This is a genomic window from Brevundimonas aurifodinae, from assembly GCF_040195595.1.
Classification (GTDB): Bacteria; Pseudomonadota; Alphaproteobacteria; order Caulobacterales; family Caulobacteraceae; genus Brevundimonas; species Brevundimonas aurifodinae.
Genome location: NZ_JBEGDD010000004.1, coordinates 1 through 53,810 on the forward strand (window position 1 = coordinate 1; position 53,810 = coordinate 53,810).

59 protein-coding genes, 2 tRNA genes and 2 riboswitches (1 of these 63 running past the window's edge) are annotated in these 53,810 nt (G+C 69.0%); of the genes, 26 read left to right on the top strand and 35 right to left on the bottom strand.

The annotated features are described in order from the left end of the window. The first annotated feature begins 135 nt into the window (after positions 1-135). From ABN401_RS05635 to ABN401_RS05660, 6 genes are all read left to right on the top strand, one after another. Positions 136-360 carry a hypothetical protein gene (locus tag ABN401_RS05635; RefSeq protein WP_349683853.1) on the top strand — a complete coding sequence of 75 codons (225 nt, stop codon included), beginning with the start codon at positions 136-138 and terminating at the stop codon, positions 358-360. Between the two features lie 125 nt (positions 361-485). Continuing rightward, complete coding sequence (locus ABN401_RS05640; protein WP_349683854.1) at positions 486-851, top strand: AtpZ/AtpI family protein; 366 nt, start codon at positions 486-488, stop codon at positions 849-851. Between the two features lie 3 nt (positions 852-854). Next, entirely contained in the window at positions 855-1,649 is a 795-nt protein-coding gene (locus ABN401_RS05645) for a F0F1 ATP synthase subunit A (protein WP_349683855.1), read from the top strand. A 58-nt stretch (positions 1,650-1,707) separates the two neighbouring features. Continuing rightward, a complete protein-coding gene (locus ABN401_RS05650; protein WP_077356178.1) occupies positions 1,708-1,932 on the top strand; it encodes a F0F1 ATP synthase subunit C in 225 nt (74 codons plus the stop codon). A gap of 79 nt (positions 1,933-2,011) precedes the next feature. After that, a complete protein-coding gene (locus ABN401_RS05655; RefSeq protein ID WP_349683856.1) occupies positions 2,012-2,563 on the top strand; it encodes a F0F1 ATP synthase subunit B family protein in 552 nt (183 codons plus the stop codon). Then, on the top strand, positions 2,563-3,078 hold the full coding sequence (locus tag ABN401_RS05660; protein ID WP_349683857.1) for a F0F1 ATP synthase subunit B: 516 nt from the start codon (positions 2,563-2,565) through the stop codon (positions 3,076-3,078). Before ABN401_RS05655 ends, ABN401_RS05660 begins: the two co-directional genes overlap by 1 nt. Before the next feature lie 41 nt (positions 3,079-3,119). Here ABN401_RS05660 and ABN401_RS05665 read toward each other — a convergent pair whose 3' ends face one another. After that, a complete protein-coding gene (locus ABN401_RS05665; protein WP_349683858.1) occupies positions 3,120-3,590 on the bottom strand; it encodes a DUF6789 family protein in 471 nt (156 codons plus the stop codon). A 106-nt stretch (positions 3,591-3,696) separates the two neighbouring features. Next, the gene (locus tag ABN401_RS05670; protein WP_349683859.1) at positions 3,697-4,629 is read right to left on the bottom strand and encodes an SDR family oxidoreductase; all 933 of its coding nucleotides are present in this window, start codon (positions 4,627-4,629) and stop codon (positions 3,697-3,699) included. A gap of 70 nt (positions 4,630-4,699) precedes the next feature. On the opposite strand from ABN401_RS05670, the gene ABN401_RS05675 reads away from it, so the two are divergent. Next, positions 4,700-5,305, top strand: coding sequence for a TetR/AcrR family transcriptional regulator (locus ABN401_RS05675; protein WP_432763525.1), 606 nt, complete (start codon positions 4,700-4,702; stop codon positions 5,303-5,305). Here the strand turns inward: ABN401_RS05675 and hepT are convergent. The 10 genes from hepT to ABN401_RS05725 all read right to left on the bottom strand — a co-directional run bounded on the left by hepT (position 5,295) and on the right by ABN401_RS05725 (position 15,547). Continuing rightward, positions 5,295-5,699: a type VII toxin-antitoxin system HepT family RNase toxin gene (gene hepT, locus ABN401_RS05680; protein ID WP_349683861.1), complete on the bottom strand. Its 405-nt coding sequence runs from the start codon at positions 5,697-5,699 to the stop codon at positions 5,295-5,297. The genes ABN401_RS05675 and hepT overlap by 11 nt on opposite strands. Then, entirely contained in the window at positions 5,696-6,091 is a 396-nt protein-coding gene (mntA, locus tag ABN401_RS05685) for a type VII toxin-antitoxin system MntA family adenylyltransferase antitoxin (protein ID WP_349683862.1), read from the bottom strand. The genes hepT and mntA overlap by 4 nt, the downstream gene beginning before the upstream one ends. A gap of 41 nt (positions 6,092-6,132) precedes the next feature. Continuing rightward, on the bottom strand, positions 6,133-7,719 hold the full coding sequence (gene gcvPB, locus ABN401_RS05690; RefSeq protein ID WP_349683863.1) for an aminomethyl-transferring glycine dehydrogenase subunit GcvPB: 1,587 nt from the start codon (positions 7,717-7,719) through the stop codon (positions 6,133-6,135). Positions 7,720-7,849: 130 nt separating this feature from the next. Continuing rightward, on the bottom strand, positions 7,850-9,196 hold the full coding sequence (gene gcvPA / locus ABN401_RS05695) for an aminomethyl-transferring glycine dehydrogenase subunit GcvPA (RefSeq protein WP_349683864.1): 1,347 nt from the start codon (positions 9,194-9,196) through the stop codon (positions 7,850-7,852). 122 nt (positions 9,197-9,318) lie between these two features. After that, on the bottom strand, positions 9,319-9,684 hold the full coding sequence (gene gcvH, locus ABN401_RS05700; RefSeq protein WP_349683865.1) for a glycine cleavage system protein GcvH: 366 nt from the start codon (positions 9,682-9,684) through the stop codon (positions 9,319-9,321). A gap of 128 nt (positions 9,685-9,812) precedes the next feature. After that, positions 9,813-10,925, bottom strand: coding sequence for a glycine cleavage system aminomethyltransferase GcvT (gene gcvT / locus ABN401_RS05705; protein ID WP_349683866.1), 1,113 nt, complete (start codon positions 10,923-10,925; stop codon positions 9,813-9,815). A 59-nt stretch (positions 10,926-10,984) separates the two neighbouring features. Further along, a riboswitch (glycine riboswitch) is annotated at positions 10,985-11,081 on the bottom strand. Between the two features lie 4 nt (positions 11,082-11,085). Continuing rightward, a riboswitch (glycine riboswitch) is annotated at positions 11,086-11,181 on the bottom strand. Between the two features lie 48 nt (positions 11,182-11,229). Then, positions 11,230-12,237, bottom strand: a complete 1,008-nt coding sequence (locus ABN401_RS05710) for an adenosine deaminase (RefSeq protein ID WP_349683867.1) — start codon at positions 12,235-12,237, stop codon at positions 11,230-11,232. Positions 12,238-12,258: 21 nt separating this feature from the next. Beyond that, positions 12,259-13,026: a PIN domain-containing protein gene (locus ABN401_RS05715; RefSeq protein ID WP_349683868.1), complete on the bottom strand. Its 768-nt coding sequence runs from the start codon at positions 13,024-13,026 to the stop codon at positions 12,259-12,261. 83 nt (positions 13,027-13,109) lie between these two features. Next, complete coding sequence (argS, locus tag ABN401_RS05720; protein WP_349683869.1) at positions 13,110-14,885, bottom strand: arginine--tRNA ligase; 1,776 nt, start codon at positions 14,883-14,885, stop codon at positions 13,110-13,112. Further along, a complete protein-coding gene (locus ABN401_RS05725) occupies positions 14,882-15,547 on the bottom strand; it encodes a Tat pathway signal sequence domain protein (protein ID WP_349683870.1) in 666 nt (221 codons plus the stop codon). Before ABN401_RS05725 ends, argS begins: the two co-directional genes overlap by 4 nt. 136 nt (positions 15,548-15,683) lie before the next feature. On the opposite strand from ABN401_RS05725, the gene ispH reads away from it, so the two are divergent. Then, complete coding sequence (gene ispH / locus ABN401_RS05730) at positions 15,684-16,667, top strand: 4-hydroxy-3-methylbut-2-enyl diphosphate reductase (protein WP_349683871.1); 984 nt, start codon at positions 15,684-15,686, stop codon at positions 16,665-16,667. A 30-nt stretch (positions 16,668-16,697) separates the two neighbouring features. Here ispH and ABN401_RS05735 read toward each other — a convergent pair whose 3' ends face one another. The 6 genes from ABN401_RS05735 to ABN401_RS05760 all read right to left on the bottom strand — a co-directional run bounded on the left by ABN401_RS05735 (position 16,698) and on the right by ABN401_RS05760 (position 21,757). Next, positions 16,698-16,970 (bottom strand): hypothetical protein, encoded by a 273-nt coding sequence (locus tag ABN401_RS05735; RefSeq protein ID WP_349683872.1) that lies wholly within the window; start codon positions 16,968-16,970, stop codon positions 16,698-16,700. A gap of 55 nt (positions 16,971-17,025) precedes the next feature. Then, positions 17,026-17,679, bottom strand: a complete 654-nt coding sequence (gene scpB, locus ABN401_RS05740) for an SMC-Scp complex subunit ScpB (RefSeq protein WP_349683873.1) — start codon at positions 17,677-17,679, stop codon at positions 17,026-17,028. 148 nt (positions 17,680-17,827) lie between these two features. Beyond that, positions 17,828-18,661, bottom strand: a complete 834-nt coding sequence (locus ABN401_RS05745; protein WP_349683874.1) for a segregation and condensation protein A — start codon at positions 18,659-18,661, stop codon at positions 17,828-17,830. 3 nt (positions 18,662-18,664) lie between these two features. After that, a complete protein-coding gene (gene nagZ, locus ABN401_RS05750) occupies positions 18,665-19,747 on the bottom strand; it encodes a beta-N-acetylhexosaminidase (RefSeq protein WP_349683875.1) in 1,083 nt (360 codons plus the stop codon). A 4-nt stretch (positions 19,748-19,751) separates the two neighbouring features. Continuing rightward, positions 19,752-20,498 (bottom strand): SPOR domain-containing protein, encoded by a 747-nt coding sequence (locus ABN401_RS05755; RefSeq protein ID WP_349683876.1) that lies wholly within the window; start codon positions 20,496-20,498, stop codon positions 19,752-19,754. 77 nt (positions 20,499-20,575) lie between these two features. Beyond that, positions 20,576-21,757, bottom strand: coding sequence for a deoxyguanosinetriphosphate triphosphohydrolase (locus tag ABN401_RS05760; RefSeq protein ID WP_349683877.1), 1,182 nt, complete (start codon positions 21,755-21,757; stop codon positions 20,576-20,578). 60 nt (positions 21,758-21,817) lie between these two features. Between ABN401_RS05760 and ABN401_RS05765 the strand changes: the two genes are divergently transcribed. Further along, on the top strand, positions 21,818-22,195 hold the full coding sequence (locus ABN401_RS05765) for a HesB/IscA family protein (RefSeq protein ID WP_349683878.1): 378 nt from the start codon (positions 21,818-21,820) through the stop codon (positions 22,193-22,195). Here ABN401_RS05765 and ABN401_RS05770 read toward each other — a convergent pair. Both ABN401_RS05770 and ABN401_RS05775 read right to left on the bottom strand, forming a co-directional pair. Beyond that, positions 22,192-23,526, bottom strand: coding sequence for a dihydroorotase (locus ABN401_RS05770; RefSeq protein WP_349683879.1), 1,335 nt, complete (start codon positions 23,524-23,526; stop codon positions 22,192-22,194). The two genes, ABN401_RS05765 and ABN401_RS05770, sit on opposite strands and share 4 nt — an antisense overlap. A 100-nt stretch (positions 23,527-23,626) precedes the next feature. Then, positions 23,627-24,601 (bottom strand): glycosyltransferase family 9 protein, encoded by a 975-nt coding sequence (locus ABN401_RS05775; protein WP_349683880.1) that lies wholly within the window; start codon positions 24,599-24,601, stop codon positions 23,627-23,629. 93 nt (positions 24,602-24,694) lie between these two features. Between ABN401_RS05775 and ygfZ the strand changes: the two genes are divergently transcribed. The 5 genes from ygfZ (at position 24,695) to rnhB (ending at position 28,847) form a co-directional block, all read left to right on the top strand. After that, complete coding sequence (gene ygfZ, locus ABN401_RS05780) at positions 24,695-25,507, top strand: CAF17-like 4Fe-4S cluster assembly/insertion protein YgfZ (RefSeq protein WP_349683881.1); 813 nt, start codon at positions 24,695-24,697, stop codon at positions 25,505-25,507. 101 nt (positions 25,508-25,608) lie between these two features. Continuing rightward, positions 25,609-26,613 carry a ferritin-like domain-containing protein gene (locus tag ABN401_RS05785; protein WP_349683882.1) on the top strand — a complete coding sequence of 335 codons (1,005 nt, stop codon included), beginning with the start codon at positions 25,609-25,611 and terminating at the stop codon, positions 26,611-26,613. Positions 26,614-26,771: 158 nt separating this feature from the next. Beyond that, positions 26,772-27,596, top strand: coding sequence for an outer membrane protein (locus ABN401_RS05790; protein ID WP_349683883.1), 825 nt, complete (start codon positions 26,772-26,774; stop codon positions 27,594-27,596). 46 nt (positions 27,597-27,642) lie between these two features. Next, a complete protein-coding gene (locus ABN401_RS05795; protein WP_349683884.1) occupies positions 27,643-28,224 on the top strand; it encodes a DNA-3-methyladenine glycosylase I in 582 nt (193 codons plus the stop codon). Beyond that, on the top strand, positions 28,221-28,847 hold the full coding sequence (gene rnhB / locus ABN401_RS05800; protein WP_349683885.1) for a ribonuclease HII: 627 nt from the start codon (positions 28,221-28,223) through the stop codon (positions 28,845-28,847). The genes ABN401_RS05795 and rnhB overlap by 4 nt, the downstream gene beginning before the upstream one ends. Here rnhB and ABN401_RS05805 read toward each other — a convergent pair. From ABN401_RS05805 to pyk, 3 genes are read right to left on the bottom strand one after another with little or no spacing between them, the layout of a single operon-like run. Beyond that, positions 28,841-29,158, bottom strand: coding sequence for a hypothetical protein (locus ABN401_RS05805; protein ID WP_349683886.1), 318 nt, complete (start codon positions 29,156-29,158; stop codon positions 28,841-28,843). The two genes, rnhB and ABN401_RS05805, sit on opposite strands and share 7 nt — an antisense overlap. A 41-nt stretch (positions 29,159-29,199) precedes the next feature. Next, a complete protein-coding gene (locus ABN401_RS05810) occupies positions 29,200-30,234 on the bottom strand; it encodes a DNA adenine methylase (protein ID WP_349683887.1) in 1,035 nt (344 codons plus the stop codon). Between the two features lie 43 nt (positions 30,235-30,277). After that, complete coding sequence (gene pyk / locus ABN401_RS05815) at positions 30,278-31,717, bottom strand: pyruvate kinase (RefSeq protein WP_349683888.1); 1,440 nt, start codon at positions 31,715-31,717, stop codon at positions 30,278-30,280. Between the two features lie 357 nt (positions 31,718-32,074). On the opposite strand from pyk, the gene ABN401_RS05820 reads away from it, so the two are divergent. Next, positions 32,075-33,832: a DUF885 domain-containing protein gene (locus ABN401_RS05820; RefSeq protein ID WP_349683889.1), complete on the top strand. Its 1,758-nt coding sequence runs from the start codon at positions 32,075-32,077 to the stop codon at positions 33,830-33,832. A 20-nt stretch (positions 33,833-33,852) separates the two neighbouring features. On the opposite strand, the gene ABN401_RS05825 is transcribed toward ABN401_RS05820, so the two are convergent. The 8 genes from ABN401_RS05825 to ABN401_RS05860 form a co-directional block, all read right to left on the bottom strand. Further along, positions 33,853-33,937: transfer RNA gene (locus ABN401_RS05825), tRNA-Leu, on the bottom strand. 34 nt (positions 33,938-33,971) lie between these two features. Continuing rightward, on the bottom strand, positions 33,972-34,154 hold the full coding sequence (locus ABN401_RS05830; protein WP_349683890.1) for a hypothetical protein: 183 nt from the start codon (positions 34,152-34,154) through the stop codon (positions 33,972-33,974). Between the two features lie 47 nt (positions 34,155-34,201). Beyond that, positions 34,202-35,626, bottom strand: a complete 1,425-nt coding sequence (locus ABN401_RS05835) for a M20/M25/M40 family metallo-hydrolase (RefSeq protein WP_349683891.1) — start codon at positions 35,624-35,626, stop codon at positions 34,202-34,204. Between the two features lie 74 nt (positions 35,627-35,700). Then, on the bottom strand, positions 35,701-35,964 hold the full coding sequence (locus tag ABN401_RS05840; RefSeq protein WP_349683892.1) for a DUF3297 family protein: 264 nt from the start codon (positions 35,962-35,964) through the stop codon (positions 35,701-35,703). 67 nt (positions 35,965-36,031) lie between these two features. Then, positions 36,032-36,991, bottom strand: coding sequence for a MotE family protein (locus ABN401_RS05845; RefSeq protein WP_349683893.1), 960 nt, complete (start codon positions 36,989-36,991; stop codon positions 36,032-36,034). A gap of 20 nt (positions 36,992-37,011) precedes the next feature. Next, a complete protein-coding gene (locus ABN401_RS05850; RefSeq protein ID WP_349683894.1) occupies positions 37,012-37,680 on the bottom strand; it encodes a DUF6468 domain-containing protein in 669 nt (222 codons plus the stop codon). A 1-nt stretch (position 37,681) separates the two neighbouring features. After that, positions 37,682-38,749, bottom strand: a complete 1,068-nt coding sequence (fliM, locus tag ABN401_RS05855) for a flagellar motor switch protein FliM (protein ID WP_349683895.1) — start codon at positions 38,747-38,749, stop codon at positions 37,682-37,684. Positions 38,750-38,752: 3 nt separating this feature from the next. After that, positions 38,753-39,415, bottom strand: coding sequence for a flagellar basal body-associated FliL family protein (locus ABN401_RS05860; RefSeq protein ID WP_349683896.1), 663 nt, complete (start codon positions 39,413-39,415; stop codon positions 38,753-38,755). A 183-nt stretch (positions 39,416-39,598) separates the two neighbouring features. Here ABN401_RS05860 and flgF point away from each other — a divergent pair, with 183 nt between their 5' ends. The 7 genes from flgF (at position 39,599) to ABN401_RS05895 (ending at position 44,282) form a co-directional block, all read left to right on the top strand. Beyond that, on the top strand, positions 39,599-40,336 hold the full coding sequence (gene flgF, locus ABN401_RS05865; RefSeq protein ID WP_349683897.1) for a flagellar basal-body rod protein FlgF: 738 nt from the start codon (positions 39,599-39,601) through the stop codon (positions 40,334-40,336). Positions 40,337-40,348: 12 nt separating this feature from the next. Further along, positions 40,349-41,137, top strand: a complete 789-nt coding sequence (gene flgG, locus ABN401_RS05870; RefSeq protein WP_349683898.1) for a flagellar basal-body rod protein FlgG — start codon at positions 40,349-40,351, stop codon at positions 41,135-41,137. A gap of 3 nt (positions 41,138-41,140) precedes the next feature. After that, positions 41,141-41,920: a flagellar basal body P-ring formation chaperone FlgA gene (gene flgA / locus ABN401_RS05875; protein WP_349683899.1), complete on the top strand. Its 780-nt coding sequence runs from the start codon at positions 41,141-41,143 to the stop codon at positions 41,918-41,920. Positions 41,921-41,932: 12 nt separating this feature from the next. Further along, on the top strand, positions 41,933-42,664 hold the full coding sequence (flgH, locus tag ABN401_RS05880; RefSeq protein WP_349683900.1) for a flagellar basal body L-ring protein FlgH: 732 nt from the start codon (positions 41,933-41,935) through the stop codon (positions 42,662-42,664). Between the two features lie 169 nt (positions 42,665-42,833). Continuing rightward, positions 42,834-43,331: a hypothetical protein gene (locus tag ABN401_RS05885; RefSeq protein WP_349683901.1), complete on the top strand. Its 498-nt coding sequence runs from the start codon at positions 42,834-42,836 to the stop codon at positions 43,329-43,331. A gap of 25 nt (positions 43,332-43,356) precedes the next feature. Then, positions 43,357-43,770 carry a hypothetical protein gene (locus tag ABN401_RS05890; RefSeq protein ID WP_349683902.1) on the top strand — a complete coding sequence of 138 codons (414 nt, stop codon included), beginning with the start codon at positions 43,357-43,359 and terminating at the stop codon, positions 43,768-43,770. Positions 43,771-43,787: 17 nt separating this feature from the next. After that, entirely contained in the window at positions 43,788-44,282 is a 495-nt protein-coding gene (locus ABN401_RS05895; RefSeq protein ID WP_349683903.1) for a hypothetical protein, read from the top strand. Here the strand turns inward: ABN401_RS05895 and ABN401_RS05900 are convergent. Together ABN401_RS05900 and msrA are read right to left on the bottom strand one after the other, a co-directional pair. Next, a complete protein-coding gene (locus ABN401_RS05900; RefSeq protein WP_349683904.1) occupies positions 44,279-44,653 on the bottom strand; it encodes an MmcQ/YjbR family DNA-binding protein in 375 nt (124 codons plus the stop codon). The genes ABN401_RS05895 and ABN401_RS05900 overlap by 4 nt on opposite strands. After that, positions 44,637-45,317: a peptide-methionine (S)-S-oxide reductase MsrA gene (gene msrA / locus ABN401_RS05905; protein WP_349683905.1), complete on the bottom strand. Its 681-nt coding sequence runs from the start codon at positions 45,315-45,317 to the stop codon at positions 44,637-44,639. The genes ABN401_RS05900 and msrA overlap by 17 nt, the downstream gene beginning before the upstream one ends. A 151-nt stretch (positions 45,318-45,468) precedes the next feature. Between msrA and ABN401_RS05910 the strand changes: the two genes are divergently transcribed. After that, positions 45,469-45,558, top strand: a tRNA-Ser gene (locus ABN401_RS05910). A 12-nt stretch (positions 45,559-45,570) separates the two neighbouring features. Here ABN401_RS05910 and ABN401_RS05915 read toward each other — a convergent pair. Together ABN401_RS05915 and ABN401_RS05920 are read right to left on the bottom strand one after the other, a co-directional pair. Continuing rightward, positions 45,571-46,932, bottom strand: a complete 1,362-nt coding sequence (locus ABN401_RS05915; protein ID WP_349683906.1) for a sigma-54-dependent transcriptional regulator — start codon at positions 46,930-46,932, stop codon at positions 45,571-45,573. Continuing rightward, entirely contained in the window at positions 46,929-48,746 is a 1,818-nt protein-coding gene (locus tag ABN401_RS05920) for a sensor histidine kinase (protein WP_349683907.1), read from the bottom strand. Before ABN401_RS05920 ends, ABN401_RS05915 begins: the two co-directional genes overlap by 4 nt. Before the next feature lie 230 nt (positions 48,747-48,976). Between ABN401_RS05920 and ABN401_RS05925 the strand changes: the two genes are divergently transcribed. The 3 genes in view from ABN401_RS05925 to ABN401_RS05935 are tightly spaced (at most 47 nt apart) and all read left to right on the top strand, a layout consistent with a single transcriptional unit that may run on beyond the window. After that, positions 48,977-50,335: a dicarboxylate/amino acid:cation symporter gene (locus ABN401_RS05925; protein ID WP_349683908.1), complete on the top strand. Its 1,359-nt coding sequence runs from the start codon at positions 48,977-48,979 to the stop codon at positions 50,333-50,335. Positions 50,336-50,382: 47 nt separating this feature from the next. Then, entirely contained in the window at positions 50,383-53,490 is a 3,108-nt protein-coding gene (locus ABN401_RS05930) for a TonB-dependent receptor domain-containing protein (protein WP_349683909.1), read from the top strand. Positions 53,491-53,494: 4 nt separating this feature from the next. Then, on the top strand, positions 53,495-53,810 hold the beginning of the coding sequence (locus tag ABN401_RS05935; RefSeq protein ID WP_349683910.1) for an alpha/beta hydrolase family protein. 1,007 nt of this gene lie beyond the right edge of the window; only the first 316 of its 1,323 coding nucleotides appear in the window; its start codon is at positions 53,495-53,497; its stop codon lies off the right edge, out of view.

Below are 53,810 nucleotides of genomic sequence, written 5' to 3' on the forward strand. Positions count from 1 at the left end.
CGGCCCCGCGCGGCAACAGTGATGCCGGCGTCTGCATCACCAGCCGTCCCCACCCGGTCTCCGCTCCGCGTCGACCACCCTCCCCCGAGGGGGAGGGAGAGGCCCTTGCCCCCCACCAACTCCCGAAAGGCACCCATGTCCCGCATCCGCTCCACCCGCCCCCGCCCCCCGCGCCCCCAACGCCCGCCTTCGGCGCGCCAGACCGCCGAGATCGAGGCCCTGCGCGCCGAGTTGCGCGAACGCTACGACCACTTCGAGGCGCGAAGGGCCCGGGCCGCCGCGCGTCGGGCGGCTCAGGCGCAGGGCATCGCGGCGGGCGACATCGTCGCAGGCTGGACAGAAACCTCGCCCGATCAATAACTTGAGCCATGATCACGGCTCCTTGACCTTCCGACCCCCTCCCTATAGGTTCCGCGCCGAATTCAGACCCCTGTCGGGGCCCGCAAAACCTTGCGTGGCCGGGCGGGGCTTGAGCGCAAGAACCCATGTCCCTGCCCCCGGAATCGCGCGAAGAGGCGATCGCTCGCCTCACTCGCTCCGCATCCGACTTGGAGGCGCGGACAACCTCGGAAGCCCAATCCGATGCGGCCGGTCGCGCCGTCGCGGGCCAGGCGTACAAGGTCGTCGCCCAGTTGCTGGGCGGCGTCTTTCTGGGGATCGCGGTGGGGTTCGGCATCGACCACTACGCCGGAACGGCGCCGTGGGGGGTGATCGGCGGGGTCCTTGTGGGCTTTGCCGTGTCTTTGTGGATGGCGTGGCAGACGGCCCAGCGGCTGATGGCACAGGCGGCGGCGAGCGGCGTGGAACCTCGGTCCATTCCCTTCGACGACGTGGATGATGAGGAGCGATAGGCCTTGGCCGATCCGATCGAACAGTTCGAAGTGCACCCGATTCCGGGTCTGGAGTTCGGCGAGGTGGCGGTGCCCTTCCTCGGCGTCCAGCAGATCGCCGTGACCAACTCCCACGTCGCCATGACCATCGCCTTCGCCCTGGTCGTGCTGTTCCTGACCGCCGTCACCTCGGGCGCCAAGGTCGTCCCCGGCCGCCTTCAGTCTGCGGGCGAGACCCTGTTCTCCATGATCGATGGCGTCACCGATTCGATCATCGGCCACGAGGGTCGCAAGTATTTCCCCTTCGTCTTCACCCTGTTCACCCTGATCCTGGGCATGAACATCCTGGGCATGTTCCTGACTTTCACCGCCACCTCGCAGCTGGCGGTCACGATCACCTTCGCCGTCCTGACGATCCTGCTGGTCATCGGCATCGGCATCCTGAAGCACGGCCTGGGCTTCTTCCTGCTGTTCTGGCCGTCGAGCGCGCCCCTGGTGCTGCGCCCGGTCGTCGGCGCGATCGAGTTCCTGTCCTTCCTGTTGCGACCGGTCACCCTGGCGCTTCGTCTGTTCGGCAACATGCTGGGCGGCCACGTCGCGCTGAAGATCTTCGCCGGCTTCGTCGTCAGCCTGGGGGCCATGGCCTTCGCGGGCGAGGGCCTGGGCCTCTGGGCCCTGCCGATCGCGGCCCTGTCGATGACCATGGTCGTCGCCCTGACCGCGCTGGAGTTCCTCGTGGCCTTCCTCCAGGCCTTCGTCTTCGCCGTTCTGGCCACCATCTATCTCAACGATGTGGTCAACCTGGGCCATGGCCACTAAGGCCACGCCCCGTCCCTTCGCCCCAACCCATCAAACCCAAAACTAGGATTAGACTCTCATGGAAGCTGAAGCCGCAAAATACATCGGCGCTGGCCTGGCCACCCTCGGCATGATCGGCTCCGCCATCGGCGTGGGCAACATCTTCGCCAACTTCCTGAACGGGGCGCTGCGCAACCCGTCGGCCGCCGGCAGCCAGGTCGGCAACCTGTTCGTGGGCGCCGCCCTGGCCGAAGCCCTGGGCATCCTGGCCTTCGTGCTGGGCATCCTGATCCTCAACGCCTGATTTCGACGGCGTTTCCAGTGGCGGTGTTCCCCTGAGCGGGGACACCGCCTCTTTGCTTATCTCGACGCAGACGGACACCATGGCCGCCCCTGAAAAATCAGACGCAACCGGCGGAACCTACGCCACGACGACCGAAGCCGAATCCGGCGGCCTGCCCCAGTTCGACACCTCGGTCTGGGCCGGTCAGATCGTCTATCTGCTGTTCCTGTTCTTCGTCCTCTATCTGCTGATCGCCAAGGTCTTCGCCCCGCGTCTGCGCCGGGTGATGGACGAGCGCGCCACCACCATTTCCACCGCCGTCGCCACCGCCAGATCGGTCCAGGCCGAGGCCGCCACCCAGGCCGCCGCCGCCAAGGCCGAGGTCGAACAGGCCCGCGCCGACAGCCGCCGCATGGCCGCCGAGGCCAAGGCCCGCGTCGCCGCCGAGGCCGAGGCCCGTCGTCAGGCCGAAGAGGCCGAGGTCAACGCCCGCATCGAGGCCGCCGAGGCCCAGATCGCCGTGACCCGCGACGCCGCCATGACAAACGTCTCCACCATCGCCGCCGACACGGCCCAGGCCATCGTCCAGCGCCTGACCGGCAAGCCCGCGACCGCCGCCGAGGCCGCCGCCGCTGTGAAGGGAGCCGTCTGATGCCCCATGTCTTCGAAGCCTATTTCTGGAACGTCTCCAACCCTGAGCTCTGGGTCGGCATCGGCCTGGTGCTGTTCTTCGCCATCCTGATCGCCGCCGGCGTGCCCAGGCTGGTCGCGGGCCAACTCGACGCCAAGGCGAACAAGATCCAGGCCGAACTGGACGAGGCCGCCCGCCTGCGCGCCGAGGCCGAGGCCCTGCTGGCCCAGATCCGCGCCGAGAAGGCCGAGGCCGACGCCCAGGCCAAGGCGATGCTCGCCGCCGCTGAGGCCGACGCCCGCCTCATGGAAGCCGACGCCAAGGTCCGCCTGGAAGAAGCCCTGACCCGTCGTCAGGCCATGGCCGAGCGCCGCATCGCCTCGGCCGAAGCCCAGGCCACAGCCGAGGTGAAGGCCGCCGCCGCCGACGTCGCCGCCCGCGCGGCTGAGACGATCCTGGCCGCCCGCATCGCCGGGGCCAAGTCGGACCCTCTGCTCGACGACGCCATCGCCCAGATCGGAACGCGCCTGAACTAGCGGCGCGCCCCTCGTCATCCCGGACTTGATCCGGGACGGGATCAGTGGGCCGCGGCCGCTCCGCTCATGTCATGAGCGCGCTTGTCGCGGTTCACCAGCCGGGCATAGACATTGCCCATGACGATGCCGAAGACGACGTGCGTCACCAGCATCCAGGCGACCACGGCGAAGCCGCCGCCGGCGTTGAACATCCGGGGATCGCCGAACAGCAGCACCCCGACCATCAGAACCGCCCACGCCGCCACGGCGAAGGCGATGCCCTTGGTCTCGGGCGTGTCGGTCGGCAGTTTCGGACAGACGACGCCGAACAACGCGCCCAGCAGCAGCGTGCCCGCCAGGAAGTGAGCCACCCAGCCGACGGCCAGATTGCCTTCCATCCCGATCAGGGTCGCGACCACCGATGGAAACGGCTGCACCCAGGGTCCGGCGAACACATTGACGGCTTCGAGGATCGATACGGCGACGGTGGCGGCGAAGCCTGCGACCATGCCCTTCTGTACGCGTGACATCATAACGACAGCGCCTCCCAACGCTCTTTTCGTTCCGATAACGCGCCATGCAGGATACGCCTGTCTCGCCCGGGACAAAGCGGCAGCATTTCACATCTCCGTGCTTCGCCTATGCGAAGCGCACGCCCAGTTCCGCCTCGGTCATGTCGAACAGCCGCGCCGCGTCCGCCTCGACCAGGGCATGCGGCTCGGCCTTCGCGGGTCCCGGCGGCCCCTTCATCTCCCTGGCCTTCTGCGGCCCGACGAAGGCACCGGGCCCCACGCCGGGGTCGGTGGCGGCCATCAAGATCGGCAGGGCGCCGTCGGCCGCCGAATGGCTGAACAGGGGCTCGATGAAAGGCCGGTAGACCAGCTGCATCATCGCCCGGCTGACCGGCCGACGCCCCAGAGGCCCCGACCCGATCAGCCCGGTCCGCGCATAGCCCGGATGCGCCACCACGCTGGTCAGCCCCCATCCGCCCGCCCGGCTCCGCCGATCCAGCTCCAGCCCGAACATCAGCATGGCCAGCTTCGTCTGCCCATAGACAGGCCATGGCTTGTAGCCCTGCCGATGGTTCAGGTCCTCGAATCGCAACCGTCCCTGCCGGTGCATGATGCTGGACAGTTGCACCACCCTCGCCCGCCCGGCCTTCAGCAAGGGCATCAGTCGCGCCGTCAGGGCGAAATGGCCCAGATAGTTGGTCGCCCATTGCAGTTCGTATCCGTCTTCCGTCTCCTCGCGCCGGTCCGTCGCCATGATCCCCGCGTTGTTCACCAGGATGTGGATCGGCAGCCGCTCCGCCAGGATGCGATCCGCGAAAGCGGTCACCGACGCCAGTTTCGACAGGTCCAGCGCCTCGACCCTCAGCCGCGCCTTGGGCACCTGCCCCCTGATGCGCTTCGCCGCCGCCTGGCCACGGTTGACATCGCGCACGGCCAGGACCACCTCGGCTCCCTTGCGGGCCAGCTCCAGCGCGGTCTCATAGCCGGTGCCGCTGTTGGCGCCGGTCACGATGGCCAGACGGCCCGTCTGGTCGGGAATGTCGCGGGTGGTCCAGGTCATGGGAGTGGTCCTCTAGGTGTCCAGGCCGAAGCCGAAACGGTCGCTAGACATATCTGCACCGCGTGCAAATATGCAAGAGGTGCAAACCGCGACCGAACAGCCCGGCCTGCGCGAAAGGAAACGCGCCGACACCCACGCCCGTATCCATCAGGCGGCGCTGGCCCTGTTCGCACGCCAGGGCTTCGAGGCCACGACTCTGGACGACATCGCCATCGCCGCCGGCGTCTCGCGCCGCAGCCTGTTCCACTATTTCGGCTCCAAGGAGGACATCGTTCTCTCGACCAAGGCGGGCCTCGGTGAACTGATCGAGGCGGCCGTCGCCCGCCGCCCGGCCGACGAGCCGCTGCTGGCCATGGCCGAGCACGCCCTGACCGACATGGCCGGCGACTTCCAGGGCCCCGAGGCCCGGGCGCTCGCCCGCCTCATCCACGACACCCCGGCGCTCAAGGCCGGCGACCACGCCAAATACGAGATGCTGGAGCATCGCCTCGCCGCCGCCCTCGCTGCGCAGAAGCGTCTGCCGCCCGACGACCTTCAGGCCCGCGTGGTCGCCACCACGGCGATCGGCGTCCTGCGCATGGCCACCGAGACCTGGCTCGCCTCCGACGACGACGCCGGTCCCGAGGTCCACGGCAAGGCGGCCTTCATGGCGTTGCGGGCGGCGGCTAAAGCCTGATCGCGAGGGCTGCGAAGGCCGCCAGGTCGTCCAGGCCTTCGCGGATCACGGTCTGGACGAGATCAAGGTCAAGGTCGGCATAGCGATGCACGGCGACGTTTCTGAAGCCCACCATCTTCATCATGGCTGCGCTGAGCGGCGCATCGATTAGGCCGGCCCCCGCGAGGAGATCGAAGGCCTCACGGCTGTTCGACGGCGCGCCCAGGCCTTTCAGCCGGACGATCCGGAACGCCATATCGATGGTCGCTTCACAGGCGCGTTGAATGTTCAGAATCGCGGCGTCCTGTCTCGTGAAGTCAGAGGCGAAATTGATGCTGCCGGCCAGTTCTTCCCGAGCGCGGACGATGCAGCGTTCGACAATCTGCGCCTTCGACACCAGGATGTCGTCGCTCACGCGAGAACCCGCCCGCGCGTCATGATATCCGCCTCGATGCCCCTGCGTCGCTCCTTGAGGTCCTCATAGTCCCGCATGAGGCGGATCTCGGCCAGATCGGCCACCAGGGCGTTCGGCGTCGCGATCCGCCGCCCCTCAAGCAACACCTCCCGCCCCAGGATCGGCGAGGCGGTCGCGAGATCGACCAGATCAACGTCGATCCTGAGGGCGTCCTCCACAGCGAGCTTGGCTTCGTAGCGCACCTTCGAGGGCAAGACTCCATCGACGACGATGGCCAGATCCAGATCGCTGTCGGCGCGCATGTCTCCACGCGCGGCGCTGCCGAAGACATAGACGGCCGCCAGCCCGTGGATCAGGCGCTCCAGAATGGGGATGGCGGCGTCGGGCGACATGACCTCAATCTAGTCCCGCCGGGCCGCTTCGCCAAACCCGCCTACTCCGCCGCCATGTTGTGCCCTTCCGGGGCCGTCCAGCGCAGCTTGGGCGAGCGGGCGGCGCGGGTCTCGTCCAGACGGCGCAGAGGGGCGTGGAAGGGGGCCCCCTTGAACCGCTCGACCTCGCCGGCCTTGGCCGCGCCCGCCAGCAGGCGCAGGGCGTTGATGAACCGGTCCAGCTCGGCCTTGGACTCTGTCTCGGTCGGCTCGATCAGCATGGCCCCGTGGACGACCAGGGGGAAATACATGGTCATGGGGTGGAAGCCCTCGTCGATCATCGCCTTGGCGAAGTCGAGCGTGGTGATCTCCGTGCCCTTCAGCCACTCGTCGTCGAACAGGGCCTCGTGCATGCAGGGGCCGTCGGGGAAGGCGGCGCTCATCACGTCCGACAGGCGGGCCTTGATGTAGTTGGCGTTCAGCACCGCGTCCTCGGCGACCTGTCGCAGGCCGTCCGAGCCGTGGCTCATCATGTAGCTGAGGGCGCGCACGAACATGCCCATCTGGCCGTTGAAGGCGCACATGCGGCCGAAGGCCTGAACAGCCTCGTCCTCGGCCCGCTCGACCAGCTTGAAGCCGTCGCCGTCATTGACGACCCAGGGCGCCGGCGCGAACGGAGCCAGCGCCTCGGACAGCACCACCGGCCCCGCCCCCGGCCCGCCGCCGCCGTGCGGCGTCGAGAAGGTCTTGTGCAGATTGATGTGCATCGCATCGACACCCAGGTCGCCCGGCCGCACCCGCCCGACGATGGCGTTGAAGTTGGCGCCGTCGCAGTAGAAATAGGCCCCGGCCTCGTGCGTCAGCCGCGCGATCTCGATGATGTCGCGCTCGAACAGGCCGCAGGTGTTGGGGTTGGTCACCATGATGGCGGCCACGTCATCGCCCAGCTTGGACGCCAGATCGGCCACATCGACGCGGCCGTCATCGGTCTGGGCGACTTCCACGACGGTGTAGCCGACGAACGCGGCCGTCGCTGGGTTCGTGCCGTGGGCCGAGGTCGGCACCAGCACCTTTCGGCGCTTCTCGTGCTCGCCCGACGCCTCGTGCGCGGCGCGGATGGCCATCAGCCCGCACAGCTCGCCATGCGCCCCCGCCTTGGGCGACATGGCCACCGCCGGCATGCCGGTCAGGGTCTTCAGCCAGTGCGCCAGGGTGTCCATCAGCTCCAGCGCGCCCTGCACGGTCGAGACCGGCTGCAGCGGGTGGATGTCGGAGAAGCCCGGCAGGCGCGCCATCTTCTCGTTCAGCCGCGGATTGTGCTTCATCGTGCACGAGCCGAGCGGATACAGCGCCAGGTCGATGGCGTGGTTCTTCTGGCTCAGCCGCACATAGTGGCGCATGGCCTCGGGTTCGCTCAGCCCTGGCAGGCCGATCGGATCGCGCCGCACCAGGTCGCCCAGATCGCCGCCGTCCGACGTCGGCTCGGCCAGGTCGACGCCGGTCTTCAACCAGCCGTCGCCCTCGAAGATCAGGGGCTCGTCCTGCAAGAGGCCGCGCCCGCCGGTCAGGGTCGGGTGCTTGTAGTCATGGTCCGGCGCGGACGGAGCCGGAGCGGTCGGACGGCCGACGGTGTTCATGGTGCTGGTCATCGTTACTCTCCCGTCGTCATCCTCGGGCTTGACCCGAGGATCGGATGCACCGCGTGCTCGATGGCTGAAATCGAGTGGGTTGATCGTCTGATCCTCGGATCAAGTCCGAGGATGACGGAGTTGAAGTGCGTCATCCCGCCAACACCTTCCCCAGCGCTTTCGCCAGGATCTGGATATCGGCGTCCAGCGTCGTCTCGGTGGCGGCGACCAGCAGGACGTCGTCCATGCCGGCCCCGGGGTTCAGGCGGCTGAACGGCACGCCGGCCAGCACGCGGTGCTCGGCCAGACGCTCCACCACCTCTGCGGCGGGACGCGGCAGGCGCACGGCGAACTCGTTGAAGAAGCGCGGCGTCAGCACCTCGACGCCCGCAATGGCCGCCAGCGCATCGCGCGTCGCCAGCGCCTTCTCGTGGTTCAGCAGGGCGAGCTTGCGCAACCCCGTCTCGCCCAGCAGGCTCATGTGGATCGAAAACGCCAGGCAGCACAGCCCCGAGTTGGTGCAGATGTTCGAGGTCGCCTTGTCGCGGCGAATGTGCTGTTCGCGCGTCGACAGCGTCAGGACGAAGCCGCGCTCCCCGTCCGCATCCACCGTCTCGCCGCACAGACGGCCCGGCATCTGGCGGATCAGCGACTGCCGGCAGGCGAACAGGCCGACGTAGGGTCCGCCATAGTTCAGCGCGTTGCCGATCGACTGGCCCTCGGCCGCGACGATGTCGGCACCCATTTCGCCCGGCGATTTCAACAGGCCCATCGACACGGCCTCGGTGACCACGACGATCAGCAGGGCCCCCGCCGCCTTCGCCGCCTCGGCGATCTTCGTCACGTCGGTGGCGGTGCCGAAGACGTTGGGCGTCTGCACGACCACGCAGGCGGTGTCCGGCCCGATCCGGCCAATGACGTCGGCCTCGGCGTCGATGGCGGTGGGCAGGACCTCGGTCTCGACGCCGACGGCGTGGACCACCGTCTCGGTCGCCGCGACATAGTGGGGATGCACCCCGCCCGAGATCACGGCCTTGTTCCGGCGTGTGACCCGCGTGGCCATCAGCACGCCCTCGGCCATGGCGGTCGAGCCGTCGTAGAGCGAGGCGTTGGCCACCTCCATCCCGGTCAGGTTCGCGACCTGGGTCTGGAACTCATAGAGGTACTGCAGCGTCCCTTGCGCGATCTCGGGCTGATAGGGGGTGTAGCTGGTCAGGAACTCCGACCGCTGGATGATGTGATCCACCGTCGCCGGCACATGGTGGCGATAGGCCCCGGCACCGCAGAAGAAGGGCGCGTCCCCCGCCGCGGTGTTCTTGCCCGCCAGCGCCTTCAGCGCCCGCTCGACCTCCAGCTCGCCCATGACGCGGGGCAGATCGACGAAGCCGTCGCGCCGCGCAGGGGCGGGCACGTCGACGAACAGGTCGTCGATGGTCTTGGCACCGATCGCCGCCAGCATGGCGGAGCGGTCATCGGAGGTCAGGGGCAGGTAGCGCATCGTCTTCTCGCTCCGTCATCCTCGGACTTGATCCGAGGATCGGATGTTGTGCGGCCCGTGCGTTGGATCGTTCGCGCGAGCGGTTGACCGTCCGGCCCTCGGGTCAAGCCCGAGGGTGACGGTTAGAGCGTCGTCAGGAACTGGTCGTACGCCGCCCGGTCCATCAGGCCGTCCAGCTGCGAAGCGTCGGACACCTTGATCCTGGCGAACCAGCCCTCGCCTTCGGGGTCGGCGTTGACGGTCTCGGGGGCGCTGGCCAGGGCGGCGTTGCCCTCGATCACCTCGCCAGAGACGGGGGCGTAGACGTCCGACGCCGCCTTCACGCTCTCGACCACGGCGAAGCCGTCCTTCTGGGACACGGCGCGGCCGGCTTCCGGCGTCTCGACGAACACGACATCACCAAGCTGGTCGGCGGCGTGCTTGGTGATGCCGACCGTGGCGACGTCGCCGTCCAGCCGGACCCATTCGTGATCCTTGGTGAAATGCATCTCTGTCTCTCCTCCTCCGTCATCCTCGGACTTGATCCGAGGATCGGGTGTTGTGGGGGCTGTGCGTCAGAACCGTCGCACGAGCGGTTGATCGTCCGGCCCTCGGATCAAGTCCGAGGGCGACGGCTTTACTTGGGTTTGCGGTGATAGCGTTGGGCGACGAAGGGCATGGCGACGACCTCGGCGGCCGCAGGCTTGCCCCGCACGATGACCTGGAGCGCGGTGCCCAGCGCCGCGTGCGACGGCGGGACATAGCCCATGGCGATGTTCTTTCCGAGGCTGGGCGACGGCCCGCCCGAGGTGACGCGACCGATCACGGCGCCGTCCGCGTCGGCGATCTCGGCGCCTTCGCGGGCCGGGGCACCCTCCTTGACGTGCAGGCCGACCCGGACGCGAGCCGGCCCTTCGGCGAGATCCTTCAGCACCCGCTCGGCGCCGTCGAAGTTCGCCGCCTCCTTCCGCGATTTCGACAGGGCGAAAGTCAGGGCCCCCTCGACCGGCGAGGTCGTCGGATCGATATCATGGCCATGCAGCGGCAGGCCGGCCTCGAGCCGCAGGGAATCCCGCGCGCCCAGGCCGATCGGCTTCACCCGCGCGTCCTGCAGGATCGTGTTCCAGACCCGCTCGGCGTCCCCGGCCGGGACCGAGATCTCATAACCGTCCTCGCCGGTGTAGCCCGAACGGGAGACGTAACAGTCGACCCCGAACAGCATCAGCCGGGCGCAGTCCATGAAGCCGAACTCGGCCAGCACCGGCTCGTGGGCGACCATGACCTCTGCGGCTTCCGGTCCCTGAACGGCGATCAGGGCGCGGTCGTCGAGCACGCTCAGTGTCGCATCGCCCGACAGGTTGGCGCGCCAGAAGGCGAAATCCTCGTCCTTGTTGCCGGCGTTGACGACGACGAACAGGCCGTCGTGATCCGGCTTGCCCGCCATCAGGTCGTCGATGATCCCGCCCTGCTCGTTCAGCAGCAGCGAGTATTTCTGCTTGCCGGCCTTCAGCGCCTGATAGTCGCCGGGGACGAAGCGTTCGAACTGGGCGACGGCGTCTCTGCCTGTGATCTTGCACTGGCCCATGTGCGACACGTCGAACAGACCGGCGTGCTCGCGCGTCCAGCGGTGCTCGGCCAGCACGCCCTCATACTGGACCGGCATGTCGTATCCGGAGAAGCCGACCATGCGCGCGCCCAGCGCCCGGTGCGCGGCGTTCAGCGGCGTGGTCTTCAGGGTGCCGTCGGTCATGCGGTCAGACTTTCGTAGGTCGCGTCACGCGGCAGAAAGCTCCGCCGTCCTCGCGCCCCCGCTGTCTGGGAAACCTGAGAGATTCCGCCGGGTCAGACCCGGCTTGCTCCGTCGGCGCACCCTGATGCCAAAAGATTGGCGGGTGACTTTCCAGCGTCCGTACGTCCTCGCGGTCCTTTTGCCTGAGCGTTTCCGGGGCGGTTGCGCCTTCGGCTCCGGCCCGAAGCGATGGGCCGATCTCTCCCGCGAGAGCGAGATCACCAAGGCCCCGACTCCGCTTGGAAGTCAAGCGTGGCGGGTCGTCCTATGCGGCGTAGGCGTCGACCTCGGCGATCCGCGCTGCCTTGTCGACCTCGCTCAGGAACGAGCCCTCGAAGCTGTTGCGGGCGATCTGGACCACCTGCTCGCGGGTCAGCCCTACCGCCTTCGCCAGCTGGCGATAGTTCTCGTTCACATAGCCGCCGAAATAGGCCGGATCGTCGGAGTTCAGCGTCACATGGAACCCGCGCCTCAGCATTTCGGGGACCGGGTGATCCCTCAGGTCCTTGACGACGCACAGCTTGAGGTTCGACAGCGGACACACCGTCAGCGTCATCTGCTCGGCCGCGAGGCGGGCGATCAGGCTCTCGTCCTCCATCGAGCGGTTGCCGTGATCCATGCGGTCGATGCGCAGCAGGTCCAGCGCCTCGTGCACATAGGCGGGCGGTCCCTCTTCGCCCGCATGGGCGCAGAGTTTCAGACCCACCTCCCGCGCCGCGGCGAAGACCCGGACGAACTTCGACGGCGGATGCCCCACCTCCGACGAATCCAGCCCGACCCCGATGAAGTGATGCAGATAGGGCTTGGCCCTCTCCAGCGTGGCGAAGGCCTCGTCTTCCGAAAGATGCCGAAGGAAGCTGAGGATCAGGCCCGAGGTCACGCCCAGTTCCGCCTTCGCCCGGTCCATCCCGGCGATCAGCCCCTCGACCACCACGCCGAACGGGACGCCGCGATCGGTATGGGTCTGGGGATCGAAGAAAATTTCGGCGTGCCGAACGTTGTCGGCCGCCGCCCGCTGGAAATAGGCGAAAGCCAGGTCCTCGAAATCCTGACGCGTCAACAGGACGTTCGCCCCCGCGTAGTAGATGTCGAGGAAGTCCTGCAGGTTGGAAAAGTCATAGGCCGCCCGCACCGCCTCGACGCTGTCGAACGGGATCGAAACGCCGTTCCTCTGCGCGAGGGCGAACATCAGTTCGGGCTCCAGCGAGCCCTCGATGTGCAGATGCAGCTCGGCCTTGGGCAGGCCGTCGATGAAGGCGTCGAGGTCGGTCATGGGCGGGCTCCGTGCGCGGCCCTAGTTCGACACCACCAGCCGCAGATGTCCACGTTTGATCTCTGGCGTCGGCGTCTCCGGCCCCGGCGGGGGCGGTGCCTCGCCTCGACCGGTCCAGCTGGCTGGCCGCTCGACGAAGCCGGACCGCGTCAGGATACGTTCTGGCAGGCCGCAGCGTTCCAGCATGCCGATCTCGACCTCTGTCCGGACATGGGCCCATTCCAGCAGCTGGCGGTTGTGGCCCCGCGCCGGCGGGGCGACGCTGACGACGCGGATGTGGGGATAGGCCTCGTGCAGAAAGCGGGTCGTGGCCGCGTGGTCGCCGTCCGTCGTCAGGATATAGGCGACGTCGCAGCGGCCGGCGGCGGCGTCGGCGGCGACCGCCAGCGCCAGGTTCACGTCGCTCTGCTTTTCGGTCGCGTCCATCCACTGATTACCACAGGCGTGGCAGTGATCAGCGTGGACGACGAAATGGCCCAGCAGGCAGCGCACATCGCGGGCCCTCAGCGCCTCTTCATAGGCCAGCAGCGCCTCCATCCGATCCCGCCTCTGGGGCCGGTGCGCCGCCACCCAGGTCACGCCCGCCAGCCTTTCATCTGGCGGCAGCAGCGCCCGTCCCAGGGCGCTCAGATCCAGCCACAGCAGCTCGCGACGGTTCAGCTCGAGGATGGCGTGATGCAGGTTGAACCCGTCGACATAGAGCCGGGCGCGCTTTCGGAAGATCGGCAGACGATAGCCTTCGCGGCGCACGGCCGGCGTCTGGCCTCCCCTGTTCCCCGACCGCGCCATGTCCGGCCTCGTCCTGTCCCCAACGGCACAGTTAATCAGGCGATCGATGACGAGTCCGTGGCGCCGTTGCTACAGGCCGGGCGCTACATCCGTTCGGGTGCGTCGATTCCCAAGAGGCGCAGCGCCGTCTCCAGTTGATCCAGCGCCGCCTTCGACAGGGCCAGCCGCGATCCGACCGTCGCAGGCTCACCGGCGGCCAGCACAGGGCAGGCCGCGTAGAATTTCGAGAAGCTCTGGGCCAGGCGATAGGCGTGCTCGGCGACGGCATGCGGCGCGCGGCGGTCATAGGCGTCCGACACCGCCGCGTCGAAGGCGTCGAGCGTCAGGGCCAGCTCGCGTTCGGCGGGTTCCGCGATGACGATGGGGCCCGGCAGGACGCCTTGCGCCTCGGCCTTCCGAAGCAGCGATTTGATGCGGACCGCCTGGTATAGCAGATAGGGGCCGGTCTTGCCCTCAAAGCTCATGAACCGGTCCAGATCGAAGACGTAGCTGGTCGTCCGGTTGTTCGACAAGTCGGCGAACTTCAGCGCCGCGACGGCCACCTTGGCGGCGATGTCCTCGAACTCGACCGCGGGCAGATCGGTGCCCAGCTCGGCCTCGCGCAGCCGCTCGCGGGCCTTGTCGCGGGCCTGGGTGATCAGGTCGTGCAGTTTCAACACCCCGCCTGCGCGGGTCTTGAAGGGCTTGCCGTCGGCACCGTTCATCGTGCCGTTGGCGGCGTGTTCCAGCTGGCCGGGCCTGGCGTAGCCGCACTTGTAGGCGGCCCGGAACACCTGTTCGAAATGGTCGGCCTGACGCGCGTCGACGCAGTAAAGGACCAGCTCGAAATCCTGCTCGCGGCGGCGTTGAAGGATCGTGGCCAGGTCGGTCGTGCCGTACATGGCCGAGCCTTCGGACGAGACCAGCAGCAGGGGCGGCAGCTCGCGCTTGTCGCCCTCCTCGACGACCCGGATGATCCAGGCGCCCTGGTCGAACTCGGCCAGGCCCTTCGACTTGATCTCCTCGACCATGGCCGGGATCAGGGGGTCGGCGTCGCTTTCGCCGTTCCAAAGATCGAAGGTGACGCCGAGAGCCGCGAACTCGCGTTCCAGCGCCGTGCGGCTGACCGCCACGAAATGCCGCCACAGGGCGCGGTAGCCGGGGCGGCCGGCCTGAAGCTCCGCCGTCGCCTTGCGGGCGCGGTCGCGGAAGGCGGTGTCTTCCTTGGCCTTGGCCGCCGCCTGCGGATACAGCCGCTCAAGGTCCTCCAGCGTCACCGGGCTCTCATGCGGGAACGGCCCGTCGCCCTCGGCCAGGAAGGCGTTGGCTCCCGGATGCTGGTCGGCCTCGTCGCCGACCGCGACGATCAGCAGGCCCATCTGGAAACCCCAGTCACCGAAATGGGCGTCGCCCCAGACCGTGTCACCCCGGAACCGGAACAGCCGCTTCAGGCTCTCGCCGATGATCGACGAGCGCAGATGGCCGACATGCATCGGCTTGGCCACGTTCGGCCCGGCGAAGTCGATGATGACCCGGCGAGGCTCCGCGACCGGAGAGGCCCCCGCCATCGCGGCGTCATCGGCCACGACCTGGGCGCGGTTCGCCAGGGTGGCTTCGGCGACCTTCAGATTGACGAAGCCCGGTCCGGCGATTTCCACGGCGGACAATCGGGGATCGCCGTCCAGCCGCGCCGCGACGCGGGTCGCCAGCTCGCGCGGATTGAGCTTCAGCGCCTTGGCGGCGGCCAGGGCTCCGTTGGACTGGAAGTCGGCCAGGTCCGGCCGGTCCGACACGGTGACGCGCGCCAGCCCTGCGTCCACGCCTTCGGCGGCGAAGGCGGCCGCGACCGCTTCGCCCAGTTCCGTTCTGAGGTCGGTCATTCGGCGGGGGGCGTCGCCGCCGACGCCGTGCCGGCGTTGATGCGGAACCGGCTGCCCGACCGGTTGAAGTCGGCCATCTCGGGCGTCACGTCGAAGCCGATCAGAACCTCGAAATTGCCGCCGCTGGTTTCGGCGGTCGCACGGGGAATGACCACCGTCTGGCCCTGTTCAACCGAAGCCGTGCGCTGGCCGTCGAAATCGACGGGCAAGTCGAAGTATTCCTTGGCCAGCACCGCCTCGTTCCTCTCGGTCACGGCGATCCAGTAGCGATAGGTGCGGCGATCATCACCCGCCTGGGGCCCCCGGCCGAGGTTGAAAAGGATGTTGGCCTGAACCGTGATCGGCTCATCGGACTGATAGGCGCAGCCCGCCGTTACACCCTCGATCTCTCCGGTGTAGCCGACGGCCGAGGCCGCGGTCCGCCCCTCTTCCAGTTCCACATAGCGGGCGGCGTCGTAGAGGATCTTCACGAACGGACACGGTCCCGCGTTCGGCACGGCGCGCAGGCGGCCCAGACGCGGTGCGCGCTGCTGCTCCTCAGCCTGATCGCGCGCCTCGCGCTCGCGCTGACGCTGGGCCGGGCCGGAGCTCTGCTGAGCCGAGGCCACCGTGGCCGAGGCGAGGACCGCAAAAGCGGCGAGGGCGGCGGTCGCAAGGCGCATTCGAGATATCCGGAAATCAGGCGCTGACGGAACGCGGTCAGGCTTCTCGCCTGATAGCGGCTAAAGCGAGGCGTCGCAAACGTCGCGACGCCGCCCGGCGGTGGCGGTGTGGCCTCGAAGCGACTAGGTTGAGGACATGGACGCTACCACCCTGTCTCCGGCTTCGACGACCGCCCCGACCTTGCGCCCCCTCACGGTACGGATGGCCACGCCGCGCGGCTTCTGCGCCGGCGTGGACCGGGCCATCCAGATCGTCGAGCGGGCCATCGAGAAGTTCGGCGCGCCGGTCTATGTCCGCCACGAGATCGTCCACAACAAGCATGTCGTCGACCGGCTCAAGGGGCTGGGCGCGGTTTTCGTCAAGGAGCTTGACCAGTGCCCGGACGACCGGCCGGTCGTGTTTTCGGCCCACGGCGTGCCCAAGTCGGTTCCGGCGACCGCGCGCTCACGCGAGCTGCTGTTCCTGGACGCCACCTGCCCCCTGGTCTCCAAGGTCCACGTCGAGGCCGAGCGCCACCATGCCAACGGCAAGCACATCATCCTGATCGGCCATGCCGGCCACCCCGAGGTCGTCGGCACCCTGGGCCAGTTGCCCGAGGGCGCGATCAGCCTGGTCGAGACCGTCGAGGACGCGGAGGCGTTTCAGCGTCCCGGGGGTCAGAGGCTGGCCTATGCCACCCAGACGACCCTGTCCCTGGACGACACGGCCGAGATCGTGGCCGCGCTGAAACGGCGGTTCCCGGAACTGCCCGACCCGCACAAGGAAGACATCTGCTACGCCACGACCAACCGTCAGGAGGCCGTCAAGCGGCTGGCCGACGGATCGGACCTGGTGCTGGTGGTCGGGTCGAAGAACTCGTCCAACTCGGTGCGGCTGGTCGAGGTGGCGCTGAAGGCGGGTGCGCGCGACGCCCGCCTGCTGGACGACGCGTCACAGTTGGACTGGGGCTGGCTGGATGGCGTGTCGACCGTCGGGGTCACGGCCGGCGCATCGGCCCCAGAACCGCTGGTTCAGGGGGTCGTCGATGCGCTGAGATCGCGCTTCGACGTCACCCTGGCCGACGATCCGGGCGAGCCCGAGACGGTGACCTTCAAACTGCCCAGAGCGCTGACGGCCTGAGCGCCGACGGCCTGAGTCGTCAGCCGGGCGTCAGCTCTTCGGAGCGGGCTCTTCGCCACCCGACAGGGCCGCGGCTTCTGCCGGCGAAGCGGGCGCGGCGACGTCCTCGGCCGAGGCGTCGTCCATCGACTCCGGCGCGGGCGTGACGCCGCCGTCGGTGGGCAGCTCGATCGGTCCCCCAACGGCCGGCGCCGTGGTCGACGAGACCTCCCCCTCGGCGGGCGCGGTAGCCGGTTCCTCGGCGGCGGGGGTGCAGGCGGCCAGCGCCAAGGCGGCGGCTCCGGCGGCGATCAGCATACGCATAGGGACTTCTCCTCGGACGATGTTCGGCGAGGAAACGGTCAAGCTGCGGATTGGTTCAGTCGCCGACGAAGTCCTGGGCGAACTCGGGGGCGTCCCCGTCCTCGATCGGGTCCTCGTCGTCGGCGCCGGCGCGGGACGGGTCCGGAACTTCGAAGCCGGTGGGCAGCGACAGGTCCAGCAATCCCGCCGCCTTCATCTCGGCCGCGCCCGGCAGATCGTACAGACTGGCCAGGCCGAAATGCTCCAGGAACCGGTCGGCGGTGGCATAGGTCACGGGCCGACCCGGCGTCCGCCTGCGTCCCCTCAGACGCACGAAGCCCATCTCGAGAAGCAGGTCCAGCGTCCCCTTGGAGATGGACACGCCCCGCACGCTCTCGATCTCGGCGCGAGTGACCGGCTGGTGATAGGCGATGATGGCCAGGGTCTCGAGCGCGGCCTTTGACAGACGGCGCGGCTCCTCGCGTTCCTCCGTCATCATGAAGGACAGGTCCGGAGCGGTACGAAAACGCCAGCGCTCGGCCACGCATTCCAGCTCCACGCCCCGCCCCTCGTAACGGACGCGAAGCGAGGCGATGGCCCGGCCGACATCGGCTCCTTCGGGCAGGCGGCGCGCGATGTCGGCGGCCGACAGGGGCCCGGCGGCAGCGAACAGCAGAGCCTCGACCCGGCGTTCGATCTCTGCCTCGTCGGGGGCGAACTGGATGCTCACAGATCACCGCTCATCCCCGCGAAAGCGGGGACCCGGTCCTTAAGTGAGGCAAGATATCTGGGATCGACGATGAGACTTCGGTCAAGAACGATCATCGCCCAAAGCACTGGGTCCCCGCTTTCGCGGGGATGAGCGGGAAAAGGAGAAGTCACGGCGTCAGCTCCAGCGGCTGACCCAGCCCAGGGCCTTGGCCGCGCCGCTTGAGCCACAGTTCTTCGAAGGCCCACTCCTGGCGCACGTCCATGGCCCCCTCCTTAACCAGCTCCAGACTGGCCGACAGGGTGGAGGCGGTGAAACTGGCCTGGCTGGGCCCCGGCCCTTCGTCACGGACCGGCGCGACCCGCTCCAGCGGCGTCCAGTCGGCGAGGCGGGGCAGGATGTCGCGCAGCCAGTCGCGCGCCTCCTCGAGGGCGAAGGCTTCCACCCGCTGGGTCGGATTGTAGTGCCGCGCCTGATCCTTGCGGCGCTGGCCGACATAGGCGGCCATCAGCTCATACAGGCTGGCGTCGATCCGGTCCGATGGCACGATCACCGTCGCCTCCGGGTCGCCTCGTGTGAACACGTCGCGCTTCAGCTGGGGTCGGGCCATCAGGGCGTCGGACGCCTTTCGCATCGCCTCCAGCTTTTGCAGCCGGAACGCCAGGGCCGCCGCCATCTCCTCGGCGGGCGGTTCGTCGCCCTTGCCCTTCTCGGTGCGGGGCAGCAGCAGGCGCGACTTCAGATAGGCCAGCCAGGACGCCATCACGAGGTAGTCGGCCGCCAGCGAGAAATTCCGGCGCCGCGCCTCATGAACGAAGGCCAGATACTGTTCCGCCAACCGGGTGATCGACAGTTTCAGCAGATCGACCTTCTGGGTTCGGGCCAAGGCCAGAAGGACGTGCAGGGGGCCTTCGTAGCCATCCAGATCGACGACAAAGGCATCGCGCGCATCCACCTCCTCGACGGCGGTGAAGTCCAGGTTGGGCTGAAAGGCCTCGGTCATGGCCTAGTTCGGCCTTTCGCGCGTCGCGCGACGTGAGGCTGGGGCCTGGGCCTCGCCGACGTCCGGCCCCTGAGCCGCCGTCAGTCGGCCGACCAGCATGGCGTGGAAGCGGTCGCGGGCCTCGACCGTGTCCAGAGGTTCGGGCGTGTGGACGATCCGGGCCAGGGCCGCCGCCGCGCGCCGGGCCGCCCCGCCCTTCAGCTTGCCGACGCCCCCCGCGACCTGCTCCATCTCGGCCATGTCGCCGGTCCAGTGGATGACGAGATCGCACCCGGCCTTGAGCGATGTCTCCGCCCGCTCGGTCAAGCTGCCGCTGAGGGCGTTCATGCACAGGTCGTCGGACAGCAGCAGGCCGCCGAAACCCAGCCGCTCGCGGATCAGCTTGATCGCCTTCTTCGACTGGGTGGCGGGACGCTTCTTGTCGATGGCGGGAAAGACGATGTGGGCCGTCATCCCGATGGGCATGTCCGACAGGGCCTTGAACGGCGCGAAGTCCCAGGCGTCCAGATGATCCAGATCGGCGTGGACGGTCGGCAGTTCCTTGTGGCTGTCTGCGAAGGCGCGGCCGTGGCCCGGCATGTGCTTGATGACAGGCAGCACCCCTCCGGCCATCAGCCCTTCGGCCATGGCTCGGCCCAACTGGGCGACCTGGGCCGGATCCTGGGCGAAGGCGCGGTCGCCGATGATGTCGTGGGCCCCCGGCGTCGGCACGTCCAGAACCGGGGCGCAGTCGACGTTGATGCCTACGGCCCTCAGATCATGGGCCATCAGCCGCCCACCCAGCCAGGCCAGGGCGCGGGCGGTGAACGGATCGTTGGCGGCTTTCAGATAGGCCTCGCCCGGCGGGTATTTCTGCCAATGCGGCGGACCCAGCCGCTGGACCCGGCCGCCCTCCTGATCGACCAGGACAGGGCAGTCCCAGCCGACGCTGGCGCGCAGCGCGTCGGTCAGGCGCAGGACCTGTTCCGGGCTCTCGACGTTGCGCCGAAACAGGATGAAGCCCCAAGGCTGGACCTCGGCGAAGAACGCGCGCTCGGCCTCGGTCAGAACCGTGCCGGAACAGCCGTAAATGGCCGCGCTGGACAATCGCCTATCGCACCAGACAGTCGCCGCCGCCCGCCTGGATGGCGGCGCAGAAGGCACGGGCGTCATCCGCCGACAGACCGGTGAAGGTGGTCCGGTACACCGTCGAGCCGTTCGAGGCCGTCACCTCCTGCACCCGCTTGGTCGCGTTCCTGGCGAAGCTGGGGAAGCGGGCGGCGACGGCGGCGTATTCGCGGTCCGCCACGGCGGTCGAGGAGTAGGCTCCGATCTGGACGGCGGCGTTGCCACCCGCGCCGGTCGCGACGGGCGCTTGAGGCGCTGCAGGCTCAGGCGCGGGTCGCTCGGGCGCGCTCGGCGGGGTCCTGACCAAGGGAACTGGCGTGGACTGGGCCGGGGCTGGCCGAGGCAGCGGCGTCTCCGGCGGCGGCGCGAATTCGGGCGTGGTCGGGGTCTCGGAGGTCTCGTCGTAAAGGCCGACCCCGGCCTCGGGATCGACGGGCTGGGCCTCGAGGGGAGCCTCGACCTTCATCTGGGCGACGGGCGTGCCGACAGCCGGGGGGGCATCCGTCGAGGAACGCAACCCGGATCGATAGAACAGCACCACCGCGATGATCAGAACGAGCAGCACCCCGGCGCTGACCAGCAGGGTCACGGGGGGTGCCTTCGACGGCGGGGCCCGGCGCGCGTCGAAGCCACCCCGGTTGAACGGCAGGTCGTCGTCCGTCGGCGGCGTGTAGGCGCCCCGGTCCCTCTGCCCATGATCTCTGGGCCGATTGTCGTCGTCGTAGGACATGATTGCGCCTCGCTTGGGGGCCGGCGCGAATCGACGCTCCGACCCCGCAGTCTAACCCCTCAGCCCCGATCGAAGAATCACAGATCGAGGGCGAGGTCGAGGGTGAACAGCTTTCTGTGCTCCTCGATGGCGAAGCGATCCGTCATCCCGGCGATGTAGTCGCAGACAGCGCGGGCCCGGCGATGCGGATCGTCCGACGCCGCCCGCGCGCCCCATTCGGTCGGCATGACCTCGGGCTCGGCCATGAACAGATGGAACATCTCGGCCAGGATGCGCCGCGCCTGGCTGCGGGTGCGATTGACCCGGTAGTGCCGATACATCCGCTCGTACAGAAACCGGCGCAGCTGGCCCAGATCCGCCAGCATCCCGTCCGAGAACTGCACCAGGGTTCGCCGTGCGGCCCGGACATCCTCGCGGGTGCCGATGCCGTCCTCGGCCAGCCGACGCTCGGTCTCGGCCAGGACGTCGTCGATCATGACGCCGATCATGCGCCGCACGGCCTCCAGACGTAGCATGCGCTCGGACAGGTCGGGCCAGTCGGCCCGCGTCGCGTGCAGCACCGGCCCGATCAGGGGCACGTCGGCGAGGTCGGCGAGGGTGAACAGGCCCGCCTGCACCCCGTCGTCCACATCGTGGTTGTTGTAGGCGATGTCGTCGGCGATCGCGGCGGCCTGGGCCTCCAGCGAGGCGAAGCTGTCCAGCCGCAGGTCCCAGCCCGGCGCGAAGTCGGCGATGGCCTTCCAGGCCGGCTCGTCCAGCTTGTGGGTCACCGGGCCGTTGTGCTTGACCACGCCCTCCAGCGTCTCCCAGCTCAGGTTCAGCCCGTCGAAGACCGGATACCGGGTCTCCAGCTTGGTCACGACGCGGAAGGTCTGGACGTTGTGGTCGAACCCGCCCCAGGGCTGCATCTGGGCCTGGAGTTCGTCCTCGCCCGCATGGCCGAACGGCGGATGGCCCAGGTCATGGGCCAGGGCGACCGTCTCGGCCAGGTCCTGGTCCAGCCGCAGGGCGTGGGCCAGGGACCGGGCGATCTGGCTGACCTCCAGGCTGTGCGTCAGGCGGGTGCGATAGTGATCGCCCTCGTGCGCCACGAAGACCTGGGTCTTCTCCTTCAGACGGCGAAAGGCCGTGCAGTGGATGATCCGGTCGCGATCGCGGGCGAAGGCGTTTCGGGTCCGGCTGGGGGCCTCCGGGACCAGACGGCCGCGCGAGGCTTCGGCGGTCTCGGCATAGGGCGCGCGGGCAGGAAGCTGGCTCAAGGGCGGATTCCGGAAGGCCGGGCTTTGCGAACCGGGCGGGGCGGCCTCATATAGACAGTCATGACCGCCGTCCAAACCGCCCCGCTGGAGTTGAAGATCGCCACACGATCGCCCGAAGGCATCGTGCTCGCCGACAGCGCCGCGCGTCGTCTGGCGAAGCTCGGCGAGATCGAGGGGCATCCCGTGATGCTGCGCGTCGCCGTCGAGGGCGGCGGCTGCTCGGGCTTCCAGTACCAGCTCGACCTCGTGAACACCACCGAGCCGGACGACCTGCGGGTCGAGGCCGGGGGACAGACCGCCCTGGTCGATCCCGTGTCCGTGCCCTTTCTGAAGGGATCCGAGATCGCCTTCGTCGACGAACTGGCCGGTGCCCAGTTCGTGATCCGCAACCCGAACGCGGCCACCAGCTGCGGCTGCGGCGTCAGCTTCTCCATCTAGACAGACAGCGTCTCCTGGAAGCGCACGGGGCGGCCGTGGGCTGTGCCGATGAGATCGCCGTCCTGCATCACGATCCGGCCGCGCACGATGGTCGCCATGGGCCAGCCGGTGGCCTCGAACCCGTCGAAGGGGGTCCAGCCGCAGCGGCTGGCCATGTCCTCGTGGCGGATCACGCGGCGGGCCTTGAGGTCCACCAGGGTCAGGTCGGCGTCGTAGCCCTCGGCGAGACGGCCCTTGTTGGCGGTCTGGAAGACGCGCTGGGCCCCGGCCGAGGTCAGGTCGATGAACCGTTCCAGCGTCATCCGGCCCTGCGCCACATGGGTCAGCATCACCGGGACCAGGGTCTGGACGCCGGGCATGCCGGACGGCGAGGCGGGATAGGGCTTGGCCTTTTCCTCTTTCGTGTGAGGCGCATGGTCGGAGCCGAGCACATCGACCACGCCCTGATCGATGCCGCGCCAGAGGCCGGCGATATGATGGGCGTTGCGGATCGGAGGGTTCATCTGGGCATTGCCCTTCAGCCGGGCATAGGCCTCGTCGCCGTCGATCGTCAGGTGCTGGGGCGTGACCTCGACCGTGGCGACGTCCTTGTGATGGGCCAGAAATTCGATCTCCTCGGCGGTGGAGACGTGCAGCACATGGATGCGCTTGCCCGTCTCCTTCGCCAGGCGCACCAGCCGGCGGGTGCTCATGATGGCGCTTTCGGCGTCGCGGACCTCGGGATGGCTGGTCCAGTCGCCGGGGCGGGCGAGCGGGCGACGCTCGGCGAGGCGGTATTCGTCCTCGGAATGAAAGGTGGCACGGCGGGCGACCGCGTTCAGCACCTTTCGGACGCCGTCGTCGTCGGCGATCAGAAGATCGCCCGTCGAGGCCCCCATGAAGACCTTGATCCCGCAGCAGCCGGGCAGACGTTCCAGTTCGCCCAGGTGATCGGCATTGGCGTGGGTGCCGCCGACGTAGAAGGCGTGGTCGGTCCACATCCGGTCGCGGGCTCGGGCCAGCTTGTCGGCCAGGGTGTCGGGATCGGTCGTGTTGGGCTCGGTGTTCGGCATTTCGAACACGGCGACGACGCCGCCCAACGCCGCCGCGCGACTGCCCGTCTCCAGATCTTCCTTCCACTCCAGCCCCGGCTCGCGGAAATGGACCTGGGTGTCGATGACGCCGGGCAGGACCGTCAGGCCCGTCGCGTTCAGCACCTGGCCGGCCGAGGCCTGGGACAGGTCGCCGATCCGGGCGATGCGGCCGTCGACGACGCCGACGTCGGCCATCCCGCGCCCGGCGTGGTTGGCCACCTCTCCGCCACGGACGATCAGGTCATAGGTCTGGGTCACGAGGCGGCTCTTCCCTTGGCGAAAACAGAGTCTGAAACGTCTGAAACGTGCGAATCCGGCCGTCCGGCGCTCGGTTTCAGGCAGCCATTATAAGGGGGTTTCAAGCGGCGCCGGATTGAGCGGCGCGATTTTTTTCGAGCAGCGCCCGCGCGGCCTTGAGAACCCGCTCGGCGGGCAGGCCCATCATGTGCTGGATGGCCTGGTTGAGGTGCGGATCCACGGCCCGAAACTCGTCGTATAAGCGTTCGCCGCGAATGGAGACGCCGCCCCAAGGGCCGACGCGGCTGTCGTCCGAAGGACCATAGACGCCGATGGTCGGGACGCCCGCCGCGACGGCCAGCTGGGTCCAGATCGAGTCCGCGCCGATGTAGAGGGCCGCGTGCGACAGGGCCGCCGCCGTCTGAAGCCGGGTGAGCCGGCCCTGAAGTTCGATCACTCGGGCGCGCGGTACCGCCAGTCGAATGGTGTGAGCCAGGTCTCGGTCCGCCTCCTCGCCTACGATCATCAGACGACCCCCGGCCAGGGGCCCGTCGTCCGCCAGTAGGGGCGCGGCGATCTTGGAGTAGCGTTCGGCCGGCCAGCGCTTGCCGATCCAGTCGGCGCCCGGCCCGACCGCCAGGATGGGAGCCGGATCGTCGCCGACGAGGGCCTGGGCGGCGGCGCGCGTCTCGTCGCCGAGGAACAGCCGGGGCGCAGGCACGTCGTCCAGGTGCAGGGCATAGGCGGCGTCCTCGACCGCGTGCATGCCGGGGCGCGGCGGTCCCTTCACGGCCCGCTTCTGACGGCGCAGCCGCTCGGAGAACCGCGTGCCGCGCTGATCGACCACCAGGCCCCAGCGTGTCTGGCGCACCTGGTTCCACAGGGCGATCCATTCGAAGCGGCCGTTGCCGTCCATCACGATCAGCCGGTCCAGGCGCGGCGTATCGGCGAACAGGGGCGCCGAGGCGGCCGATCCCACCACCGTGAACGCGGCCTGGGGCAGGCTGTCGACCAGACAGGCCAGGGCCCCGGAAGACAGCACCGCCGCCTCGGCGTCGGCCTCGGCGATGTAGAGGATGGGGAAGCTGGAGCTCATGCCGACACCGTATACGGATTCTTTCGCGGCGACCGTGGGGCGAACCGGGCGTTCCGCCTCCCGCTTCGGTGCCGAAGCCCCTATCTTGACCCCATGACCGATCGCATCGCCCGCCTCGACAGCCGCGCCCTGATCCGGGTCGCCGGGCCGGACGCGCAGCCCTTCTTGCACAATCTGCTGACCCAGGACATCGAGACGCTGGTTCCCGGCGAGGTGCGGTTCGCGGGCCTGCTGTCGCCACCGGGACGGCTGCTGTTCGATCTGTTCGTCTGGGGCGCGGACGACGGCGTCGTGCTGGACGTCGCGGCGGACCGGCGAGAGGCCCTGATGGCGCGCCTGTCGATGTACCGACTGAGGGCGCAGGTCGAGATCGGCGCCGACGAGCGGCCCGTGTGCGTCAGCTGGCCGGGCACGGCGGAAGGCTTCGTCACGGACCCCCGCCTGCCGGAGCTGGGCGGGCGGGCGCTGGGCCAGCGAACCGCAACCGCCGAAGAGGACGGCTGGGACGCGCACAGGCTGGATGTCGGCGTACCCGACCCGACCCGCGACGGCGGTCATGACGCCCATTTTCCGATCGAGGCGAACTTCGACCTCCTGAACGGCATCGATTTCAGGAAGGGTTGTTTCGTCGGTCAGGAGACGACCAGCCGCATGAAGCGGCGCGGCGAGATCAAGAAACGGATGCTGCCGCTGACCTTCGATGGACCGCCACCCGCGCCGGGAACGGAGGTTCTGAACGGCGAGCTTCGCGCCGGCGAGGTTTTGACCGGGCGTGAGGGCGGCGCGATCGCCCTGATGCGTCTGGACCGGCTGGACGGGACGCTGACGGTCGAGGGACGAGCGGCGGCGGCGCGGCGACCGCACTGGATGTCCAAGACCTCTCCAGAGGAAATCAGCCAAGGCTGAACTGTGAAGATTAGGCGTTTTGAACGGCCAAGCTGAAACCGCCACGGATGTGGCGAGTATCTGTTCGCGGAAGGGCAGTGTCGCCCCACAGAGGTTTCCGCATGTCCAAGACCGATCTCATCCTCGAAACTCTCGAGAAGCGGGCTTCCCGCCTGAACGACCGGCGCAAGTTCTTCAAGACCGCCGGCGGTTTCGCCGTCGGCGCGACCGCGGGGGCCGTGCTGGGCGCCTGCTCAAGCTCGTCGGACACGGCGGTGGCCCAGGCCCCGCCCAGCAATCCGCCGTCCAACAGCCCGAACCTGGACGTCGAGATCCTGAACTTCGCGCTGCAGCTGGAATATCTGGAGGCCCAGTTCTATTCCTTCGCGGCGTTCGGCACCGGCCTGCCGCAAAGCTCGCTCGGTGGCACGGGTACCCAAGGCGGGGTGATCGGGGGCCGGCAGGTCAATTTCACCGATCCGCTGGTCCGCCGCTACGCCAACGAGATCGCGGCCGACGAAGTCGCCCACGTCAACTTCCTGCGCTCGGCGTTGGGCAGTTCGGCCGTGGCCCAGCCGGCGATCGACGTCGGCGGGACCGATCCGAACGGCGCCTTCTCCAGCGCGGCCCGCGCCGCCGGCCTGGTCGGGCCGGGACAGGCGTTCGACCCCTATGCCTCGGACGAGGCCTTCCTGCTGGGGGCCTTCATCTTCGAGGACGTTGGGGTGAGCCTGTACAAGGGGGCCGCACCGCTGGTGACCAGCAAGGTGTTCCTGGAGGCCGCCGCCGGCATCCTGGCGGCCGAGGCCTATCACGCGGGCCTGGTGCGAACCGTGCTGTCGGCCAAGGGCATCGCGACGCCGTCCCTGATCGACGCGACCGAGGCGATCTCGAACGCGCGCGACAGCCTGGACGGTCCGTCCGATCTGGATCAGGGCGTGCGTCCGACAGGCACGGGCAACGCCGCCGCATCGAACATCTTCCCCAGCGACAGCAACGGTATCGCCTTCAGCCGCACGGTCGCCCAGGGGTTGAACATCGTCTACCTGCGCTCCGGCACCGGCGTGACCCAGGGCGGCTTCTTCCCGGCCGGCCTGAACGGCCCCGCCGGCTTCCGCACGACCTGATACGCGGCTCGGTCAGCCCTGCCGGTCAGGCGGCGGGGCTGACAGGGCGGCGACTGGCCGTCCTATCCCGGAAAGACAGGCCCTGACCGATCTCCACCCTTTCGCGGATGCGCCACAGGCACCCTGGTCCCCGCCGCGACAACGACAGGATTTGACCCATGACGAGATTTCTCTTCGCCGCCTCGGCCGCGGCCCTGACGCTCTCAGCGTCTCCTGCCCTGAGCCAGGACTGGTCCGGCGGCTATATCGGCGTTCACGGCGGATTCGGGCAGACCAACGATCAGGACGACGAGCGCCTGCGCTTCGACCGGAACCTGGACGGCAACTTCGGCGACACCGTCACGACGGCGACCGGGGCGGACGCCTTCAGCCCCGGCTCGTGCGGGGGCTCCGCCAACGGCAACACGCCCGCCGACGGGTGCGATGACGACTTCGACGCGGCCGAGGCCGGCATTCGGGCGGGTTGGGACTTTCAGTTCGGATCGTTCGTCGTCGGCGCGGTCGCCGAGTATTCGGGCGTGAGCGCCGAGGACAGCGTGACGTCGTATTCGACGACACCGGCCTCCTACACGTTTGAGCGCAAGCTGGAGAACCTGGCCGCCCTCCGGGCGCGGGTCGGCTATGCCATGGGACCGGCGCTGTTCTACGGCACCGCCGGCGGTGCCAGCGGCGAGATGTCGAACCAGTTCTTCTCCAGCAACGGGGTCAACAGCTTCGACGCCACGATCAACGACGATCAGGCGGACGGCTATCAGGCGGGCGGCGGGATCGAATACCGACTGGCGGGCAATCTCACCGTCACGGGCGAGTATATCTACACCTCCCTGGAGGCGCCGGACTTCAACATCCGCGTCGGTCGCGGCATCGCGGCGGCCAACAATCCGTTCGTGCTGACGCCCAACACCACCGGGACGGACATCACGCGGTCGAACGGGCGGTTCGGCCTTCACGCGGTCAGGATCGGGATGAACTACCGGTTCTGACCGGTCGCGGGTCGGCAGACGACGCGGCGGTCGATAGGCTGTCGCGATGACCGACTCACGCTGCGCCTGGTGCGGGACCGATCCGCTGTATGTCGCCTATCACGACACCGAATGGGGCGTGCCGGAACGTGACCCCCGCGCCCTGTGGGAGAAGCTGGTGCTGGACGGGTTCCAGGCGGGCCTGGCCTGGATCACCATCCTGAGAAAGCGCGAGGCGTTCCGGGCGGCGTTCGATGGCTTCGATCCGCAGGCGGTCGCCCGCTATGGCGAGGGGGACCGGGCGCGGCTGATGGCCGATGCGGGCATCGTGCGTTCGGGGGCCAAGATCGACGCCACGATCCGGGGCGCGCGGGTCTGGTGCGACATGCGCGAGCGGGGCGAGGATTTCTCCGACTGGCTGTGGGGCTTCGTGGACGGTCGGCCGATCCAGAACACGCCGGCGACGATGGCGGGGGTTCCGGCCCAGACGTCGGTGTCGGTCGAGATGTCCAGGGCGCTGAAGGCCAAGGGCTTCGGCTTCTGCGGGCCGGTCATCACCTACGCCTTCATGCAGGCGACGGGGATGGTCAACGACCACGTCCAGACCTGCTTCCGATGCGACGAGGTGCGGGCTATGGGCGGGCGATGACCAAGGCGCGACCCCTCCCCACCCTGACGCTGGAGACCCTGCTGGCCCAGCGGGTCGACGGCCTGGTGTGCGGGGTGGACGAGGCCGGGCGTGGGCCCTGGGCCGGGCCGGTGACGGCGGCGGCGGTGATCCTGTCAGCCGACGGCCTGCCCCTCGGCATCGACGACTCCAAGGCGTTGACCGCCAAGCGGCGCGAGGCGTTGGAGGGCGAGATCAAGGCGCGGGCGGTGGCCTGGGGTGTGGGCTTCGCCTCGGTCGAGGAGATTGCCGAGCTGAACATTCTGCACGCCACGGGCCTGGCCATGTGCCGGGCGATCGAGGCGATGGCGGTGGAGCCCCTCGCGGCGCTGGTGGACGGAAACTATCGGTTCAAGCTGCCGTGCGACGTCGAGACAGTCGTCGGCGGCGATGGGCTGAGCCTGTCGATCGCGGCGGCCTCCATCCTGGCCAAGACGGCCAGGGACCGGCTGATGGTCGAGATGGACACTCTGTATCCCGGCTACGGGTTCGCGGGTCACAAGGGCTATAACGCGCCCGTGCATCAGGAGGCGCTGAGAACGCTCGGACCGTCGCCGATCCATCGGCGAAGCTGGGCCCCGATCCGGGCGCTGCTGGATCAGTAGACGGCGAGCGCGCCGCCGAGCAACGCACCCATGATGGCGGCGATCACGCCGCCGATGGCGATCACCAGCCAGCGCGGCATGGGCTCCATCGGAACGGGGCCCGGCGTCGATAGCGGGGCCACCCCTTCGGCGCGGGTCAGGAAGTCGTTGGCGACAAGGTCCCGCGAAAACGCGTCGTTGGCCGGGCGGCTGTCGAAACGGGTCGCGGCCGGCGCGCGCCATGCGGCCGCCTGGTAGGCCTCGATCGCATTCCTGACGCCCTGGGGACGTCGGCCGAATTCGCCCTGGGAGGCCATATCGCGCTGTTCCATGCCGCCTTAACGACGCATTGACGCCTCAGTTCCCGCCGAGGTCAAGCCGCCAGCGACGCGGCGTGATCGGAGACGACGAACAGATATTCGACGTTCCGCAGCCGTCCGACCGTGCCGACCTTCTCGCCCTTGGGGTTATGGATGCCGATCCGGGCCCCGACATAGCGCGGGCGGGCGATCTCAATGACCTGAACAGGCCCGCGCGCGGACAGCATCTCGACCAGCTGCTCGCGGCTCAGATAGCCCTCGTCGTTGAAGGAGACGATCAGGTGCGGGGCGCGGATCGCCTGGATCACCGCCTGCAGCGCCGGGCCGATGCCGGGGCGGGAGTTGAAGGCGCTCTTTCGGGTGCGGACGTCGATCCGCTTGTTGGCGATGCCATAGGTCTCGGGCCGGTCCCACAGCACCAGGCTCTCCCAGACATGGTAGTTCCCCAGGTAGGAGTGCTGGTTGTAGGGCGGGTCCAGATAGACGAGGTCGCCGTCGAAGGCCGAGGCGATGTCGAGCGCGTCTGCCCGGGCGGCGCGGCAGGGACCAGCGGCGACGGCGGGCTGGAGCGCGGGCAGGCGTAGGTCCAGGGGCTTGAGCGCGCGGGGAGCCCAGGCCTTCATATAGGCCATCTGGACGCCCGCGGTGGAATCCACCCGATCGGCGGCCTCCATCAGGCTGACGAGGGCGATGGCCTTGAGCTCTGGCTCCAGGCCCAGCGTCTCGATCCGGTCACGGATGGCGTCGATGCGGGCGCCGTTGGCCGGAGTGAAGTAGCGGGCGTCCTCGCAGAAGGCTTTCGTGAACCAGCCTGAGGCGGGCGGGGTCGTCGCCAACTCTGCTAGCAGTCGCTCGGCCGGGGCCTGCCAGCGTTCGTGGTCGGCCTGGACATAGGCAGTGGCGAGCGTGTGGGCGTAGGCGTTGTGATCGTTGGACCAGACCCGGTGGCCCCGCCCTTTCAGCGCATGGCCGACGCGGGCCGTGCCGGAGAACAGGTCGCAGACGTGACCCCCGTTCGGCAGCAGGCCGCGAACGGCGGTGGTGATCGGGTCGAGCAGCGCCCGCTTGGAGCCGAGGTATTTGATCATATGTCCAATCCTCCCCCGCTTCGCTACGCTGCTCGGGGGAGGATTAGGATTTCCGCCCCTTCCCCTTCGCCGGAGCATGCGCCAGGCGGAGGAGATTCGCAGCCCCCGGGGCGCCGAAGGGGGTGCCGGCCAGGATCAGGATGCGCTGGCCGGGCTCGGCGAGGCCGTACTGCATGGCCGAGGCGACCGCGTCGTCGGTGACGTCTTCCAGCGACGTCGGCTCCTTGCCCAGACGGGGTTCCAGGCCCCAGACGAGGGCCAGGCGCCGTGCGGTCTCGGGCCGGGGGGTCAGGGCCAGGACGGGCTGGAGCGGGCGTTCGCGCGACATGCGCCGGGCCGTACCGCCCAGCGTCGTGAACACCACGATGCAACCGGTCGAGGACGCCTCGCCGGCCTTCCTCGCCGCCGCGACCAGGGCGTCGGCGTCGAAGCCTTCCATGCCGGCGTGTTCGGCGTCCATCAGACTGGGCCACAGGGGGTCGCTTTCGACCCGCTCCATGATCCGGTTCATGATGCCGACGGCCTCCATGGGATAGTCGCCCGACGCCGTCTCGGCCGACAGCATCAGGGCGTCCGCGCCTTCATAGACCGCATTGGCCACGTCGGACGCCTCGGCGCGCGTGGGGGCGGGCGAGGATGTCATCGACTCCAGCATCTGGGTCGCGACGATGACCGGCACGCCACGCTGGCGGGCGGCGCGGATGATGGCCTTCTGGGCCACCGGCACCTCTTCGGGCTGCATCTCGACGCCCAGGTCGCCGCGCGCGACCATGACGCCGTCGCAGTAGTCCAGAATGCTGTCCAGCGCCTCCAGCGCCTGGGGCTTTTCGATCTTGGCCAGGCAGGCGGCACGGCCCTTCACGATGGCTTTCAGCTCGGCCATGTCCTCGGCCTTCTGGACAAAGCTGAGGGCCACCCAGTCGACGCCGATCCGCAGGGCGAAGTTCAGGTCCTCCCGGTCCTTGGGCGTCAGGGCCGAGACCGGAATGATGGCCTCAGGCACGGCCACGCCCTTGCGGTCCGACAGCTTGGTGCCGCTCTCGACCGTGACGTCCGCCCAGTCCTCGGCACGTTCCCCCACGCGCAGCCGGACGCGGCCATCGTCGAGCAACAGCGACATGCCGGTGCGCAGGGCCTTGAAGATCTCCGGATGGGGCATCTGCACCCGGGTGGCGTCGCCCGGCGTGGGGTCGAGGTCGAACCGCATTTTGTGGCCCGGCTTGATCGAGATCTCGGTCTCGGCGAACCGGCCCAATCGCAGCTTGGGGCCCTGCAGGTCGGCCAGCACACCGAGCGGCCGCTTCAGCGCGATCTCTGCCCCGCGCACGGCCTTCAGCGCGGCGGCATGGTCGTCATGGCTGCCGTGGCTGAAGTTCAGGCGAAAGACGTCGACCCCGGCCTGGGCCAGGGCCTTGACCATGCCGGGCGCGCGACTGGCGGGCCCCAGGGTCGCGACGATGCGCGCGCGCCGTGCTCTGATCATGATGGTCCCGTTGTCCGGTCGCGTTTCCCTGCGACGTCTTGTGCCAACGAAACGGGGCGGGCGTAAGCCGGGGCGGCTGCGGGAAACAGGAAGTTATGGGCCGTTACAGGCCGTCGCGGACGCGGGAGGCGCACCCTCCTCCGTCATCCTCGGACTTGATCCGAGGATCGAGCTTTCCGCGCCTCAGAAGGCAGACCGGGCGGTGAGACCCCGCCTCACGTCTTCCTGCGAGCGGTCAGACATTCGATCCTCGGATCAAGTCCGAGGATGACGGCGTGGGTTGGGCGATCCTGCCCCGCTTTGACTTCCGCCAAACACGCTTTAGCGTTTGATCCGCATCGATTTTGGGGGTCCACCATGTCTCGTCGTCTGCTTTCGGCCACGGCCGCTTTCCTGGCTTTCGCGACGCCCGCATGGGCCCAGAACGCCGGGGAGAATCGCCTGACGGCCCTGCTGGCCGAGCACGAGGCGGTCGAGCGCCGGTTCGATCCCGTGACCTCCAGCGAAAACGGCGACCAAGCGGCCCTGTCGCGGCTGGGGGACAGCTCGCCTGCGGCCGTCGAGGCGCGGGCCCAGGCGCTGAGGGAACTGCGGGCCGGTCTGGCCGAGATCGACGCCGCCGGCCTGCCGGACGACGCCGACCGGCTGAACCTGGCGCTCTTGATGCGCTCCATCGACGACGATCTGGAGAGCCTGACCTTCGACCGGGCGCGCCTGGGAGGCGGGGGCGGCGGGTTCGACGGTCTGGGTCGCAACACGCCGCTGCGGACGCGCGCCGACGCCGAGGCCTGGCTGACCCGCATGGGCCAGATGGCGGCGGCCCAACGTCAGGGCATCGAGAACAGCCGTCGCGGCATCGCCTCGGGCTGGACCCAGCCGCGCCAGATCATCGAACGGTCGATCACCGTGGCCCGCGCCACCGCTGCCCGCCCGGTCGAGCAGAGCCCCCTGCTGCTGCCGTTCGCCACCCTGCCCCAGTCGGTGCCAGAGGCTGAGCGCGAGGCGTACCGCGCGCGCGCGCTGGAGATCATCACGAACGAGATCGTGCCGGCCCAGCAGGAACAGCTGGCCTTCCTCGAGACGGAGCTTCTGCCGGCCGCGCGGCCGGGGCTGGGGGTCCGCACCCTTCCGAACGGCGAGGCCTACTACCGCTATCTGGTGCGCTCCAACACGACCACGGACATGACGCCGGAACAGGTGCATGAACTGGGCCTGTCCGAGGTCGCCCGCATCCGCGCCGAGATGGACGGCGTCATCGCCGAGACCGGCTTCGAAGGCAGCTTCCCGGAGTTCCTGAACTTCCTGCGGACCGACCCGCAGTTCTATGCGACCTCGCCCGAGGAGCTGGTGCGAATCGTCGCCGAGATCAGCCGCCGGGCCGATGCCGCCCTGCCGCGCATCTTCGGCACCCTGCCCCGCCTGACCTATGGCATCGAAGAGACCCCGGCGGAGACCGCGCCGACGTCGGCCACGGCGGGCTATACGCCGGGCAGCGCCGAGCTGGGCAAGGCCGGGACCTATGTGCTGAACACCTATCGCCTGGATCAGCGGCCGCTTTACGAGATGCCGGCCCTGACGCTGCACGAGGCGACGCCCGGCCACCACCTGCAGGTCGCCCTGATGCAGGAACAGCCCGAGGCCCCCTATTTCCGCAGGACGTCGTGGTTCACCTCCTACGTCGAGGGCTGGGGCCTGTATGCCGAGACCCTCGGCTACGACATGGACATGTACACGACGCCGTATGAGCGGTTCGGACGGCTGTCGTACGAGATGTGGCGGGCGTGCCGACTGGTGGTCGACACCGGCATCCACTGGCTGGGCTGGACCGAGGCCGAGGCGCGCGAATGCTTCGAGCAGAACAGCGCCCTGTCGCCCCAGAACATCACCGCCGAGGTCAATCGCTACATCGGCAATCCGGGTCAGGCCCTGGCCTACAAGATCGGTGAGCTGACGTTCCGGCGCATGCGGGCCGAGGCCGAGGCGGCGCTGGGCGAACGCTTCGACCTGCGCGCCTTCCACGACCATCTGTTGAGCGACGGGGCCCTGCCGATGGACATCGTCGAGACGCGGATGCGGGCCTGGATCCAGGAACAGCAGGCCCTGCCGATCACCTGATCGCGGGGTCTGAAGGGCCCTGGTGCGAGCGGCGGGGGTCGAACCCGCATGACCGAGGTCGAGGGATTTTAAGTCCCTTGCGTCTACCAGTTTCGCCACGCTCGCCGAGCGTCCGGCGTCGCGGCTGGGGGCCGCCGTGTCAAGCGCGAACGCGGCGGACTTCTGTCACGGTCAGCAGGACGGCGAGCATGCCGGTCCAGAACAGGATGTCCTTGATCCCCTCGCTGGCGGTGGGGACGAAGAACTCCAGCGCGGCCCAGGCGACCAGCGCGATCAGGAAGACGGCGGCGAGCAGCTTCTTCCACATGACGGTCTCCTTCATGAGACCGTCGATGTAAATGTCGCTTTACATTGTGTCAAGCACGGCCGTCAGGGCGCGGAGCTTGTCTCCGGACGCAGATCGACGTCGCTGTCGGCCAGCAGCCACAGGAAGGCGGCCCAGGCGGCGACGTTCTGAGTCATGGACGCGGGGTCGATCCTGTCCAGAACGTCGTCGACCGTATGGTGGGTGTCGAAATAGTCGGTGCCGTCCTGGTTCAGGCGGAAGGCGGGCACGCCCAGGGCCACCGTCGGACCGGTGTCGGGACCGCCGCCGGTCGCGGGGGCCGGATCGTTCAGGATGCCCAGCGGCGTCAGCACGCGCAGGGCCGCCTGACGGAAGGCCGGCGGGGTCGCGGCGGGCAGGCCCAGACTGTAGATCGGACCGGCCCCGAAATCGCTTTCGGAGATGGCCACATGGCTCGCCATCTGATCGCGACGGGTCTCCGCATAGTGGCGAGCCCCGGCCAACCCTTGCGCGGGCGGGGGCTGCGACACCTCTTCGGAGCCCCACCAGACGACGCGGATGGTGCGGCGAGGCTGGCGCGGCATGTCCTCGATCAGCTTCAGAGCGGCGGCGGTGATGGCCACGCCCGCGCCGTCGTCGATGGCACCCGTGCCGAGGTCCCAGCTGTCGAGGTGGCCGCCGATGACGATGACCTCGTCCGGAGCCTCGCGGCCGCGCACCTCGCCGATCACGTTCTGGCTGGTGGTCTGGGCGGTGAAGCCGGCCGTGGAAAACAGGCGCATCCGCACCGGTTCGTCGGTCAGGCGGATCAGGCGGCGCAGCTGGTCGGCGTCGGGCGGACTCATGGCGAAGGCGGGCACGGTCCCCTCTCCCACCCGGGTCGCGCCGGTGTGGGCGAAGCGGTGATCGTGGGTGCCCAGTGAGCGCAGGACGTAGCCGATGGCACCGCGCCGGGCGGCCTCGGTCGGGCCCTGGCCGCGCACGGGCGAGGTCGCGCCATAGCCGCGTCCGTCCTGGGCCTGGACCGTGTCCTGAAGCACCACGGCGATCTTGCCCGTGAGCGACCCTTCCGGCTGATCGAGCAGCTGCTGATAGGTCTCGAAGATGGCCGCCTCGCCCTCGATGCCCGCAGGCGGCGTGGCGATGGAGCCGCCCAGGGCCACCACCGTCAGGGGCTGGGGGAAAGGCGACAGGATCTCGACCCGCGCCTCGCCCCGTTCCCACAGGGCCAGGGGAAAGCTCTCGATCGCGACGTTGTCGAAGCCCATGGCGCGGAACTGGTCGGCGCCCCAGCGGGCGGAGGCCTGTTCGGAGGTCGAGCCGGCCAGACGCGGGCCGAAGCGCGTGGTCAGCTCAGACACCAGCGAATAGGCGACGTTCGACTCGAGCGCCCGATCACGCAGCGCCTCGGCCTCAGCGATGGTGCGCGCATCCTGGGCAGAGGCGGCCGGGGCCGTCAGAAGGAGAACCGCACCAAGGGCGGTCGAGCAGGCGAGGCGGACGGACATGATGGCTCCGGCAAACGGCGAAGCCGGACCCTATCGACCCCGGAGCGAGGGGTGAAGGGCACAAAGCGTGCCGATCACTCCGCCTTGTCGGCCGCGATCTCGCTGTTCTGGAAATAGGGCTCGACCGTGCCCTGCAGCTTGATCGTCAGGGCGTTGCCCTTGCGGTCGACGGCCTTGCCGGCGGCGAGGCGGACCCAGCCCTCGGAGACGCAGTATTCGTCGACGTTGGTCTTTTCCTCGCCCTTGAACCGCACGCCCACGCCGCGCGCCAGGACGTCGGCGTCGTAGTGGGGGCTGGACGGATTGACCGAGAGGCGGTCGGGGGGCGTGTCTGACATGGCGGGCACCTGAAGGCGTCGGAAGGCGGCTGATTAGCTGTCCGCGCCTCGCCTGCCAACCGGGCCTTTACTGAACCGACTGGCGCGGCGCGGCGGCACCGGCGGCCGGAGCGCCGGCGGTGGGCTGATAGGCCTGTGGGCCGGGAGGGGCCGGGGGCGTCGTGCCCGTGGTGTCGGAGGCCGGAGTGCGGGCCGGTTGACGCGGCGTCGGACGGTTGGCGGCGCGCTGGGTCGGGGGCGGCGTGGCGCGACTGGCGGCGCGTTGGGCGGCGGGCGCGGCGGCGGCGGACGCCGCGGTCTGGGTCGCTGGAGGGGTGGCGGCGGGCGCGGCGGCGGGCGTCTGGGCAGGCCCGGGCGTGGCGGCGGTCTCGATGGCGGCGGCGGCGGCGGCGCGGGCGGCCAGTTGCTGGGCCTGGAAGCGGCCGGCCAGTTTCTCGGTCAGCTCGCGGGCGGCGGCGGGCGGCATCTGAGCCATGATGGCCGACAACGAGCGCGGCCGCATGGCGGCGGCGATGGGCAGGCGGACGTCGTCGGCCAGGGTGGCGAAGACGGCGGCGGCCTCGCGCGGGCGCATGGCGGAATAGACGGAGACCAGACGCGCGGTCTCGGCGGCCTCGCGCTCGTCGACCTGACCCAGCAGGGTCTGGACCTCGGCCTTGATGGCGTTCAGGGCGGTGATCTTGGCGTCCAGCTTCTGTTCGGCGGCGACCATCAGCGGCAGGGTGGTGGCGAAGTCGGCGTCGCGGGCGTCCAGCTCGGTGCGGCGCGCCGACAGGGACTGGATGATGCGCAGTTCGGCGGGGGAGATGCCGGCCTGCTGGGCCAGTTGTTCGGGCGACAGGGCGCAGACGGCGGGAACCGTCCGCGCGGCGGCGGCCGGCGTCACGGCCTCGCCCGCGGTCTCGGCGGCTTCCTCGGCCCAGGCGACCGCGCCCTGGAACAGGTCGGGTCCGGCCCCTACGGCGCGCACAGCCACGACCCCGCCGATGGCGACGGCGATCAGGGGCAGGAGGCGGGGCAGCTTCATCGGGGAAATCCAGTCGGAACCTAGGCGGCGAACAGGTCGTCGTCGGTCGTGGTAGGCCGCGACCGGTTGAGGCTTTGCTTCGCGCCTTGGTTAGCGGTCAGGGCATGCAGGATGGCCTGGACGTTGCCGGCCCCGGCGGCGGCCGGGGTGGCGGGGGCGCGCAGGCCCTGAATCCGCTCGGCCAGGGCGGCCATCCGGAAGGCGCGGTCGTCGGGGTCGGGGGTGGCGGCGGGAACGGGTTCGGCGTCCTCCCTCCCCCGGCGGGGGAGGGTGGTCGCGGAGCGACCGGGTGGAGGCGGCGCCGCGACGCGGGTGCGATCGGTCTCCGGCTCGCCCTGCCGGCCCCACCCGGTCTCCCCCTGGATCAAGTCCGGGGTTCGACCACCCTCCCCCAAGTGGGAGGGAGAAGCGGCGCGACCACCCCGCGCCACCAGCGCCTCGAGCTCGCCCTTCAGCGTTCGGGCCTTGAGGATGCGATCGTGCAGGAGGTCCGCCTCTTCACCGCTGGCGCGCAGCGACGACAGGGCGTTCTCGGCGCGACCGCAGGCGGCGTTCAGCTCGGTCACGGCACCTGCGAAGGCGAGTTGTCCGGCGCGGAGCTGGCTCAGCTTCTTCTCCAGCCGCACGCCGTACCCCAGCGCCGCGACCAGCAGGAGCATCAGGACAGCATCGAGGATGATCCCGGTCATGTCAGCGCCTTCCCTTGGTCAGGCTGTTGGCGGCCTCGACGCTGATCGGGCCCTCGACCCGCACAGCGATGTGCTGGCCCTTGCGGCCCATGCGCCCCGTTGTGACGGGAATCGATCCGCAGCGGATCGAGATCTCCGAGTCGGGCGTGGCGTTCAGCATCAGGGTGTCGCCAACCTTCAGATTCAGGACCGACGACAGGGGCACGGACTGGTCGTCCAGCACGGCGCGGACCTCGGTGTCGGTGGTCCAGAGCTCGGTGGCCAGGTGGCCTTCCCAGATGTTGTCGCGGCCGAACTTCTCGCCCATGAACTGCTGCAGCAGCATCTTCCGAATGGGCTCCAGCGTGGCGTAGGGCAGCAGCAGCTCGACCCGGCCACCCCGATCCTCCATGTCGATCCGCAGCTTGACCAGGATGGCGGCGTTGGCCGGGCGGGCGATGGCGGCGAAGCGGGGGTTGGTCTCCAGCCGGTCCAGATTGAAGTGGACCGGCGTCAGGGGCTCGAACGCCGCCTGGGCGTCGGCCAGGATGACCTCGACCATCCGCTGGACCAGAACCCGTTCGATGGTGGTGTAGGGCCGGCCCTCGATCCGCAGCGCGGCGGTGCCGCGACGCCCGCCCAAGAGGACGTCGACGATCGAATAGATCAGGTTGGAATCGACCGTCAGCAGGCCGTAGTTGTCCAGCTCCTCGGCCCGGAACACCGCCAGGATCGCCGGCAGGGGGATGGAGTTCAGATAGTCGCCGAAACGGATCGAGGAGATGTTGTCGAGCGAGACCTCGACATTGTCCGAGGTGAAGTTCCGCAAGCTCGTCGTCATCAACCGGACCAGCCGGTCGAAGACGATCTCCAGCATGGGCAGCCGCTCGTAGCTGACGAGGGCGGAGTTGATGATGGCGCGAATGCCGGTCCGTTCAGACGCGTCGTCGTCGCCCAGGTCGAAGCCGAGCAGGCTGTCGATCTCGTCCTGGTTCAGGACCCGTTCGGTCGCGCCGGGGCGTTCGGAACCGAAGCCTTCCGCCTCCGCGAAGGGATCGACCTCGCCGTCGGCTACGCCCACATCCGACATGGGTTACTGCACCAGCATTTCTTCGATCAGCACGGCATCGACCTGGGCCGGGGCGGCGATCAGATTGACGCGGCGCAGGATCTCGGCGCGCAGCTGATAGCTGCCGGCGGATCCGGCCAGATCCTCGGGGCGCAGCTCGCGCAGGAAGCCCTGGAACATGTCCTGCATGCGCGGCATCTCGCCCTGCAGCTGATGCGCCAGGTCGGCGTCGTGCATCTCCAGCGTCAGGGTCAGTTTGAGGAAGGTGGGCCGGCCGTCCGGCGACTGGATGTTCACCACCATGTCCGGCAGGGTGTAGAAGGTGACGCCGTCGGGCCCTTCCGCGATCTTGCCGAGCGACGGGTCGGCTTCGGCGTCTCCGCCGCCCCCGTGGTCGCCACCGCCCTTCTTCTCCTCGCCGTGGCCGCCGCCCTTTTCCTCTTCGCCGGCCTTCTCCTCGCCGTGGCCTTCCTCGGCGGCGGCGGGCTTGGGCGCGAGCAGGAAGAAATAGGCCCCGGCGCCGCCCCCGCCCAGCACCAGCAAGGCCACGGGCGCGATGATGAACAGAAGCGGGAGCTTCTTTTTCTTGGGCGCGTCTTCGCCCTCGACCTCGGCCCCGTGAGCGACGGCGAGCGCGGTCGCGTCGTCCTTCGGTGGCTTGTCCTTCTTCTTGCCCAGCTTGAGCATGTGGTGGTCGCGCCCCGGAAATCCCAAGCCTCAGGGTCACCCGACTTGGTTAACGCGAGGTGTAGAACCGGCAGGATTTGCCGGGTGGGAAAGGCGCTCAAGACCGCGCAAAGCCCGCCACGGCTGGATTAACCCTGTTGGCACGGCCGTTGCGAGGGGGGGGTGCGAAGGAGCGCCCGTCCCGTGGAAAATGCCGCCTACATCGGTTTGTCGCGTCAGATGACGCTGAGGCGCGAGCTGGATATCGCCGCCAACAACATCGCCAACGCCGACACCACCGGGTTCAAGGTCGAGCAGCTGCTGATGGGGGCCGAGATCGGCAACCGGGCGAGGAACGACTCCATCCGCCCGGGGGCCAGCTTCGTCCTGGACAACGGCGTGGGCCGTGATTTCTCCCAAGGGTCGCTGGAACAGACGGGCCGCTCACTGGACTTCGCCATCGAAGGCGAAGGCGTCTTCTTCCGTATCGAGGACGCGGGGGGAGAGGCCTATACTCGCGACGGAGCCTTCACCATCGACCCTGAAGGGACGCTCGTCACCAAGGCTGGACGGCCGGTGCTGGGCGACGGGGGTCCGATCGTCGTCGATCCGGCGCAGGGTCCAATCTCGGTCGCCGACGACGGCACGATAAGCCAGGCCGGCGCGGTCATCGGACAGCTGGGCCTGGCCCGCTTCGCCGAACTGGGCGTCCTGTCCAAGGACGGCGACGGCCTCTATCGCAACGCCTCCAACGCCGCCCCGATCGACGCCACCGGCGCGCAGGTCCGCCAGGGGATGCTGGAGGGATCCAACGTCAACTCCCTGGTCGAGATCACCAATCTGATCGAGATCAGCCGCGCCTACGAGCGGGCGACCAAGATGGTCGAGAACGTCCAGGAACTGTCCCGCCGCTCGGTCGAGCGGCTGGGCCGGTCGAGCTAAGGGAAACCCACCATGCGCGCACTTCGCACCGCCGCCTCCGGCATGGCCGCCCAGCAGCTGAACGTGGAGGTCATCTCCAACAACATCGCGAACATGAACACGGTCGGCTACAAGCGTCAGCGGGCCGAGTTCCAGGACCTGATCTATCAGAACGTCGAGCGCATGGGGGCCCAGTCCTCGAGCCAGGGCACCGTGGTTCCGACCGGCATCCAGGTCGGTCTGGGCGTCAAGGCGGGCAGCGTCTACCGGATCACCGAACAGGGCACGCCCCAGCAGACCAACAACCGCTACGACGTCGCCATCGACGGGCGCGGATATCTCCAGATCACCCTGCCGTCGGGCGAGATCGGCTTCACCCGGGCGGGGAACTTCTCGCTGAACGGCGAGGGCCAGCTGGTGACCGAGGACGGCTATGCGGTCGAGCCGGCCATCACCATCCCGCAGGACGCCATCGACGTGGCGATCTCCAAGACCGGACAGGTCCAGGTCGTCTCGGCCGGATCGCCCGAGGCCCAGATCGTTGGCCAGCTGGAACTTGCCACCTTCTTCAACGAGGCGGGGCTGGAAGCCATCGGCGACAACCTGCTGCTGGAGACCGCCGCCTCGGGCCCGGCCACGGTCGGCATCCCCGGCGAGGACGGCTTTGGCCAGCTGCTGCAGGGCTATACCGAGGCGTCCAACGTCGATGCCGTGACCGAGATCAGCGCCCTGATCATCGCCCAGCGCGCCTATGAGATGAACTCCAAGGTCATCACCACCGCCGACGAGATGATGAGCGTCTCAGCCCAGGTGAAGGGCTAGGCCATGAGAGCCCTGCTCTTCATCGCCGCCCTCGCGCTGAGCGCCGGTCCCGCCCTGGCCGGTCCGGTCACCCTGCGCGCCAACCCCGTCGACGACGACGGACGGGTGACGCTGGGCGACATCTTCGACGGCGCGGGCGCGGCCTCTGGCGTCGTCGTGGCCAGCCGGGCGGGACCGTCGGTCGTGTTCGAGGCCGGGCAGCTTCAGGCGCTGGCCGCGCGGTCCGGCCTGCAATGGGCCAATCCGCAAAACCTGCGCCGGGTCGTGGTTCGCCATGCGCTTCTGGCCTCTGGAGCGCCCGCCGCGACCGCGACGCCCGCCGGCACGACGATGCGGCCCGCAGCGGTGGCGGGCGCGACCGCCGCCGTGCTGACCTATGCCCGCAACATCGCCGCCGGGGATGTCATCCAGCCCGAGGACGTGGTCTGGACCGACGTTCAGAGCCATCTGGCGACCGGTGGTGGCCCGTCGGACGCTGAAGAGGTCGTCGGCCTGTCCGCGCGCCGGGCCCTGCGCGCCGGGGCCGTGGTCGGGGCCCGCGACCTGGCCCGCCCCCAGGTCATCGCCCGCAACGACACCGTTCAGGTGGCCTTCGCGTCCGGCGGCGTGACCCTGACCGTCACCGGCCGCGCCCAGAGGGGCGCCGCCGTCGGCGAAGTCGTGGCCATCACCAATCTGACGTCGGGCCGAACGATCGAGGCCGTCGCCTCCGGTCCCGGCCGCGCCGTCGCTGGGCCCGAGGCCCAGGCCGCCCGTTCCAGTCAGTTCGCCGCCGTCCGGTAGGAAGATCCCGTCATGCGTAAGCCCGCCGTCCTCGCCGCCCTCGCCGCCTCGGCCCTGAGCCTCGGCGCCTGCTCCACCGTCGTCGAGACGGTGCGCGGCCCCGAACTGGCCCCCATCGGCTATCCCGCCCAGCTGGTGCCGGTGACCCAGACCTACCAGGCCGCGCCCCAGCCGCGCTCGGCCAGCGCCAACTCCCTGTGGCGGACGGGGGCACGGGCGTTCTTCGGCGACCAGAGGGCCCGCAACATCGGCGACATCCTGACGGTCTCGATCCGCATCGACGACCGGGCGCAGACCTCCAACACCACCAACCGCAGCCGCACCAACGACATCACCGGCGGGGTGACCAACTTCTTCGGGCTGGAGAACAGCCTGGGCCGCGCCTTCCCGGGCGGCTTCGACCCTCAGGCCCTGGTCGGGGTCGAAGGCTCCTCGAACGCCAACGGCACGGGGTCGGTCAGCCGGGCCGAGCGCGTCGACCTGACCATCGCCGCCGTCGTGACCGACATCCTGTCGAACGGAAACCTGGTCATCCAGGGTCGGCAGGAAGTGCGCACCAACCGCGAACTGCGCGAACTGACCGTCGCCGGCATCGTGCGGCCGGAGGACATTTCCAGCGCCAACACCATCGCCCACACCCAGATCGCCGAGGCGCGCATCAGCTATGGCGGGCGCGGCGACATCAGCCGGGTGCAGGCGACCCCCGCAGCCCAGAGCCTGGTGGAGCGGTTCAGTCCGTTCTAGGGGCGCTACCGCTCGACGCGCGGCGTCTCGCTGCTTGAGCGCGGGTTTAGGGGCGCTATCGCTCGACGCGCGGCGTCTCGCTGCTTGAGCGCGGGTTTAGGGGCGCTACCGCTCGCGACGCGGGACCTATCGTCAAGCTGAGCCGTGAACCGTTAACGCCGAGCAGCGTTTGCCCACCAGACATAAGGTTCTGGTGATGTTCAAGGTTCTGCTTCCCGCCGCCGCCGCGCTCGGTCTGGTCGCCTTCGCGGCCCAGTCGCAAGGCGCCGCGTCCGAGCCCGAGATGACCGAGCCGACGATGAGCTGGACCCTGCATCACGAAGGCAGCCTGGCCAAGCTGGCCTACGGCGTGCCGAACTCCGACCAGCTGGCCCTGATGGTCACATGCGCGCCGGGCCAGGCGCTGGCCACCGTCTATGGCGACGTCCGCCTGGAGGGGGCGCGGCTCATCCGGACCCGTCTGGGCGTCCAGCCGCTGGATCCCCTGTCCGGCGGGCTGGCAGACGAGACCCTGGTCTCGGTCAACGACCCCGGCCTGCGTCGTCTCGCCGAGCGTGGCCAACTGACCGTCACCGGTGACGCGGGCCGCTTCCGCATCGACGCAGGACGAGAAGAACGTCGCCTCGTGGGCGATTTTCTGTCCTATTGCGGGGCCGGGCGCGCCTGATCGCCCGACGAGGGGGCGACGAACCATGAACTGGCTGCCGATCGCGCTCAGCGCGCTGGCCATTCAGGGCGGCTGGACCTGGACACTCTACGAGGGTGACGGTCCCCTGGTGCTCGCCCACGAGGTCCCTGATACGCCGCAGCTCAGGTCTGTTCTGGAATGCGAACCCGGTTCGGGCGTGGCACGGCTGGATCTGTACGAAGCCGGTGCGGCTCCTGGCGTCGCGATCCTGTCCAGCGGCGATGCGACCGCCCAGACCGAGAGCGTCGCGGTCTCCGACCACAGCCGTATCGCCATCCGCTCGGACCACCCGGTGTTCGGTCAGTTCGTGCTCACCGGCGACCTTTCGGTGGCTGTTGCCGGGCGGGCGCAGTCCGTCAAGGTTCAACCGGCGCATCTTGCCAAGCTGAGGCGGTTCGCAGAGCTTTGCGGCGGCTGATGCGGGGAGAGTTCGCCATGCGCTGGATCTGGCTCGGGACCCTTGGCCTGGCCGGGATGACCGCGGCGTGCGCGAACGTCTCGCCGGTCACCCCCACGCCGATCACCACGGCGTCGCCCGCGCCCACGCCCGGCTACGACTGGTTCCTGAGCCAGGACAGCGGCATCGCGCGCCTGGCCTATGGCGTTGAGGCCTCGGACGACCTCAAGCTGGGCCTCGACTGCTCGGCGGGCACGGGGAAGGTCGATCTGGTCGCGCTCGGCAAGTCGGGGATGAGCGAGATCTATCTGGAATCCGGCGGCGAGACCGAGCGGTTCCCCGCAGAGGGAGAGCCTTCGCAACTGCACGACGGCGACCTGCTGACCGCCACGGTCGAGGCGGACACGCCGGTGCTGCAGCGGTTCCGCCGGCTGGGCTGGATCGCCCAATGGGTGGATGGCGAACGCGCGGTCTATGTGCCCCAGCCGGGCTCGGCGACCCAGGTCGAGCGGTTCTTCGGTCTCTGCGGCTAATCGATCCCGAGTTCGACCCGGGCCTTGCGGGTCAGCTTGCCGGCCACGATCCGATGCGCGATGGCGAAATGCTCAGCCAGTTCGTCATCGTCCCAGGCGGAAGGATCGGGCAGGTTCACCCACCTGGCCCGCGCCAGATAGGGGGCCGGCCTCGCCCGGCCCATCTCGGTCAAGATCTCATAGGCGATGTCGGAGACCTTGAACGACACCCCACCCTGCTCGCCCACCATCACGAACATCTTGCCACCGACGCGATAGGCGTCGTGATGCTCGCCAAAGGGGTGATCCAGCATGGCCCCGGGCAGGGCCAGGCAGACCTTGCCGATCCTGTCCCGGTCCATAAGCCCGCCGCGTTCAGGCGTCGACGCCACGGAGCGACGGCTCGGCGTCGCGACCAAGATCAAGGCCGATGGGGCACACCACGCCGGTGCCGCCGATGCCGCAGTAGCCGTTCGGGTTCTTGGCCAGATAGCCCTGGTGATAGGCTTCCGCGAAATAGTAGGGCCCGGCCGGCGCGATCTCGGTCGTGATCTGGCCACGTCCCGCCTTGGCCAGCGCCGCCTGATAGGCGTCGCGCGAGCGTTCGGCCTCCTGTCGCTGCGCGTCGTTCAGCCAATAGATGGCCGAGCGGTAGGTCGAGCCGACGTCGTTGCCCTGGCGCATGCCCTGGGTCGGGTCGTGGTTTTCCCAGAAGGCCTTCAGCAGTTCGGCGTAGCTGATCTCATTCGGATTGAAGACGACCTGGACGACCTCGGTGTGACCCGTGCGGCCGGTGCAGGTCTCCTCATAGGTCGGGTTGGGGGTGATGCCACCGGAATAGCCGACCGAGGTCACCCAGACGCCCGGCAGCTGCCAGAAGATCCGCTCCACGCCCCAGAAACAGCCCATGCCGAAGATGGCCATGTCGAACCCCTCGGGATGGGGCCCCTTCAGCGGGCGGCCGCTGACGAAATGGACCTGGTCGGTCGGCATTTCGGTCCGGCGGCCCGGCAGGGCGGTGTCGGCGGTGGGCAGGGTGGTCTTTTGGCTCAGCATCGAAGCGATCCGGGACAGGAGGGACATGGTGGCCATATGGGCGGTGCCTGACAGGTTCGCCAGCGTCGCGCTTGCCGTTACCGCCGGGCTGTTCTATCAGCCTGCCCTCCCCGGGGCGACCTCCCGGGACGGATCGCCCGCGTGGTGAAACGGACAGGTGGCGGAGTGGTCGATCGCGCACGCTTGGAAAGCGTGTGTAGGTGAAAGCCTACCGAGGGTTCGAATCCCTCTCTGTCCGCCACTCGCCCACCCCTCACGCTCTGGACGCCAGGCGGAACCGCGACGGGCTGAGGCCGTGGCGGGCCAGTTTGTCGTAGAGGGTCTTGCGCGGGAGACGCAGGTCCCCGGACACGGCGGCGACCGACCCATTGTGACGCACGAGCGCGTCCTGAAGCACGCTCTTCTCGAACCGATCCATGCGGGCGGCCAGGGCCCCGGACGCTTCAGGCGCCGCGGCCGAACTGGGGGCGGGGACGTCGATCAGGCCGAGGGCCGCGCGATCGGCATAGTGAGCCAGTTCGCGGACATTGCCGGGCCAGTCATGGCGGATCAGGCGCTCATGAACCGCGGCCGTCAGGAGCGGCGGCTCGATGCCCTGCGCCTTGGCCGCTCGCGCGAGGAAGTGGGCGAACAACAGGGGAATGTCCTCACGGCGCTCGATCAGAGGCGGCACCCGCAATTCGACGACGTTCAGCCGGTAGTAGAGATCGTCGCGGAACCGGCCGGCCGCGACCGCGACGGCGAGATCGACCTTCGAGGCGGCGAGGATGCGCAGATCCAGCGTGCGGGCCGCATCGGCCCCGACCGGCTGGACCTCGCGCTGTTCGATCACCCGCAGCAGCGCCACCTGGGCCGAGGGCGACAGGCTCTCGACCTCGTCCAGAAACAGAGTGCCGCGATGGCTCTGTTCCACCAGGCCGATCCGACGACGCAGCGCCCCCGCGAAGGCCCCCGGCTCCGATCCGAACAGCTCGGTCTCGATCAGCCCGTCCGGCAGTGCCCCGCAGTTAACCGCGACGAAGCGGTGGACGCGCCGTCGGCCACCGTCGTGAAGCGCCCGGGCGACGACCTCCTTGCCGGCCCCGGTGGGCCCCTCGATCAACACGTCCATGTCGGCGTCGGCGATCTGGTCGATGACGGCGCGAAGACGGACGATGGCCGGGCTGGTGCCTAGCAGGGTGGTCTCGGGTCGGGCCTCGCCGACCGCACGCGCGAGAGCCCGGTTGTCGAGCACCAGGCCACGCTTTTCGAGCGCGCGCGCCAAGCTCTCGTTCAGGCGGGCGAAGTCGAACGGCTTGGCCACGAAATCGTAGGCCCCCTGACGCAGCGCCTCGACCGCGTCGGCGATGTCGCCATGGCCTGTGATCATCACGACCGGCAGATCGGCGTCGACCGCCTGAAGCCGGGTCAGCAGACCCCGCCCGTCGAGACCCGGCATCCTCAGGTCCGTCACCACCACCCCGGGATAGTCGCGGTCCAGGGCCCCCAGGGCGGCCTCGGCCGAGGCGAAATCCCCCACCTCCAGCCCCGCGAGGCGCAGGCGCTCCGCGAGGGCGGCGCGAAAATCCTCGTCGTCATCGACCAGGGTCACGCCGAGCGGCCGGGCGAAGGTCAAGACGCGGCCCTGAGGGTGATGGCGAAGGCCGCGCCCTGGGCGGACGGTCGCAACCCCAGTTCGCCGCCGAACCCGGCGATGATGTCGCGACAGATCACCAGCCCCAGGCCCAGGCCCTGCCCCTTGGTCGTCACGAACGGAGTGAACAGGGTGGCGGCGACGGCGGGGTCGATGCCGGGCCCGTTGTCGGCGATCACGATCTCCACCCACCCGGCGTTCTGGACAATGTCGATCGTCACGGTCGGATCGATCGTCTGGTCTTCGATCATGGCCTCGAAGGCGTTCTGGATCAGATTGACGATCACCTGTTCCAGCCGGACCGGGTCCGCCATCGCCCGCGCATCCGTGGCGTCAGACCGGACCAGACGCATGCCCGCGTCGCGCAGACGGTGCCCGATCAGCAGCAGGGCCGAGTCGATGGCGGCTGTGGGCGAAACCGCTGAAACCGGCCCGGTGGCCTTCCTCGAGAACGCCCGCAGTTCATCGGTGATGGTCCCGATCCGGCCGGTCAGGTCAGACACGCGGTCCAGGTTGCGTTTGACGCCGTCCGCGTCGCCCCGGTCCAGATAGGCCCCTGCGCTGTCCGCGTGGGTGCGGATGGCCGCGACGGGCTGGTTGATCTCGTGGGCGACCCCGGCGGCGATCTGACCGAGGGTGGCCAGGCGGCTGGCCTGGACCAATTCCTCGCGCAGGACCTCGCGGCTGGCCTCGGCGCGGCGGCGCTCCTCGATCTCGCTGCTGAGCCGGCTGTTGGCGTCGCGCAGTTCGAGGGTCCGTTCATCGATCCGCCGCTCCAGATCGGCGCGGGCCGCCTCCTCGGCCAAGGCGCGGGCTGCCGCCTGCTGACGCCGACGCAGCAGGACCCCGGCGGCGACTGCCAGCAGAGTCACGGCGAGCAGGGCGATGACGCGGGCATTGGTCGTGCTGCCGGTGATGGCGCGGTCGACCGGGTCGAGCAGGCGCAATGTCCAGCCGGGCGTGTCGGTCGCGGTCTCGGCCAGCATCCATTCACCGGCCCGGGGCCCCCCGGCGATACGAACGACCCGACCTGGCTCGCCCTCGAACGGCAGCGGGGCCAGCGCCTGCCCGCTCAGAGTCTGATCCGCCAGGATATCGCGACGCTCGGCGGCGGTCAGGGCGCGGCTGCGGCGAAAGCGCCAGTCGGGTTCGCTCGTCACAAGGACGACGCCCCTGCCATCGGTGACGAAGGCGGGCTCGCCCGTGTCGCGCCAGGCGGCCTCCAGCGCGTCGAACTCGACCTTGACGACGACCACGCCGACCCGGGCCGAGGCCGGTCCGATCGCGCGGGCCAGATACAGGCCGGGGCGTCCGCTGACGGTGCCGAGGGCGAAGAACTCAGCCTCGCCGTTCGCCATCGCCTGGGTGAAATAGGGCCGGAACGCATAGTTTGATCCGACGAAGCTGGTCGGCTCGCGCCAGTTGCTGGCCGCGACAGCCAGGCCCTCGGCATTCAGGACATAGAGGGCAGCCGCCCGGGTCTGGAGCGCGAGCCCCTCCAGCTTGGCGCTGACCCGGGCGGCGCGGTCGGGGCCGGGGTCGGCCGCGAGGGCGGCGATCTCAGGGTCCTGGGCCAGGACGACGGGCACGGATCGTTGCTTTTCCAGCTCGCTGCGCAGCACGGCGGCGTGAAGGTCCGCATTGGCCACGGCCTGCCTTCGCAGCTCCGCCAGAGCGTCGCGCCGGGCCAGCTCGGCGGCGCCGATCATCGCGAGAACGGCGACCGCCAGCCAGATCGCGACGAGCGCGATCCAAGGGGCCGTCGTCGGCCGCGAGAGGCGATCGCGAACCTTCATGATGCCCGGGGCGAACATCGCCAGACTGTGTGGAAATCCGCACAGAATAGCCAGCCCCTGTCCGAAAAATCGCACAAGACTCCTACTGACTATCAAAACATCTGTTTTTTATCAATGCTTTGCTCAAGACCTGCATCATGATTGCGCTTCATCGTTCAGCGTTCAGACTGAGGCCTAGGCGGCGTCAGACCGCCCCGGGAAACGACGGCCGCGACGGCGGCGGAGGGCGTATGCAGATCACGGCGCATCAGGACGGCACCCGGGGGCATCGCGGCCCCTGGTATTCTCATCTCTATGTCCAGGTGCTGGGCGCCATCCTGCTGGGCGGCCTGATCGGCCACTTCTTCCCGGAATTCGGCGAGAGCCTGAAGCCCTTGGGCGACGGCTTCATCAAGCTGGTGAAGATGGTCATCGCCCCGGTGATCTTCCTGACCATCGTGGTCGGCATCGCGGGCATGCGCGACATCGGCAAGGTCGGTCGCGTGGCGGCCAAGGCCTTCGCCTATTTCCTGGTGTTCTCGACGCTGGCGCTGATCGTCGGCCTGATCGTGGCCAATCTGGTCCAGCCAGGCCGGGGGCTGAACATCGACCCGGCGTCTCTGGATGCGGGCGCGGTTTCCCAATACTCGACCGCCGCCCACGAGACGACCGTGGTCGGCTTCCTGCTGGGCGTCATTCCCGACACCTTCGTCAGCGCCTTCTCGACCGGCAACATCCTGCAGGTGCTGTTCGTGTCCGTCCTGTTCGGACTGGCCCTGGCCATGGTCGGCGACGCCGGCAAGCCGGTCCTGAGCCTGCTGGAATCGGTATCGACCGCCTTCTTCAAGCTGGTCGCCATCGTCATGAAGGCCGCCCCGATCGGCGCGTTCGGGGCCTTCGCCTTCACCATCGGGGCCTATGGGATCGCCTCGGTGATCAACCTGATCGCCCTGGTCGCCACCTTCTACCTGACCTCGGCGATCTTCGTCGTCGGCATCCTCGGGCTGGTCGGCATCGCCAACGGCTTCTCTATCCTGAAGCTGATCCGCTACCTGAAGGAAGAACTGTTGCTGGTGCTCGGGACCTCGTCGTCAGAGGCCGCCCTGCCCAGCCTGCTGCAGAAGATGGAGCGCGCCGGGGCGTCCAAGTCCGTTGTCGGCCTGGTCGTGCCCACCGGCTACTCGTTCAACCTGGACGGCACCAATATCTACATGACCATGGCGGCCCTGTTCATCGCCCAGGCGCTGAACATCGAGCTGACGCTGTGGCAGCAGGTGACGCTGCTGCTGGTCGCCATGCTGAGCTCCAAGGGGGCGGCGGGCATCACGGGCGCGGGCTTCATCACCCTGGCGGCGACGCTGGCGGTGGTGCCCGACGTGCCGATCGCGGGCATGGCGCTGATCCTGGGCATCGACCGCTTCATGAGCGAGTGCCGGGCCCTGACCAACTTCATCGGCAACGCCGTGGCGACCCTGGTGGTCGCCCGCTGGGAGGGGGCGCTGGACCGCGACGCCCTGGCCGAAGCCCTCCGTGGACAGCCCAGACCGCTGGCCGCCGGGCCCGATCCGGCCGCCGGGCCGGGAGACGATCTCGTCATCGCCAAGGACTGACGTCCGACACGACCAATCAAAAAACGACAAAGGGGAGGACCACCATCATGAAGACCCGGACCACCATGCTGGCCACGACGGCCATCACCGGCCTGCTGGCGTTCGCCGGCCCGGCCCTGGCCCAGACAGCGGCCCAGAGCACAGCCCTGTCGCCGGCCGCCCAGGCCCAGGCCGACCGAAGCGGGACCGGGCAGGACACGTCGTCCGTCGACGACATCGTGGTCGTCGGCTCCCAGATCCGGGGCGCGGACGTGACCGCTGCCCTGCCGGTGACGGTCCTGAGCGAGGAGCAGATCCTGGCCACCGGCGCGGTCAGCGGCGACGACCTGCTGCGAACCATCCCCCAGATGGGCGACGTCCTGTTCAGCGCGGCCAACAACCCCCAGACCTCGAACGCGGCGCGCGGCGACGTCAACTCGGTCAACCTGCGCTCGCTGGGCGTCGGCAACACCCTGGTGCTGCTGAACGGCCGCCGCATCGTCCAGCACCCGACCAGCCAGGGGACCTCGGACACCGGCACGGTTCCGGTCCTGAGCTACAACTCCAACGCCATCCCGGTGTCGGGGCTGGAGCGACTGGAGGTCCTGTTGGACGGCGCGGCCGCCATCTACGGCGCGGACGCCGTGGCCGGCGTGGTCAACACCGTGCTCCAGGACGACTTCGACGGCCTGCGCATCACCAGCCAGTACGGCGGCGCGGAGGGCACCCACCTGCGCGAGTTCAACCTGGGCATCTTCGCCGGCAAGGATTTCGAGCGCGGCAACATCTCGGCCTTCATCGACTACACCGACCGGACCGCGCTGCGGGCCGAAGATCAGGACTTCACGGCGACCGACAACCTGCGTCCGCTGTTCGCCAACGAGCCAGACTATGCCGCCAGCCTGACGCCGGACTTCCGCAACACCCGCGGCGCCTGGGCCAACCTGGCGGTCGTCAACGGACCGGGCACGATCCGGCGCGGCACCCAGGCCCTGACCACGGCGGCCGGCGCTTTCCATATCCAGCCGACGGCCCTGGCCGGATGTCTGGTGCCGAACGGCGACGTCTGCCTGGGCTCCGGTGCCCTGAACTTCAACGGCGTCCAGCGCGAGCTGCGCTTCGACACCGCGCCCGGCACGACGGTGCAGCCCGACACCCAACGGCTGAACGTCTTCGTGGCGGGTCACTATGAGCTGACCGACACCGTCACGGCCTTCGGCGAGATCGGCTACTACACGGCCGATACCCAGCGCGTGCAGCCCCCCGTCATCAACCTGAACACCCTGGTGATCCCGGCCTCGAACTACTGGAACCCGTTCGGTCCGGTGACCTTCGCCAACGGCACGGTCAATCCGAACCGCATCCCCGGACTGACCAATGTGCCGGCCGCCGGCCTGCCGGTACGATTGAACCAGTACCGCTTTGTTGACGCCGGGTATCAGGGCGTCGATGTCACCAACTACCAGGCCCGACTGCTGGGAGGTCTGCGCGGCGAGTGGCGCGGCTTCGACTGGGAGACGGCTCTGCTCTACTCTGAAGCCGAAGCGGTCGATGAGTCCGACGCGGTCAACACCTCGGCGCTGCAAGCCTCGCTCGCCCTTTCGACGCCCGATGCCTACAACCCCTTCAACGGCGGCTGCGTGAACCAGACCAGCTTCGGTGACTGCACGCCCAGCTCCCAGGTGGCGATCGACGCCATCACCTTCCGCCTGAAGCGCGAATCGCGGACCACCCTGACCCAGTGGGACTTCAAGGTCTCACGGCCCGACCTGTTCGCCCTGCCGGCCGGCAATGTCGGCGTCGCCTTCGGTCTTGAGGCGCGCCGCGAGACCCAGAGCGACGACCGCGATTCCAACCTGGACGGCACCAATCCCTTCGTGGACGCGGTCACCGGAGCGGTCTCGCTCAGCAACGTCATCGCCGTCAGCCAGAACCCGGATACCGAAGGCGACCGCACCGTCGCCTCGGCCTATGTCGAGTTCGCCATTCCGGTGGTCTCGCCCGAGATGAACATCCCGCTGGTGCGTGCGCTGAACGTCCAGATCGCCGGCCGGGCCGAGCACTATTCGGACTTCGGGGACGTGGCCAAGCCCAAGATCGCGGCGTCGTGGGACCTCTTCGACGGCCTGCGCCTGCGCGGTTCCTATTCCGAGGGCTTCCGCGCCCCGAACCTGGAACAGGTCAACACGGCCACCTACGGCCGTCTGGCGACCAACCCGGACTATATCCGCTGCGAGGCGGACCTGCGCGCCGGGCGGATCGCCACCTTCGGAGCCTGCGCGCGCGCCCAGGGCGCCTCCCTGCTGGTCTCCGGCAACCCGGATCTGGAGCCGGAGGAGAGCACCAACTCGTCCTATGGTCTGGTGTTCCAGCCGCAGTTCCTGCCCGAAGCCTGGGGCGACTTCACCTTCACGATCGATCGCTGGCGCATCCAGCAGGAGAAGATCGTCGGCCTGTTCGGGGCGCGCAACGCCGTGGTTCAGGACTATCTCGACCGGGTGCAGGGCGGATCGAACCCGCTGGTCACCCGCGCCGCGCCCAACGCCGACGACATCGCCCTGTTCGCCGGGACCGGCATCGCGCCGGCGGGCGTGATCGTCTCCATCAGCGACCGGTTCGTGAACCTGTTGCCGCAGGACGTCGAAGGGATGGACCTGGGCCTGATCTGGCGGCTGCGCGACACGCCGATCGGCAATTTCCGCCTGAACCTGAACGCCGCCAAGCTGATCGCATTCGGACGCGACGCGGGTCCGGCGGTCGACGCCCTGGAAGAGGCCCGCGACGCGGGCCTGATCAACGCCGCGACGCCCCTGTCGGAAACCAGCGACCTGCTGGCCCAGAACGGACGGCCCGAATGGCGAGTCTCCGGCTCGCTGACCTGGTCGCAAGGACCGTGGCAGGTCGGGGCCTTCACCCAGTACATCAGCGCGGTGGACGACACCGATCTGCTTTCGGCGGCTGGCGTTCCGTGGGAGGTCGAGAGCCAGCTGACCGGCAACCTCTATGTCCAGTACGAATGGGAGGGCGCTCAGGGCTGGGCCTCGAACAGCCGCATCCGTCTGGGTGCCAGAAACATCACTGACGAGGCCCCGCCGCTGTCGTCGTCGGGCTATCTGGGCTCGCTCTATCGTCCCTACGGCCGCTACTGGTACGCCACGGTGTCCAAGGAGTTCTGATCCGGTGACCCGTCTCCGCGCGCGTCTGGTCTCCCTCGTCGCCCTGGCGGCGGCGGGGGGCCTGGGGGTCGCCACTCCGGCGGTGGCTCAGGTCGTCGAACCGCGCGCGGAGACCTGCCCCGAAAGCCTGCCCAGCGGCACCCGCTGCTGGTCGGGTCGGGCCGAGAGCGGAGCCTGGTACTGGTATGCTCGGCCTGCGGACTGGAACGGCCAGCTGATCCTTCACGCGCACGGTGGGCCCCGGACGGGTGCCCCGGAGCGCGGCGAACCGGAGGAGGATCTGGACCGCTTCTCCATGATGGTGGCCGAGGGCTATGCCT

Coding starts and splice junctions, on each gene's coding strand:
- pyk (WP_349683888.1), bottom strand. CDS start 31,717: ATGATCAGAGCACGGCGCGCGCGCATCGTCGCGACCCTGGGGCCCGCC.
- gcvH (WP_349683865.1), bottom strand. CDS start 9,684: ATGCATTTCACCAAGGATCACGAATGGGTCCGGCTGGACGGCGACGTC.
- flgG (WP_349683898.1), top strand. CDS start 40,349: ATGCGCGCACTTCGCACCGCCGCCTCCGGCATGGCCGCCCAGCAGCTG.
- ABN401_RS05890 (WP_349683902.1), top strand. CDS start 43,357: ATGAACTGGCTGCCGATCGCGCTCAGCGCGCTGGCCATTCAGGGCGGC.
- ABN401_RS05640 (WP_349683854.1), top strand. CDS start 486: ATGTCCCTGCCCCCGGAATCGCGCGAAGAGGCGATCGCTCGCCTCACT.
- ABN401_RS05805 (WP_349683886.1), bottom strand. CDS start 29,158: ATGGAACAGCGCGATATGGCCTCCCAGGGCGAATTCGGCCGACGTCCC.
- ABN401_RS05835 (WP_349683891.1), bottom strand. CDS start 35,626: ATGTCCGTCCGCCTCGCCTGCTCGACCGCCCTTGGTGCGGTTCTCCTT.
- flgA (WP_349683899.1), top strand. CDS start 41,141: ATGAGAGCCCTGCTCTTCATCGCCGCCCTCGCGCTGAGCGCCGGTCCC.
- ABN401_RS05850 (WP_349683894.1), bottom strand. CDS start 37,680: ATGACCGGGATCATCCTCGATGCTGTCCTGATGCTCCTGCTGGTCGCG.
- msrA (WP_349683905.1), bottom strand. CDS start 45,317: ATGCTGAGCCAAAAGACCACCCTGCCCACCGCCGACACCGCCCTGCCG.
- argS (WP_349683869.1), bottom strand. CDS start 14,885: ATGACCGACCTCAGAACGGAACTGGGCGAAGCGGTCGCGGCCGCCTTC.
- gcvPA (WP_349683864.1), bottom strand. CDS start 9,196: ATGCGCTACCTGCCCCTGACCTCCGATGACCGCTCCGCCATGCTGGCG.
- ABN401_RS05755 (WP_349683876.1), bottom strand. CDS start 20,498: ATGTCCTACGACGACGACAATCGGCCCAGAGATCATGGGCAGAGGGAC.
- mntA (WP_349683862.1), bottom strand. CDS start 6,091: ATGTCGCCCGACGCCGCCATCCCCATTCTGGAGCGCCTGATCCACGGG.
- ABN401_RS05665 (WP_349683858.1), bottom strand. CDS start 3,590: ATGATGTCACGCGTACAGAAGGGCATGGTCGCAGGCTTCGCCGCCACC.
- ABN401_RS05735 (WP_349683872.1), bottom strand. CDS start 16,970: ATGCGTATGCTGATCGCCGCCGGAGCCGCCGCCTTGGCGCTGGCCGCC.
- ABN401_RS05725 (WP_349683870.1), bottom strand. CDS start 15,547: ATGCGCCTTGCGACCGCCGCCCTCGCCGCTTTTGCGGTCCTCGCCTCG.
- ispH (WP_349683871.1), top strand. CDS start 15,684: ATGGACGCTACCACCCTGTCTCCGGCTTCGACGACCGCCCCGACCTTG.
- ABN401_RS05860 (WP_349683896.1), bottom strand. CDS start 39,415: ATGCTCAAGCTGGGCAAGAAGAAGGACAAGCCACCGAAGGACGACGCG.
- ABN401_RS05785 (WP_349683882.1), top strand. CDS start 25,609: ATGTCCAAGACCGATCTCATCCTCGAAACTCTCGAGAAGCGGGCTTCC.
- ABN401_RS05655 (WP_349683856.1), top strand. CDS start 2,012: ATGGCCGCCCCTGAAAAATCAGACGCAACCGGCGGAACCTACGCCACG.
- ABN401_RS05675 (WP_432763525.1), top strand. CDS start 4,700: ATGCAAGAGGTGCAAACCGCGACCGAACAGCCCGGCCTGCGCGAAAGG.
- ygfZ (WP_349683881.1), top strand. CDS start 24,695: ATGACCGATCGCATCGCCCGCCTCGACAGCCGCGCCCTGATCCGGGTC.
- fliM (WP_349683895.1), bottom strand. CDS start 38,749: ATGTCGGATGTGGGCGTAGCCGACGGCGAGGTCGATCCCTTCGCGGAG.
- ABN401_RS05920 (WP_349683907.1), bottom strand. CDS start 48,746: ATGAAGGTTCGCGATCGCCTCTCGCGGCCGACGACGGCCCCTTGGATC.
- rnhB (WP_349683885.1), top strand. CDS start 28,221: ATGACCAAGGCGCGACCCCTCCCCACCCTGACGCTGGAGACCCTGCTG.
- gcvT (WP_349683866.1), bottom strand. CDS start 10,925: ATGACCGACGGCACCCTGAAGACCACGCCGCTGAACGCCGCGCACCGG.
- ABN401_RS05660 (WP_349683857.1), top strand. CDS start 2,563: ATGCCCCATGTCTTCGAAGCCTATTTCTGGAACGTCTCCAACCCTGAG.
- ABN401_RS05790 (WP_349683883.1), top strand. CDS start 26,772: ATGACGAGATTTCTCTTCGCCGCCTCGGCCGCGGCCCTGACGCTCTCA.
- ABN401_RS05810 (WP_349683887.1), bottom strand. CDS start 30,234: ATGATCAAATACCTCGGCTCCAAGCGGGCGCTGCTCGACCCGATCACC.
- ABN401_RS05635 (WP_349683853.1), top strand. CDS start 136: ATGTCCCGCATCCGCTCCACCCGCCCCCGCCCCCCGCGCCCCCAACGC.
- ABN401_RS05925 (WP_349683908.1), top strand. CDS start 48,977: ATGCAGATCACGGCGCATCAGGACGGCACCCGGGGGCATCGCGGCCCC.
- ABN401_RS05670 (WP_349683859.1), bottom strand. CDS start 4,629: ATGACCTGGACCACCCGCGACATTCCCGACCAGACGGGCCGTCTGGCC.
- ABN401_RS05795 (WP_349683884.1), top strand. CDS start 27,643: ATGACCGACTCACGCTGCGCCTGGTGCGGGACCGATCCGCTGTATGTC.
- ABN401_RS05895 (WP_349683903.1), top strand. CDS start 43,788: ATGCGCTGGATCTGGCTCGGGACCCTTGGCCTGGCCGGGATGACCGCG.
- ABN401_RS05745 (WP_349683874.1), bottom strand. CDS start 18,661: ATGACCGAGGCCTTTCAGCCCAACCTGGACTTCACCGCCGTCGAGGAG.
- ABN401_RS05775 (WP_349683880.1), bottom strand. CDS start 24,601: ATGAGCTCCAGCTTCCCCATCCTCTACATCGCCGAGGCCGACGCCGAG.
- gcvPB (WP_349683863.1), bottom strand. CDS start 7,719: ATGACCAGCACCATGAACACCGTCGGCCGTCCGACCGCTCCGGCTCCG.
- ABN401_RS05710 (WP_349683867.1), bottom strand. CDS start 12,237: ATGACCGACCTCGACGCCTTCATCGACGGCCTGCCCAAGGCCGAGCTG.
- ABN401_RS05845 (WP_349683893.1), bottom strand. CDS start 36,991: ATGAAGCTGCCCCGCCTCCTGCCCCTGATCGCCGTCGCCATCGGCGGG.
- flgH (WP_349683900.1), top strand. CDS start 41,933: ATGCGTAAGCCCGCCGTCCTCGCCGCCCTCGCCGCCTCGGCCCTGAGC.
- ABN401_RS05830 (WP_349683890.1), bottom strand. CDS start 34,154: ATGAAGGAGACCGTCATGTGGAAGAAGCTGCTCGCCGCCGTCTTCCTG.
- ABN401_RS05650 (WP_077356178.1), top strand. CDS start 1,708: ATGGAAGCTGAAGCCGCAAAATACATCGGCGCTGGCCTGGCCACCCTC.
- ABN401_RS05930 (WP_349683909.1), top strand. CDS start 50,383: ATGAAGACCCGGACCACCATGCTGGCCACGACGGCCATCACCGGCCTG.
- ABN401_RS05765 (WP_349683878.1), top strand. CDS start 21,818: ATGACCGCCGTCCAAACCGCCCCGCTGGAGTTGAAGATCGCCACACGA.
- ABN401_RS05840 (WP_349683892.1), bottom strand. CDS start 35,964: ATGTCAGACACGCCCCCCGACCGCCTCTCGGTCAATCCGTCCAGCCCC.
- ABN401_RS05715 (WP_349683868.1), bottom strand. CDS start 13,026: ATGGCGCGGTCGGGGAACAGGGGAGGCCAGACGCCGGCCGTGCGCCGC.
- ABN401_RS05820 (WP_349683889.1), top strand. CDS start 32,075: ATGTCTCGTCGTCTGCTTTCGGCCACGGCCGCTTTCCTGGCTTTCGCG.